Here is a 57,671-nt window from a genome sequence, read left to right on the forward strand (position 1 = left end):
CAATCAAACCAGAAAGGCGCCCCCGTAAAACCGGTCGCCTTTTTTGCTGACTTCCTTTGCTTTTGATGGAAATTGAGATGACCGACCAGACTACCCGCCTGCCGATCCGCCGCGCCTTGATCAGCGTTTCCGACAAGACCGGGATCCTCGAATTCGCCAAGGAGCTTGAAGCGCTGGGCGTCGAGATCCTCTCCACCGGCGGAACGTTCAAGCTGCTGCAGGACAACGGCGTTGCCGCAGTGGAAGTCGCGGATTACACCGGTTTCGCCGAGATGATGGACGGTCGGGTGAAAACCCTGCACCCGAAAATCCACGGCGGCATTCTCGGTCGTCGCGGTATCGACGACGCGATCATGAACGAGCACGGCATCAAACCGATCGATCTGGTTGCCGTTAACCTCTACCCGTTCGAAGCCACCATCAACAAGCCAGGCTGCGACCTGCCGACCGCCATCGAGAACATCGACATCGGCGGCCCGACCATGGTCCGTTCGGCCGCGAAAAACCACAAAGACGTAGCGATCGTGGTGAACGCCAGCGATTACGCCCATGTCCTCGAAAGCCTCAAAGCCGGTGGCCTGACCTACGCTCAGCGTTTCGACCTGATGCTCAAGGCCTTCGAGCACACCGCCGCCTACGACGGCATGATCGCCAACTACATGGGCACGGTGAACCAGGCCGCCGAGACACTGAGCACTGAAGGTCGCAGCGAATTCCCGCGCACCTTCAACAGCCAGTTCATCAAGGCTCAGGAAATGCGCTACGGCGAGAACCCGCACCAGAGCGCGGCGTTCTATGTGGAAGCCAAACCTGCCGAAGTCGGTATCGCCACCGCGACCCAACTGCAAGGCAAAGAACTGTCGTACAACAACGTGGCCGACACCGACGCTGCGCTGGAATGCGTGAAGAGCTTCGTCAAACCAGCCTGCGTGATCGTCAAGCACGCCAACCCGTGCGGCGTGGCTGTGAGCCCGGACGCCGAAGGCGGCATCCGTCAGGCTTACGAACTGGCCTACGCCACCGACACCGAATCGGCGTTCGGCGGCATCATCGCCTTCAACCGCGAACTGGATGCCGAGACAGCGAAAGCGATCGTGGAGCGCCAGTTCGTTGAAGTGATCATCGCCCCGAGCGTTAGCGCAGAAGCCCGCACTATCGTCGCCGCCAAAGCCAACGTGCGCCTGCTGGCCTGCGGCGAGTGGTCGGCTGACCGCGCTGCGGCCTGGGACTACAAGCGCGTCAATGGCGGCCTGCTGGTACAGAGCCGTGACATCGGCATGATCGGCAGCGATGACCTGAAAGTCGTGACCAAACGTGCCCCGACCGAACAGGAAATCCACGACCTGATCTTCGCCTGGAAAGTGGCCAAGTACGTTAAATCCAACGCCATCGTCTACGCGAAAAACCGTCAGACCATCGGTGTCGGCGCGGGCCAGATGAGCCGCGTGAACTCGGCACGTATCGCGGCGATCAAGGCTGAGCACGCCGGCCTGCAAGTAGCGGGCTCGGTCATGGCATCGGACGCGTTCTTCCCGTTCCGCGACGGTCTGGACAACGCAGCCAAGGTCGGTATCACTGCGGTGATCCAGCCAGGTGGCTCGATGCGTGATGCTGAAGTGATTGCAGCGGCCGATGAAGCCGGCATCGCCATGGTGTTCACCGGCATGCGCCACTTCCGTCACTAAGCACACGATCCACTGTGGGAGCTGGCTTGCCAGCGATAGCATCCCCTCGGTTTGATTGATGAACCGAGTCGCCTGCATCGCTGGCAAGCCAGCTCCCACAGAAAAGCGCCCCTTAGGTGCTCCACAGATTTAGCGTCATCCGAGGTTTTAGAAATGAATGTTTTGATCATTGGCAGCGGTGGCCGTGAACACGCCCTGGCCTGGAAAGTGGCTCAGGATCCGCGCGTACAGAAGGTTTTTGTCGCGCCGGGCAACGCCGGTACGGCGATCGAAGCCAAGTGCGAGAACGTCGCCATCGACGTGCTGGCCCTTGAGCAGCTTGCCGATTTTGCCGAGAAAAACGTTTCCCTGACCATCGTCGGCCCGGAAGTGCCGTTGGTGGCAGGCGTTGTCGACCTGTTCCGCTCCCGTGGTCTGGACTGCTTCGGCCCAACCGCTGGTGCAGCACAGCTGGAAGGCTCGAAAGCCTTCACCAAGGACTTCCTGGCGCGCCACAAGATCCCGACGGCCGACTACCAGAACTTCACTGAGATCGAGCCGGCCCTGGCGTATCTGCGTGAAAAAGGCGCGCCGATTGTGATCAAGGCCGATGGCCTGGCCGCCGGTAAAGGCGTGATCGTTGCCATGACCCTGGCCGAAGCCGAAGACGCCGTGCGCGACATGCTCGCCGGCAATGCCTTCGGTGACGCCGGTTCGCGCGTGGTGATCGAAGAGTTCCTCGACGGTGAAGAAGCGTCGTTCATCGTCATGGTCGACGGCAAGAACGTGCTGCCCATGGCCACCAGCCAGGACCACAAACGCGTCGGCGACGGCGACAGCGGCCCGAACACTGGCGGCATGGGTGCTTACTCCCCTGCCCCGGTGGTCACCGCCGACGTGCATCAGCGCGTGATGGATCTGGTGATCTGGCCGACCGTGCGCGGCATGGCCGAAGAAGGCAACGTCTACACGGGCTTCCTGTACGCTGGCCTGATGATCGACAAGGCGGGCAACCCGAAAGTCATCGAGTTCAACTGCCGTTTCGGTGATCCGGAAACCCAACCGGTGATGCTGCGTCTACAGTCGAGCCTGGTACTGCTGGTCGAAGCGGCTCTGGCACAAGCGCTGGACAAAGTTGAAGCGCAATGGGATCCACGTCCAAGCGTCGGCATTGTACTGGCCGCCGGCGGTTACCCGGGCGACTACGCCAAAGGCGCAGCGATCAATGGTCTTGACGCGGCGGCAAGCCTGGAAGGCAAAGTCTTCCACGCCGGTACCGCGCTCAAAGATGGCAACGTGGTGACTGCCGGCGGTCGCGTGCTGTGCGCCACCGCCATGGGCGCCAGTGTCGGCGAAGCTCAGCAGCAAGCCTACAAGCTGGCGGCGGCCATCGATTGGGAAGGCTGCTTCTACCGCAAGGACATTGGCTACCGCGCCATTGCCCGTGAACGTGGCGAAACCCAGGAATAAGCTGTGCATCAAGTCCGGCGTGGGATACCGTTCCTCGCCGGGCTGTTCCGTCGCCGCGCATCGTTATATTCTGGCATCAACCTACGAAGGGATTTCGCCGTGCGCTGGCTCAGGATTGCCATAAGCTTCACCGTCACGCTGCTGACCTTGCTCTGCATGCTCCCGGCCCTGGCCGCACAAGGCAGTGGCTGGTCGGTTTTGCTTGATGATCAGGGCAATCTGCAACTGAGCGACATCCGCTCAGCCCGCTACACCAATCAATTCAGCCCCATCGACCTTGACCGCCTCACGGCAGCCGAGCCCGATGGCGCGTTGTGGCTGCGATTCAGACTGGCGCCCGGCAAGCACGAACAAGTGCTGCGCATCTTCGCCCCTGACCTTTCACACCTCAATCTGTACGTGCTGGACGGCGACAAGCTGATCGAGCAACGCAACACCGGCAACGACCAGCCCCAGTCAGAACGGCCGCTGCCGAGCAGTGACTTCCTGTTGCCGCTGCCCCAGAGCGACAAGCCCCTCGACGTTTATCTGCGGATGGTTTCCGACCATCAGTTGCGTCCGTACATCACCTTGCAATCAGCCGTGATGAGCGCGGCCAACCACAACCAGACGCTGCTCTACGGCCTGCTGTTCGGCTGCCTTGGCATGCTGATCCTGCACAATCTCATCCGCTACGCCTACACCCGCTCTCGCAGCAGTCTGTGGCTGGCGGTCTGCGAAGTTCTGCTCAGTCTGAGCCTGCTACTGTTGCTTAACCTCGCAGGTCCCTGGCTGCCGAACTGGCATGCGATCCAGACCCCGGGTGCTTATCTGGCGCTGCTGCTGACCGCCCCGGCGGGTTTGATGTTCGCCTATCGATTCTTCGCCCCGCTCGGCCCGCACCCGCTGAATAAACTGTTGCTGGGCGACATTCTGTTCATCGTGATCTGCAGCCTGCTGCTGTTGTTCGTCAACACCCTGCCGCTGAACATCATCACCTACGCCTTGGTGGCCCTCGCTGGCCTGAGCATGCTGCTGGTCGGCTCCTACCATTGGCAGAAAGGTTATCGTCCGGCACGCCTGTTCGTCGCAGCAATGGTCGTGTTCAACATCGGCACGCTGATTATCCTGCCAGCGCTGCTGGGACTTACCCTGGTCGCCCCGCAAGGCCTGATCATGACCCTGATGGCGTTCATCTGTATCAGCGGCCTGCTGATGAGCATCGCCTTGGGCGAGCGCCAGCGCAGCATTACCGAAAGCCGCTTCAGCATCAGCCGCGACCTGGCCGCCAGCAATGCCGAGATCAACGCCAAGGCCGAATTCCTCGCCAAGATCAGCCACGAGATCCGCACGCCGATGAATGGCGTGTTGGGCATGACCGAACTGCTGCTCGGCACGCCGTTATCGGTCAAGCAACGCGACTACGTACAGACCATCCACAGTGCCGGTAACGAACTGCTGACGTTGATCAACGAGATCCTCGACATCTCCAAGCTCGAGTCCGGACAGATCGAACTCGATGACGTCCAATTCGATCTCAACGCCTTGATCGACGATTGCCTGAGCATCTATCGGGCCAAGGCCGAGCAACAGAACGTCGAACTGATCAGCTTCATTCAGCCGCAAGTGCCACGGGTCATCAGCGGTGACCCGACCCGTCTGCGTCAAACGTTGCTGAGCCTGCTGGAAAATGCCCTGAAGAAAACCGATGAAGGTGAAGTGCTGATCGTCGTCGCTCTCGATGATCGCAGCGGTAAGCCACGCCTGCGTATCGCCGTACAAGACAGCGGCGCGCCAATGGAGCAGGAAGAGCGCGATGCACTGATGCACGCCGAACTGCACAGCAAGCATTTCCTCTCAGCCAATCGTCTGGGCGGTAATCTCGGGCTGGTGATCGCACGCCAACTGATCCGTTTGATGCAAGGCGAATTCGGTATCAAGAGCGGCGCCAATCAGGGCAGCACCTTGTGGCTGACCCTGCCGCTGGATCCCGACCGCCTCGAACACCCGACCTCCGATCTCGACAGCCCGCTGCAAGGTGCGCGGGTGCTGGTGGTCGACGACAACGACACCTGCCGCAAAGTGTTGGTGCAGCAATGCAGCGCCTGGGGTCTGAACGTCAGCGCCGTGCCATCAGGCAAGGAGGCGCTGGCCCTGCTGCGCACCAAGGCGCACCTGCGCGATTACTTCGATGTGGTGTTGCTCGATCAGAACATGCCCGGCATGACCGGCATGCAACTGGCGGCCAAGATCAAGGAAGACCCGAGCCTGAACCACGACATCCTGCTGATCATGCTCACCGGCATCAGCAATGCGCCGAGCAAGATCATTGCGCGCAACTCGGGGATCAAACGCATTCTGGCCAAACCGGTGGCGGGCTACACCCTCAAGACAACCCTGGCGGACGAACTCAACCAGCGCAACAAAGGCCAGGTGGTGTTCCAGCCACAAGTGGTCACCCCCGCCACGGCGGCGAAAGTGCCGAGCGACTTCCGCATCCTCGTCGCCGAAGACAACACGATTTCGACCAAAGTGATTCGCGGCATGCTCGGCAAACTCAACCTGCAACCGGACACCGCCAGCAACGGCGAAGAAGCGTTGCAAGCGATGAAAGCCCAGCGATACGACCTGGTATTGATGGATTGCGAAATGCCGATTCTCGACGGTTTCTCCGCGACGCAGCAATTGCGCGCCTGGGAAGTCAGCAACCAACGCATCCGCACGCCAATCGTCGCGCTGACGGCGCACATCCTTGCAGAGCACAAGGAACGCGCACGCCAGGCCGGGATGGACGGGCACATGTCCAAGCCTGTCGAACTGTCGCAGTTGCGTGAATTGGTCGAACATTGGGTCGCCCAGCGTGATCAGCAAAACCGGACGGCATCGACCTTCTGAGTGGCCTTGTACATCGAATCGATCAGATCTCGAGACTGCTCAAGTATTTAAGCGAACCCGTTATCACCGACTTTTTTACCTTTTCCCGAAACTGGGCGTAGTGAAGTGTGTTGAAGGTGATGGCTGCGAATTGCTCAACGCTTTCGCAGATCAGTGATTCATCCTCGGAGTACAGAAATCCGGGCACCTGACGCTCAATCTTGAACTGTCGAGAATAAATGCCCATCTCCACTTTGTTCGGCCCGCTCATGATGCAGGGGATCAATTGAAAGATACCCACACTGCCGTGAAGGCTGGTGGACTCGAACACATCTCGCGCCGATGCGTTTCGCTCCATCGCCACTAGCGCACGACGCATTGGCTCGGAAAACGCCTCGCCCATGATGGTTGAGATCCGCTGCGCCCCCTGGCCGGCCATCAGATTGTTCTGCAAGGGCGGCAAGGTTTGCGGCTTCGGCACATCCCAACCGACAAACTTGAGTACGTTGCGGTAGTACTCGAACCAGTCACCCGATAGCCCATCTTCAAACGCCGCGCGCGTAGCCCTTTGTGCATAAGCGGTGCTCATGCAGATGTCATCTCGATGTGACGCCGGCAGGCCACCGGCAAATGACACAACGCTACCGCCCACCACCGCTGCTTGCGGTGTCATCGGATCCGTCATGATTCAATCTCCGTTGGCAAGGTCAACGTCGCTACATTGCCCGCGAACTTGCCTCCGACTTTCAAGGCAATCGCATCACGCGCAGGGCCGTAAAGGGTTTCGGAAAGATTTGCCCGAGCGTGATGCACGTAAACCAAACCTTGCAGATCACAAGTGGGGTGCGGCTGCTGGAATGGATTGGGGCTTAATACTCGTCGAGTTTTGAACTCGACATACGCACTGGTGATCGAGGTGGGAGATTTCGCGCATATCACCAGCAAACGCACATTCGCCAACGGCGCTGGCACTGCGGTCGATTCGGATTCAACTGATGCCTGCATGCAACGGCGCAGCAGTTGGAGCGCGGGATTGTCGCCCGGCAACTTTGCAATTCGCGCTAGAACCGTGGCGGTTATGCGGGCTTCACCCAAAGCACCGTTAGTCAACATAGCGGTAAACACGTCGGGCGCGAGTTCTTCTGCGTCGTGACTGAACTCCCATGTCTGTTTCGTCTTTTTTTGGCGCAACCAGAAGTCATCGAGAACGGCTACATAAGCGTCATACCAGTTTATCCCGGTGGATTTTTCGACCTTTTTATTAGCCACCAATTGCGCAAGCAAGGTCGAGTTGAACAGATCGTCGTAAGCCGCCACACCATCAGATTCAGGCACAAGTACAATGGAGTTACCAACAACCACCGTTAAGTATTCGTCGACCATATCATCACCCTTGAATATAAAATCGGGCAGTCGATATTCGACTGCCCTCCTGACACTCGTTAAATTTCGAACTCTTCGATTTTAGAAAGCGCATTCAGACCCAAAGCATTGCGGATATACTCGCGCGTTGCGTTGGCGACATCATTATTCTTTTCAAATACTGTTTCGCCGCGGTACATCTTTACGTTGCGAATATCCACATCGACAAACAACACTTTGTCCGACGTGTTCCTGCGCAGAAAACGAACGGCACCGACAGCCATTTTGGGTACGCCGTTTACTTCGGTACAGGCGCCGGTGGAGATACCACCCACGCCGTTATTCAGAAGGTTTCGTTCATACAGCGTTAACGCCGTCTCACGTTTGCTGAGGGCTGCAACTGCATCAGTTGCCACTTTCAGCATTAAGGCGCTAGTCGGACCGGGCACTGCGACACCCGCGAGCACCGAGCCCAGAATCTCCAACACCAGTTTGTCCATCCGGACACTGGTGCCACCGACTTCAAGATCACTGTAGTAGATACTGGTAGGTGTCCAGCCCGTGGAGGTCATGGCTTTACGGAAATGAAGATACCAATCCTGGCCTTGATCTTCCTGAGGATACTTTTTGTTCGCCGCCAGGCTGGCGAAAAGAAAGGCATTTTGCGCATCGGTTCGATTTACCTCACTGAGGTTGCCCGTAAAGGACAAGATACCTTCACCCACGATAGAGCCTTTACCCGGCACTTCAACAGCATCCCCTGCGTTAATACCCGAGGTAAAAGTGCGACTATGAATAGCAGGCACTTGATCAACCTCATACTGCTGAATATCTTTCAAGCAGCTAGCAATAAAACCTTGTTGCATTACTTGGTTACTCACAACGAACTCCTTATCATCATTTAAACAAGCCCTCATGAACTTGCGAAAACAACAATAACCAACCCACCAAGAAGGCACAAACTTAAACATGTAACACCAATTACCAAAACAAATAAAACAGCAACTAACAACCTAATAAAAAAACAACGCCAAAGCCTCTATAAGACAATACCCACAAGTCCTTGAACGACTGATAGACTTCTCCCTACACTCTACTGCTGCGAGCCAAGACCATGCTCCACGTGTTATTCAGCGTTTACCTTAAAATGCTGGTTCTCTACAGCCCGTTCTTCGTGCTGTCCTGTTTCATCAGCCTGACCCGTGGCTATTCGCGCAAGGAGCAACGCCGCCTGGCCTGGAAAGTGGCCGTCGCCACGCTGGTCTCCAGCGTTCTGCTGTACTTGTTCGGACGGGTGATTTTCGATGTGTTCGGCATTACTGTGGATGCGTTCCGCATCGGCGCCGGCAGCGTGCTGTTCATTTCGGCACTGGGCATGGCACAGGGTAAACCCGCAGTGCAGGCCGACAATGTGCAGCAGGATGTGACCATCGTCCCCCTGACCATTCCATTGACCGTCGGCCCCGGCACCATCGGTGCCTTATTGGTGATGGGCGTCAGCCAGCCGCACTGGGACGATAAACTCACGGCGATCATGAGTATTGCGCTGGCCAGTTTTACCGTTGGCGTGGTGCTTTATCTGTCAAACCGTATCGAACGGATTCTCGGCGATCAGGGTTTGCAGATCGTCAGTCGCTTGATGGGATTGTTTGTTTGCGCACTGGCAGCGCAGATTATCTTTACCGGCGTTAAAGGGTATCTGGTGCACTGAGCAGGGTTATCGACAACGTCTACCCAGCGAACGCCGAGCCCGCCAGTCGGCCCATTCCTGCCCGGCATCAAAAATAAAAAGGTCGCGAACTGATTGTTCGCGACCTTTTATTTTTAGCCTGCCTCGATGTTTCAGACGAACTTTTGAATGACCCTTTCCAGTGTCGCAACCCCTTGATCGACTCTGGCTTGCGACAAGGCCTTCAGCCAATGCTCGACCCCATGCATGTGGTACTGACCATCGATCCTGACACTTATCTGCACTGGCACACCCGGCTCACCCTCATCGGATTTCACGTCCCGCACAATCAGGCTGTGAGCATTGTCCGGATCGGTGAACACCAGTTGCCCATCGACCAGCGACATCATCAGCCGCTCGCTGGCGGCCATGTCCAGAACCAGTGTGCAAGCACTTGGCATTTGATCTCCTGAAGAACGCCGACTATCGACCACGATGCAGCTCAACCGCTGCCACGCTTGTTCCGACACCCGATAGCTCGACACCTGCGAACCGAAAGCCAGAATCAACTTGTCGACTCCGTCGGGTAACAGTTCCATAACCTGCGCGATCTCACCGCTCAGCTCGAGCGACAGGACGTCCTCCTCACGATGCGCATAGTTACCGGGCCCCCACGAACGATCGGCAGCGTCAGGGCTGAAGATCAGGCCGTCAATCGGGTCAAACAGCATCGGTATCGACGCCTGGCGAGTACCGAGGAACACCGCCCACTGCCCGTCGGCCCGCCCTGTAACAGCGAACAGGCGATCCAGTTCCGGCACGTAATACTGATAGCGATCCGCAGACTGCTCGACTTGCAGTACCGAGGCGTGGGATTGCCCATCCAGCAGCGCCTTCAAACGCGCCTGCAACTGTGCAGGAGTCTGCCCCTGAACCTGCGACCACTGATTCTCTACACTGACGATGCGGGCCGGCTGCTGATCCAGCAGTTCCAGATTGATACCTTCGCGGGTGCGCCCTAGCAGACCTTGGCCATGTTTGAGCACCTGGACGAACGCCCATTGCGGCCAGACTTTTTGTACCAACGGCAGTTGCTCGGAAGACACCAGCCGCGTGCCATCGGCAAAAGCCTGGCGCAACGTCTCGAACTTGACCAGCGCCTGCCGGTAGAGCTGCCCCGCAGAAACATCCAGCAGCCAAGCGGCCTGTTTGTCAGGCGTCAGCCCCAGCAGTTCCAACTCCTTGCCATCGGCGTTATCGACCAGCACTCCCTGCCCGTCAATGCACCACACAGCCACGAAGCCACTGCCGGACACGTTGCTTAACCCGATGATCGGGAAAGGTGCACCTTTGTACGATTCGGCCAGCGCAGGTAGCGCGGTCAGCCAGTCCGGGTGCCTTTTCAGCCATTGCTGGCCGAGGCCGACAAACTCAAGAGCACCGTGTTTATCGATCTCCAATAGCCGGCCATCGGCCTTGGTGGCGATGTAGCGTTTACCAGCCTGCGTGACCGCGATGACGTCCCGCTCAAGCACTTCGTTTCGATAAAAACCACCCGCCACTCCAGGCTCCACGCCTCGGCTGATCAGCCGGCTTTGCTTGCTGTAAAAGAGCATCGCGAAGTCATCAGGCTCATGCGGCATCAGCATTACCATGTCCCGGTCACTGCCCAGTTCCGCGCGAAAGTACTTGCCGCTGCCACCCTCGCCAAGCCAGGCCTGATCGTGCAGTCCTTCAAGAATGTAGGCACAGGCGTGAACGAACAAGGCGGATTGCCAGGTGCTTATCCCGGCCATCATGCCCGGTGTTTCATCCCTGAAAGGACGTGGCGCCGCGAAGTGATTGATCAGGGAAGCCCAGTACACGGCGCCCGGTTTGTTGACATAGTCGCGCGCAAGAGAAGAAGTCTTGATCCCCGTCAGCACCACGGTCCAATCCGCTATCCGGTAATGCAGCGTGACCTCGACCTCCGTCTGCTCAAGCATGCGTTGCGATATGCGCAGCGTACCGTCGGCATCCTGTGCGCAGCCGATGATCTTCGAACCACTCGCCGGGTTCATCAAACGAAAACGGTGAACGACTGTGCCGGTGACCGCATCGACACACCATACCGTCGCGTGATCAGGGTGGTAGAACCAGGCATGTTGGGCGCCAGCACCACCGAGCACGATGCCCTCCCTGACAACAACCGGCAGATTGCGGGCGTACAACATTCGATCCCGCAGCACATCATAGAAAGCGGTGGTGAACACCGATCGCTCACCCGGAGTGAAAGGCACCTTGAACGCGTAAAGAGGCACATACCCGGTCACCAATCGCTGCTCGTTTGCCCGTTTACGCAGATGTGCCAGAACCTGCGTCATGCTGCGACTGGCATCAAGCGTGATCGAGACCAGATGCAATCTGAGGTCATTCCAGTCGATCCGGAACAACTCGCCCCCGGCCAGCTCAATAAACCCGTCGAAGGCATTGAGCACAATGCCGTCGACCTTCAGTTGGGGATCGTCGAAGGTCACGCGTTCGAGGCTGGCCCAAGGCGCGCGAACCACCCATTGAGCGCGCCCTTGCGGGAGCGTCACGGCGACAATCCCTGGTGTGAGCCAGATATGGTAGAGCCCGGTTTGAGCGGTGATCTGATAGGAAACCAGATTTCTCCACTCCGCCGGCAGCTCCGGCACCACTAACTGACGCACATGCTCGTCCAGTCGCACCTCGATCGTCGTCGGCTTATAGACGGGGTGCAGTTTGTAGAGAATGTGCGGAAACGGTGTGTTGACCGTGAAATAGAAACGCTGATGACCATGCTCGTCGTACTCCAGCTTTTCGACTGCGCTGTTACGCAAATCCGGGTACCAGGTTTCAATGCTACCGCTGGCGTAATCCAGCAATGCCATGCCAGGCACAACGTACGACGCGAATGATGTCGGGACCTCGCTGCTAGCCCGTGGTTCATGCCATTCTCCGGGCATTGGCGTGTATGCAAAACCCGGTGTTCCGAGTTGGTATTCGTAACCGTAATAACAGATCGGCGTACACGGCAGCACGACCGTCTGGATATCGTCGGGCACGAGCCTGACCAGACCGATTAGCCCGGGCAGTCCCAGCGCCTGACGGATATCGATGGCTTGATGAATACGCTTCGGATCATCGTTGTACTGCGGTAACTCCAACCCTGAGCGATCCATGGGGTAGAACTTCTGACTGTCAAAATAAACCTGGTTATTTTGCAGATCCAATCGCGTGACGACCGCCTCCGGTTCGAAGCGCAGCACCCTACCCTTGCGCGTATAACCGGCCGTTCCGTAAGCATTCTGAATCTTGCGCAAATGGGCACCCACGGCCCGGGCTTTGTCGCTGATCTGCCCCAGGTTACTGGCGATGGCCGATACACCGATGCCAACACCGAGCAACGGCACTGACAGAATGGCGGCGGCAGCGCCGACGGTTCCACCCGCGGCCAGTGCGACGATATCCAGCCCCAGCGCTGACGCATCGAACACCAGTTGCGTGGCCAGCCGCGAGCGCTGTTCCTGGTGGGTGGCAACCGCCAGGCCGTATATGTCGAAACCAATATTAGCTGCGGAAAAAACAATCCCGACGCCTGTGGTTGCTCGTCCCAGAAGCCGTCCGGACAATGACGATTGGCGTAGCGCCAGACTCTGCTCACTGGCCGCTACCTGACGCACCAGGCGGATTGTCTGTAGCGAATCGCTCAACACGCCATAACCCAACTGGGCGTAACTGACATAAACCTGCACCTGCAGGGCTATCGACAATGCCGGGACCTGACCGTGGTCGGCCTGATAGTCGCGATGACGCATTTCGGTGATCAGCGTCTGGATCGCGAAGGCAAAACTCAAACGGCTGCCGCCATCGGCTTCACCCGCAGCCTGGTTGGCGCCTGCCAGGTTTTTCACCAGACGCTGCACATGTTTTTTGACGTTGCTTAGCCGCGAATCGAGGGTGGTGATATTCAAGGTCTTTTGCGGGTTGCGCGCATCCACCAGCGTCACGCTGTAACGGCTATCGGAATCTTCCCGAACCGTTTCCAGCAGGGGTAAGTACTCACGCCCCACTTTGTGTTCAGTGCGCAAGGCATGAGTGGCCTGTTCAAGCTCACCTGCCCAATACCGAGCATCCAGTTGCGCCAGACTGGCACCCATCCGGCTGTTGTCGTTCAACGAACGTGTACGCGCAATGGCTTGTTTGTCCCACACCGTGGCGGTTTGCGTGTCAACAACGGTGGAGTTTTGCACAAAGCCGTCCAGCAGCAGATTCACCGAAACAACCTTTTGCGCAATCGCCGCTGTATTCAACTCGATGACGTTGAAGTGCGGATTAACTCCGTCACCCAGACCGTACAACCTGGCCAAGGCGCCGTTCTCAGCACTCAGGTAATGCGCCACTCCCTGCTTCAGTTCCTGTACACCTGCAAACCCATAGATCGCAAAGTTCGGCTCATAAAAACGAAAGACGTTCTGATCGCCCACTCTGGTTTTCGCCACCAGCAAGGCGTGATTTCCGGTATCTAGCAGCATGACGACGGGCGCCGTTTTCGCCTCAAGCGCCTGTGCGATGTGTTCCAGGCTTTGGCTGCCCAAAGGTTTGCCGACATCATTCAGAGGCAAGTCATGCAATTCATCCAACGCCTGCAGCAAGGTCCGGGCGTCTGCGTCTTCAGGAGTCTGGCTGGCGTTGGCCACCCTGCCGATCAACGCCCGCTCCGCTGACTCGCCACGAGGCAGTGCCGCCGCCATCAACAGTGCCAGCGGATAACACCGGCGACCGGGGTCACCGGTTGTCTGCACCAGCAGGTCTTGCGGCACCTGCCGGGAAGAAACGGCGCCTGCCTTGACAAACGCCTCACGAACCTGGGCACCGCGATTGAGGATGCGCAGGTGATAGTGACGTTGCGCGGTGTTGTTGATTTGCCCGAGGCGCTCGCCCCATTGACTCAGAGTCAGCGGTTCGTTGAGCGCGAGCACTTTGAGTTCGCGCGCCGTGTGCTCGCCGGATACGCCACCGCGCGCAAGGCCTGCCTGAAATGCCGGTGACGGACGCTGGCGCAAGGCTTTTTCAATGGCATTGAAACGGGCGAACACTCCCCCTTCAGAGGTTTCGCGAGCGATATTCAGCACCTCTTGCCATGCGCCGGCAAACCCGTTGGTATCCAGGCGCGCGGCACCGAAAATACCGCCCAGCATGACCCGCTGCAGCGGGCTCAACTGCTCAAGCGTCAGTGAACCGTGAGCAACCTGGGTGAACAGCTCGTTCAAGTTTGTGGCGGACTGCGCCCCGTGCGAAACGGGCAAGTCACTGTTGGGCTGCGCGAGGATTTCCTGGCGTGCGTCGAACCCGATGGAAAAGTTTTTGTTGAAGGTGATGTCACCACTCAACTTGTCCTTCATCGCACGATTGAACGGTTCGCCCAGTTCATCCATCAGTTGTTGCAATACCGAGGTCAACAGCACCGGCTTGCCTTCAATCATCGGCCAGCCTTGTTTGAACGTCAGGGTCTGTTGATTCAGCAACTCAGCCAGATTGGCGGCATAACGTGACTTGAGTTTGCCGGCTTGCCATTTTTCCTGCTCTTTCGCCAACCACTCTTCAGGCTGGGCATTGACGGTCCAGCCGGAGATCGTTTCCTCTTCGGTATTGAAGTTATAGCCTTCACTGAGCCCCAGTCTGTTCATGATGCCGACGTAGTCGGCTTGTAGATGGGTTTGAATGTATCGCCGCAAACCTATGATGGCGGCACCGGGGCCCGTCAGGTTTATTGTGCCGCGAGCGTCGATGCGAATACCGTCCTGGTAGTAACTTAAAATGGACTGAGCCAAATTACTCAGAAAGTCCTCGACTGATGGAGTGAGCTTTCCTTCTGTTCTTTTTTCGTTCATGACGTTTTCAATCAGACCCGACAACTTGTCGATTTCCGACCAGTTGATACCCGCCTCGCCAGCCCTGCGTTCAACGGTTTGCAGAGCGTCATAATTGAAGCGAATCAACTGCATGATCGACAAGGTCATACCACTACGAGGATGTGCCAGGAAGTGCGCATTCATTTGTCTGTCGAATTGAATGCCCATGCGAAATCCATTCTCGGGCACCCGCGCATCGGCCGACGGAACAAATATGTCACGGGCATCCGGCTTGCCGCGCGCGAAAGCGAGCAGCGACGCCTTGTGACTGGCAGGAATTTTGTCGGTTTTATCCGCATAACGTGCGCGATCCCGCCCCGGCATCAGTGCCTCGTTGTGATTGAGTAACAACTGCAAGACACCCAACCGCTGTACATCATCGAAACCACTGATATCCACCCCACCCAACTTATCGGCCAGCGGTGGCAAGTAATCCATATCGCTGTAACGACCACCCTCCAAATACTCGGCCTGCAACCGCACAACATCACTGGCCGCGGCAAAATTGCCACGCAGGGCGACTTCTCGCTGGTAGACATCCTGTAAAAAGTGGTCGGCGAACTCATGCTTGACGTCACGCAACTGCAGATCCTGGCCGGCCATTGCCAGATGCGTCTCAAGGCACCGCTGGCGAAAGGCGTCAAGGGTTGCACGGTCCTTGCCGTAAGCGCGCACCATCAGGTCAATGCGTGCCGCGTCCGCTTGACCGCGCCATTGCGGTTGTTCGAGATACTCGAACATCTGGTGTTTCAACACCCGTGCGCGATTCTCGATCATCTGTGCCAGGTAGTTGGGGTGGGTGACCTTGTCACCTCCCGACTCCATTGCATGCGCTCTTGCACTGTCGAGAATCACCCTGTTCATCTCAAACGCCAACAATGCATCGCTGTCGAACCAGAGATTGAACCGATACCCCTCAGGTTCCAGTACTTTGCGCCAGATGTTCATGTAGTCACGCTGAATGCCACCGACTTCACTGCCACCGACCCAAACGAAGTGCATGATCTTCGGCACTGGCCGGGCGACGCCATGAAGCATGTCCACCGTCGCCGACAGCCTCGCCACAGACTGACTCAGCCAGTTTTGAATCCGATTGATCTCCACAGGCACGGGTGTCTTCTTGCGGTCCAGCAATGTTGTCAGCGACTCTTGGAAAAGTTTCAGCGACAGCCATTGTTCGGCTTCATTGTGCGTTTGATTGAACAATTGATAGTACGTGGCCAGTGCCGTGTATTCGGCGGAACCGGCAAACTCGCTCAATGCCATTTGAAGTGCTGAATAATCTTCAGCCGATATGAACCTGTGGTCATCCGTATTCTTTTTCATCGCTCTCATCCTTGAATCAACTATTCAAAAGTCGGACAAAACTAAGGCGTAAATACGGCGCACTCAAAAGTGAAAAAACTCAAGTAATGTCAAACGAAACATCGAACAACATACGGCGTCGACAACGGCATAATTCGGCAACAACTGCGCCTGTTCATTTCCCACCAATAAACGCAAAAGGCCGCGAACCCAGAAGGTTCGCGGCCTTGTTTACAAGCACAGGCTTTAAACGCGAAAAGTATTAACCCGATGTCACGTCGACTTGAAGTTGCTTACAACATTCTCGACGCTGCAACGATGGTTTTTTTCAAGAAACCGGTTTTTCCCCATACCAGCGTGGCGTATAGACCCAATCTCCACCGCCGGCACGGGCAAAAGTGCAAGTGGTGGAAGAACCAATCAACACCATGGTGCGCATGTCCACCTGATCGGGGGTCAATGCGCCGAGGGTCGTCGTACGCAAGGTCTGCCCCGGACGCCCGATGTCTCGCCCCAGTACCACGGGCGTTTCGGCGGTGCGATGTTGTGCCACGATTTCCAGCGCGCGGCCCAACTGCCATGGGCGCGCACGGGAGATCGGGTTGTAGAAGGCCAATGCCAGGTCCGCTTCGGCGGCCAGGTCCAGACGTTTCTCGATGATCGACCAGGGTTTGAGGTTGTCCGACAGCGACATCACACAGAAATCATGCCCCAGCGGCGCGCCGGCCTGAGCGGCGGTGGCAAGCGAAGCAGAGACGCCCGGAAGAATGTCCAGATCGACGCGGTGCCAGGCCGGGTCATCAGACTCGTGCAGCGCTTCGAGCACTGCCGCGGCCATGGCGAACACCCCCGGATCGCCGGACGACACGACGATCACCGAACGCCCGGCGGCCGCCAGCCTGAAGGCGTGGCGGGCGCGTTGCATCTCTTCGCGGTTGTCGGTGCAATGCTGCACTTGATCGTCACGGAACGGGCCGGCCATACGCACATAGGTTTCGTAACCGAGCACGTCGGTGGCACGGGCCAGTTCCGCCTTCACCGCTGGCACCATCAGTTCGGCAGCGCCCGGGCCGAGGCCGATGACGGCGAGACGACCGCGCGGACGGCCGATTTTCGCGATGTCCAACGGTTGTTCCGCGATAGCCAAAGTGATGCCGTGCGCCGACTCAATCATCGACACGCCCGGCAGTGCATGGAGGTCGCTTGTTGCGCCGACAAACCGCAGCGGCACGCCCAGTTCCAACGCCGCTTCACGCAGATTCGCCGAAGCCATCTCAGTGTCGATCGCCACCAGACAGGCCAACGATTGCACCGCCACTTTCGCGTCGTGCAGCGCTGCACGCAGAGTGTTCGGCAGATCGGTGATTTCGGCGCAGATCATCGCCGCCACACTGCGCGGATAGATCAATAGCTCATTGGCACTCGCTTCGCGCTCGGCACTGCTCACATGAATCGAACGCTGCGCCTGCGGGTCTTCCGGCAACTGTGCCTGTTCCAGCCACGGCGCGGCGCCTTCGATGCGCACGCTGTGCCCGGCCAGCAGATCGGAGACAAAACGCTTGCCCAGTTCCAGATCCGCCAGTGCGTAGCCACTCGGCGGATTGAGCAGGCAGGTGCCAAAACGCAACTCGCCGCTGGTAGTAATGGCCGCCGCGACTTGCAGCCCGGCGGCGATTTCCCGCGCCATGACGTTCACGCCGCCAAGGCCACCGAGCAGCGGCACCACGGCACTGCCGTCTTCGGCGACGGCGAGTACCGCAGGCTCGGCGCCCTTCTCCAGCAACAGCGGCGCCAGCGTGCGAATGACAATGCCGGCCGCGCACAGGGCAATGATCGGCGTGTCCTGCTGATACAAGTCACGCAGCGTGGCGCCGAACGCCTGATAGGTGCAGTCAGCACCTTCGACCCGACCGGCCAGGCCATGGATCTGCGCAGCAGGGTATACCTGCTGAATACGGCGGGCCGTGGCCAGGCTGCCCTGACCGAGAATGACGATGGCGGGTATGGAGTGAGTCATCAGCCTTGCCACCGCTCGCCGGGCACGATGATCAGCGAGAAGTACGGCGAGGACATCGGCTCGACCTGATCCATCGGCACGATCTTCTGATTGGCCATGGTCGCGCGCTCGACATACAGCGCACGCTCAGCCAGACCGAGCTCTTCGAGCACCTGACGCACTTTGGGGAAGTTGCGCCCCAGCTTCATGATCACCGCTGCATCGGCATCGACCAGACGCCGTTTCAGCTCTTCATGGGGCAACACCCCGGACAGCACCGACAGGCTCTGATTGCGATACACCAACGGCGCGCCGAGTACCGAAGCGCCGCCGAGCATCGAGCACACGCCCGGCACCACTTGCGCCTCGTAACGGCTGGCGAGGCGATCGTGCAAATACATGTAGGAACCGTAGAAGAACGGATCCCCTTCACAGATCACCGCGACGTCGCGACCAGCATCCAGATGCGCAGCCACCGTCTCGGCGGCTTCATCGTAGAAATCACTGATGACCTGTTCATAGGAAAGCGGTGCCGGCAGCGCTTCGGTGGTCACCGGGTAAACCAATGGCAGCAGGTTCTGTGCTGCTTGCAGGTGCGCTTCGATGATGCCGAACGCGTTGCCCTTTTTGCCCTTGGCCACGAAGTACGCCACCACGGGCGACTCGCGCAGCAGGCGCAGCGCCTTGACGGTAATCAGTTCCGGGTCACCGGGGCCGACGCCCAGGCCAATCAAACGACCTTTTGCCTGCATCATTCGATCTCCGTGGCGAGGGCGTTAACGGCGGCGGCGGCCATCGCGCTGCCACCGAGCCGGCCTTGCATGATCACGAACGGCACGCCACGGCTGTCGGCCGCCAGCGCGGCTTTCGATTCAGCGGCGCCGACGAAACCCACCGGGAAGCCGAGGATCAGCGCCGGTTTCGGCGCCCCGGCGTCGAGCATTTCCAGCAGATAGAACAGCGCGGTCGGCGCATTGCCAATTACCACCACACTGCCTTCCAGATGCGGCCGCCACAGTTCCAGCGCGGCGGCGGAACGGGTGTTGCCCAACTCACGCGCCAGCACCGGCACGCTCTCATCGCGCAGGGTGCAGATCACTTCGTTATTCGCCGGCAGGCGCGCACGGGTCACGCCTTCGCAGACCATCCGCGCATCGCAGAGGATCGGTGCACCGGCAGCGAGCGCATCGCGCCCGGCCTTGCCGGCCCCTTCCGAGAATTGCAGACCGTCGACAGCCTCGACCATGCCGCAGGCGTGGATCACCCGCACCGCGAGTTTTTCCAGGTCGGCCGGGATGCGCGCCAGATTGGCCTCGCGGCGAATGATCGCGAAGGAGTTGCGATAGATCTCCTGACCGTCGCGGATGTAATCAAGCATCAAGGGGGCTCCGAGAGCGGGCGGCGAGCAGGGTCGCGGCCGCTTCAATAGTAAGGTTGCTTGCGCGCAACGCGCCGAATCCCGGCAGCAAAGCATCGCGAAAATAGAGGTCGTAATGACCCGGACTGACGGCCAGCAAGGTCACCGGGGCACAGTGGGCGGCGGCGCACGAACGCGGGCAGCCGCAAAGGTGCGCGCTCAACCCCGGGGGCAGCAGTGGCGCCAGCAGACGAGCGTCCTGTTTGGTGTCGGCCAGACCTTTGCCACAGCCGTCAGAACCGGTGCAGGCGATCAGTCGCGCCAACGGTTCGAGGGGCTGAATCAATAGGTTCAGGTGTTGCAGGCTGCGCAGCACTTGCGCCGCGTCGCACGGTTTCACGTTGGGCAGCAACAGACTTTGCCAGGGTGTGAAACGCAGGCTGCCATCACCGAACTGACGGGCCAGTTGTGCCGCGCCACGCAGCATGACCGGGTCGAGACGACCGAGTGGCGGCACTGCACCGACATAGACCCGGTTGTCGGCGTTCTGCGGATGAACGCCGATGTGCAAATCATCCGCCGCTGATGCGCGCTGCCAGTCCATGACCGATTTAACCGGCACACGCTCTCGCAACCGCTCAAGAAAGGCCAGGATGGGCAGTTCTTCGAGCAAATGACGCATGCGCGTCTGCTCCGGTCGAGCCCGATCAAGGAACAACGTCAGCACCGCCACGACCAGCGCATGGCCGTTTTCCAGCGCCACGGCGCCGACCGCCCGGTCCGTCAGGCAACCGGCAAACCCGAACGCCAGCAGCGTTTCGCCGTCGCGTTCGAACGCTGACAACCACAGATCATGCGGATGGTCGAGCATCGCCAGCGCTTCCCCGCCGTCCAGTTGCACGGCGAACTTGGCGCTCAGCTCAGAGAAGCGTGTATGGCTTTGCAAGGTGTCGAGAATCTGCTCGGCGAGTGCGCGGGTATCGACGCGCATCTGCCGGTCGATCCCGGCGGTGGGGCTGAGCATGAGGTTGCGTACATCGTCGCCGGCAGCGCTTCGCGGCCCTAGACCGGCGGCCAGCAGTCTGTCGATCAGTGCGGCGCTGTGCGGGCCGATCCCGCGAATTTGCAGGTTGGCGCGGTTGGTCGCCTCGATCACGCCGCCGGCAAACCGCTGGGCAGCTTGCGCCACGGTATCGGCCTGATCCGCCGTGATCGAGCCACCATTGAGCTTGATCCGGCAGATCCCACCGTCCAATGCCTGGACGATACGCAGCAACCCCGGACAGGCCGAGGGGCGTATGGCGGTGGACATCGGGCGTTCGTTCAAGGGGCTGACCGGCTGCGTGGGAAAGGCGCTTCGTGGGCGAAGGCGCGGTATTATGCCTGCTTTGTCCGGTGGCATGAAAAGTCTGCCCGTCGGATCGACATGTTTAGAGGAATATAGATGTCACCCTGGCTGACGGTTGTGGGAATCGGTGAAGACGGCTTCAAGGGCTTGGGCAAAAACGCCCGACGAGCCCTGATGGGCGCCTCGCGGATCGTCGGCGGCCAGCGGCAACTGGACTTGCTGCCGGTGTGCATTCGTGGCGAGCGACAGTTGTGGCCGAGCCCGTTTTCCCTGGCGCCGGTGCTGGGACAACACGGCGAGGCCGTCTGCGTGCTGGCCAGCGGTGACCCGATGTTCTACGGCGTTGGCGCCAGCCTCGCGCGTCAGGTGCCGAGCGACGAGATGCTGATTCTGCCCGTGCCTTCCTCCTGTTCGTTGGCCGCTGCCCGCCTCGGCTGGCCATTGCAGGACGTGGTGACGCTGTCACTGGTCGCCCGCCCGCTGACGGCGCTCAATGCCCAATTGTTCAGCGGCGTGCGCCTGTTGCTGTTGAGCAATGACGGGCAGAGCCCGGCAGCTGTGGCGGCGCTGTTGCGTGATCGTGGTTTTGGCGCGAGCCGGATGAGCGTTCTGGAGCATCTGGGCGGTGCGGCCGAGCGGCGGCTCGACAGCAGCGCCAATGACTGGAACAACGGGCCGACTGCCGATCTCAATGTGATTGCCATCGAATGCCTGGCCGACAGCCACACTCCGCGTCTGTCGCGCCTCGCTGGCCTGCCCGACTCGGCCTTCCAGCATGACGGTCAACTGACCAAGCGCGACGTGCGCGCCATCACCCTCGCCCGCCTCGCCCCGACGCCGGGCGAATTGCTTTGGGATGTCGGCGCCGGCAGCGGCTCGATCGGCATCGAATGGATGCGCACCCACCCGAGCTGCCGGGCGCTGGCCATCGAAGCCGATGAGGGCCGTCAGCAATTGATCGAACACAACCGCGAGGCGCTGGGTGTGCCGGGTCTGCAACTGATCCGTGGTCGTGCGCCGCAGGCTCTCGCAGGTCTGGAGCGCCCGGACGCGATTTTCATCGGTGGCGGCGTAACCCGCGAAGGTGTCTTCGAGGCGTGCTGGCAACAGCTCAAACCCGGTGGCCGACTGGTCGCCAACGCGGTGACCCTGCAAAGCGAAATCACCTTGATGAACTGGCGCGAACGTTACGGCGGTGAGCTGACGCGCATCCACGTCGCCCAGGCGCAACCACTGGGCGAGTTCGACACTTGGCGCCAGGCATTGCCGATCACCTTGCTCGATCTGGTCAAACCCCTCGATGCGTGACGAAACCGCCGAACAACCCGCGCCACTGCGCAGCGGCCTGACCACCGGCAGTTGCGCCACGGCCACCAGCCTCGCCGCCGCACGCCTGCTACTGGGCGGCACGGCGGCCGACGCCGTGCAAATCGTGCTGCCCAAAGGTAAACAGGTGCAGATGCGTCTGGAGTTCTGTCGACTGACCGACGACGGCGCGGAAGCCGGGACGATCAAGGATGCCGGCGACGATCCGGACGTGACCCACGGCGCGCTGCTTTACTCGCGGGTGCAACTGATGACTGAGCCAGGCGTTCGTTTCATGGCCGGCAAAGGCGTTGGCACCGTGACCCGCCCGGGGCTGGTGCTGGCCGTGGGCGAACCGGCGATCAACCCGGTGCCACGCAAGATGATCAGCGACCACCTGAGCCTGCTCGCCGCCGAGACCGGTTACCGTGGCGGCTTCGAGGTCACGGTGAATGTCGAGGGCGGTGAGGCGCTGGCGCTGAAAACCATGAACCCGCGCTTGGGCATTCTGGGCGGGCTGTCGATCCTCGGCACCAGCGGCATCGTTCGGCCGTTTTCCTGCGCGGCCTACATTGCATCGATCCATCAAGGCATCGACGTCGCCAAGACCAACGGTTTTCTGCACATCGCGGCCTGCACTGGCAACGCCAGCGAAGACACCATGCGCCGGGTCTACGACCTGCCGGAAATCGCCCTGATCGAAATGGGCGACTTCGTCGGCGCCGTGCTCAAGCACCTGCGCAAGGTGCCTGTGGATAAACTCAGTGTGTGCGGCGGCTTCGGCAAGATCAGTAAATTGGCGGCCGGGCATATGGATCTGCACTCACGACATTCCAGCATCGACTTGCCGCAACTGGCCGAATGGGCCGCCGCCATCGGTGCCGATGAAGGTTTGCAGCGCGACATTCGTGCGGCGAACACCAGCCAGCAGGCATTGGCCATGGCCAGTGCGGTGGGGATCGCGCTGGGCGATGAGGTGTGTCGCCATGCGCTGAATTTCGCCCGCAGCGTGGTACCGGCGCAGGTACAGGTCGAAGTGTTTGCGATTGACCGTCAGGGCGGCATCGTCGGTCACGCAGGAGGGTTGGCATGAAGCGCATTTTGCTACTGGGCGGCGTGACCGAAGCACTGGCCATCGCCCGGACATTAGGGCCTTCGCACATTTACAGCCTGGCTGGGGTGGGCCGTGTGCCCACCGACCTGACCTGTCAGGTGCGCATCGGCGGCTACGGTGGCGCCCAAGGGCTGGCGCAATTCATCCGTGACGAAGGCATTGATCTGCTGTTCGACGCCACCCACCCCTATGCCGCGCAAATCAGCCAGAACGCTGCCACCGCCGCGCAACTGACCGGCATCCCCTGCTGGGCTCTGCGCCGCCCCGCATGGCAGCCGCAACCGGGTGACGATTGGCGCGAAGTCAGCGACTGGGCCGAATTGATCAGCGCTCTGGCGCCGTTTCGCCGCCCACTGTTCACCCTCGGTCGCGAACCGTTGCAGCATCTGGACGAAATCCCGGCGGATCAATTCTGGACCCTGCGCGCCCTCGATGTTTATCCCGGCAACGAGCGTTGCGAAGTCATCGGCGCTCGCGGACCGTTTCTGCTGGAGGATGAACGAGCGTTGTTCGAGCGCCAGCAGATCGATGTGCTGATCAGCAAGAACAGTGGCAGCACCGCGACCGAGCCGAAGCTTGAAGTGGCGCGCGAGCGTGGGGTGCCGGTTCTGGTGTTGAAGCGGCCGGGGTTGCCGGGGGTTGATCGGGAGTTTCTGTCGCTTCAAGAAACACTGGCTGCGTTGGAGGCAATCGACCTGTAAGGCAAGATCCACAGCTTGTGTGATAAGTAACCTATTTGTTACCTTCAGAGTCAGCCGTGATCACACTCGAAGAATATCTGCAGGAAGATGAATCAAGCCCGTTTGGCCGGTGGATTTCCACGCTGAACGTACAAGCGGCAATCAAGGTTTCTAATGCAATGATTCGATTGGAAATGGGCAACACTTCCAACATCAAATGGTTCGACGGTCTAGGCGAATACAGAATCAATTGGGGACCAGGGTACAGAATCTATCTCATACAAGAAGGAAAACGGCTGATCATTTTGTTCGGAGGAGGAGACAAATCCACACAAAAAAAAGACATCAAACAAGCGAAAGCGTTGATAGCCGAATTTCGAACTCGAAAAAAAGCTGAACAGGACCGGAGGTAATTTGATGGTTCTCACTCGAAGCTACAAACATTCAATTGCAGAACGTGCCCAACGAGACCCGGAGTTTGCTCAAGCATTGCTGGATGAGGCCGCTACGCTGTTCCTGAATGGCGAACCAGAAATGGCGAGGATCATTTTGCGCGATCTTGTTAACGCGACGGTCGGCTTCGAAGAGCTTGCAAGGGAGACCCAAAAACCCAGTAAAAGCCTGCATCGAATGCTGTCAGCCAACGGTAATCCGAGCATGGACAACCTGGCCAAAATATTTTCGGTAATCCGCGCTACGCTTGGTGTCGATATGCAGGTTCATGCCGTACCAGTGAACTGAGCACGTAATTGAAGAGTGCGCTGCGACACCAAACCGCACGACGCTTTTTTACTTATCGGCCCCGATCAGGCTAAATAGCCGCGCCTGATCGCCCACCCAACGGATCTGTCCCATGAACCGACAACGGCTAGCCATTGCCTGGATCGCCTGCTTTGCAGTGCTGTTCAACATGCTTGCCATGCCGATGACGGGGGCGATGGCGCAAGCGGCCAATTCACCGGCCGAACAACTGCTGTGGAGCAGTTTCTGCACCGGCAGCGGGACGAAAATGGTGGCGATCAACATCGGCACCACGGATCAGAAAGCTCCGCCCAGCGACAGCCACTCCAACATGCAGCATTGCTGGTGTTGCTCGGGGTCGGCGCCTTTGGTGGCGCTGCCAGGGCATGCGCCACCGCTGTATTTCGCCCGTTTTGAGAGCAATCGCAGCGTGGCACCCGCCTCACTGCAAACACCCACACCGCGCCAGCAATGGCCGAGCCTCAATCCCCGCGCTTCCCCTCTGGTTTGATTTGTTCGCGCAATTGACCTGCGTTTCAAATCGTTCTGGAGAACTGCCATGTTGAAAAAAATCATCGTCCTCGCTGCGTTGCTGTTGCCTGCGTGTTTTGCCCATGCCCATGAATACAAGGCCGGGGAGCTGGAAATCGCCCACCCGTGGTCGCAGGAACTGCCGCCCAACGCACCCACCGTCGCGGCGTATTTCGTGATTCATAACGCCGGCAAAACGGCCGATCGACTCCTCAGTGTCGACTCGCCTATCGCCCCCGAAGCGCAATTGCACGAGCATGTGATGCAGGGCGATCTGATGAAGATGCAGCAAGTGCCGAGCGTAGACATTCCGGCCGGCGGCAAGGTGACGTTCGCGCCGATGGCCTATCACGTCATGCTGCTCAACCCGACCGATCGCAGCCTGCTCAGCGACGGCAAACGCTTTCCGCTGACGATGCATTTCGAGAAGGCCGGGGACGTCACCGTCGAAGTCGCCGTGCAGAAAAAACCGCCGCACGACATGCCGGAACACGCGCACGCCCAATAACCGATACGGTTAACGACGCCCATGCGCCCGCTGAGCGCCAGGCCATCCCTGCAACGCCGTCAGACTGAACATCTGACCTGCGGCAGCTGGATCGCCCTGTTCGCCATGTTGATGATCTTCATCGGCCCACTGATTTCTCAGTCGATGCCGATGGATCAACACGCCTCGACCTCCATGCCGATGAGCATGGACATGGCGATGGATATGCCGGACATGGAGCACGCCGGGCACGGCGCCAAGCCTTGCGCCGAACACTGCCCGCCGCAATCCGCGCACCACGCACTGTGGGAAAAGTGCGGCTATTGCAGCCTGCTGTTCAATTGCCCGGCGCTGACCGGCGGTGGCTCGTTCGTCGCATTCAGCATCGCCCACGCCAACCCCTTCACCCCGCCCTCCCCGCGCCTGGGCCACGCCCGGCAAACCTTCTTCCCCGGCGCCCGCACCCGCGCCCCGCCCATCGCCGCGTAAACACCCACCTCTGATTACACACGGTTGAGAAGACAGCTTCAGGCTGCCGGCCGTGTCGTTTACGACTGTTTGATGGAAATTGTCATGTCCAGGTTTTCTGCTGTTTCACGCTCGGGCGCTGCCCAGGCGTCCTTCGCTTTGAACGAATCGCGTATTCGTTTCAGGCACGCGACCGCCGTCCTTTGCGGCGTCCTGCTGTCCCCTCTGGTGCTGGCCGATGATCACGCCGCACACGCGGATGAACTGAGCCCGACGGTGATCACCGCCATTGCGCCGAGTTCGCCACTGACGGTTGTCACCAACCCCAAGGATCCGCGCCAACCGGTGCCGGCCAGTGATGGCGGTGATTACCTGAAGACCATTCCGGGCTTCGCCCTGGTGCGCAACGGCGGTACCAACGGCGATCCGGTGCTGCGCGGCATGTTCGGTTCGCGGCTGAACATTCTCACCAACGGCAGCATGATGCTCGGCGCCTGCCCCGGCCGGATGGACGCGCCAACGTCGTACATCTCGCCGCAAACCTACGACAAGCTCACCGTCATCAAAGGCCCGCAAACCGTGCTCTATGGCCCCGGCGCATCGGCCGGTACGGTGCTGTTCGACCGTGAGCCGGAGAGTTTCGGCGAACTCGGCACGCGGGTGAACGCCAGCATTCTGGCTGGCTCCCACGGCCGTTTCGACAAAGTGGTCGATGCCGCTGCCGGCGGGCCGCTGGGCTATGTAAGGGTGATCGGCAACACCGCGCATTCCGACGACTATCGCGACGGCAACAATGACATCGTCGCTTCGCGCTACGACAAGTGGAACGGCGACGTGGCGCTCGGCTGGACCCCAGACGCCGACACCTTGATCGAGCTGACTGCCGGCAAGGGCGACGGCGAAGCCCGCTACGCCGGTCGCGGCATGGACGGTTCGCAGTTCCTGCGTGAAAGCCTCGGGCTGCGTTTCGAAAAATCCGACATCAGCGATGTGCTGGAGAAACTGGAAGCGCAGGTCTACTACAACTACGCCGACCATGTGATGGACAACTACACCCTGCGCACGCCGTCCGGCACCGGGATGATGGCCGGGGCGATGGCGTCCAACGTCGACCGCCGAACCCTCGGCGCGCGGATCAAGGCCACCTGGCGCTGGGCCGATATCCAGTTGATCACCGGCCTCGATGCGCAGACCAACGAGCATCGCCAGCGCAAAGCGATGGGCATCGACACCTATAAGAACGTGCCGCGCAACAAGGACGCCGACTTCCACAACTACGGTGTGTTCAGCGAAATGACCTGGTACGCCTCTGACCGTGACCGGCTGATCACCGGCGCTCGGGTCGACCGCGCTTCAGCCAAGGATTATCGGCAGAGCACCGGTTCGGGAATGATGTCGCGCCCCAATCCAACCGCCGACAACACCCGCGCCGACACACTGCCAAGCGGCTTCGTCCGTTACGAGCATGACCTGGCCGACAGCCCGGCCACGCTCTTCGCCGGCCTAGGCCATGTGCAGCGTTTCCCGGATTACTGGGAACTGTTTTCGCCCAAGTCGGGCCCGGCGGGTTCGGTCAACGCGTTCGACTCGATCAAACCGGAAAAGACCACGCAGTTCGATTTCGGCGTGAACTACAAGAGCGCCGAACTCGAAGCCTGGGCCTCCGGCTACATCGGCGTGGTACGCGATTACATCCTGTTCGATTACACCCCCGGGATGATGGGCGCGACCTCCCGCGCCGAGAACATCGACGCGCGGATCATGGGTGGTGAACTCGGTGCTGCTTACAAACTCACCGACCACTGGAAAGCCGATGCGACCCTGGCCTACGCCTGGGGCAAGAACAGCAGCGACGGCAAGGCACTGCCGCAGATGCCGCCGCTCGATGCACGTTTAGGCCTGACCTACAGCGAAGACAACTGGAGCGCCGGCGCACTGTGGAGGGTAGTGGCCGCGCAAAACCGTATCGACCAGAACAAGGGCAACGTGGTCGGCAAGGATTACGACAAGAGTTCGGGCTTCGGCGTGTTCTCGCTCAACGGTGCCTACCGGATCAACAAGCACTGGAAGGTCAGCAGCGGCGTCGACAATCTGTTCGGCAAGGCTTACGCCGAACACCTGAACCTGGCGGGCAACGCCGGTTTCGGCTACCCGGCCAATGACCCGCAAGCCATCAACGAACCGGGGCGCACGCTCTGGACCAAGGTGGACATGAGTTTCTAACGGAGCTGGCCCCCCGCTCCCACAAGGGTAATGCGGTGTTCCACCCAATGCAGAACAACTAAAAGATCCAAGCCAAGCGGAGCAAACGTGATGCAGAAGCCCAAACCGAATTTCTACAACCTGGCCTGGCGTTGGCATTTCTATGCCGGTTTATTCGTCGCGCCCTTCATGGTGATGTTGGCCCTGACCGGCATCATTTACCTGTTCAAACCGCAGCTCGATTCGCTGATGTACAGCAGCCTGCTCAACGTCCCGGCCGGGCACCACACCGTTCCGGCCGACGATTTGCTACAACGGGTGAAAAGCGCTTACCCACAAGGCCAGGTCACGCAGTACCTGCCACCGCTGAACGGCGAACGCAGTGCGCAATTTGTCGTCAAGAACGCCGGGCACGAACTCAACGTGTTCATCGACCCGTACCACGGCGACATCCTCGGCGAGCAGGATGCCAAGCAGAACCTGCAAGCCATCGCCCGCGCGATTCATGGCGAATTGATGATCGGCACCGTAGGCGACCGATTGATCGAAATGGCCGCCGGTTGGGGCGTGGTGCTGGTGGTGTCGGGGCTTTTCCTGTGGTGGCCGCGCGGTCAGGCAGCCGGCATTCTCTGGCCGCGATTGAACAGTCGCGGCCGCGTGTTGTGGCGTGACCTGCACGCCGTCACCGGGTTCTGGGGCGCGACCCTGTTGCTGGTGATGCTGCTCAGTGGCATGACCTGGACCGGCTTCTGGGGCAAACAATACGCACAGGTGTGGAACGTGTTCCCGGCCGCCATGTGGGACAACGTGCCGACCTCTGACGTCGAGGCCCGCAGCCTCAACAGCGCCACCCGCCAGACCGTGCCATGGGCGATGGAAAACACGCCGATGCCGATGTCCGGCGACCACGCTGAACACATGGCCCACGGTGACGCCCACGCCGGCCCCGCCGCGCCTGCCATCAGCCTGCAAGCGGTGCAGGACATCGCCAACCAACGCAAGGTCGAGCCGGGTTACAGCATCACCCTGCCAACCACCGCCACCGGCGTATTCACCATCGCCGTGTTCGCCGATGACCCACGCAACGACGCCACCCTGCATGTCGATCAGTACACCGGCAAAGTCCTCGCCGATGTGCGCTTCGAACAGTACGGCACGGTGGCCCGCGCCACCGAAATCGGCGTGATGCTGCACGAAGGCAAGATGTTCGGCACCTTCAACCAGATCGTCGTGCTGCTGATCTGCCTGATGATTTTGCTCAGCGCTGTCAGTGGTGTGGTGATCTGGTGGAAACGTCGGCCACAGGGCAAGTTCGGTGTGCCGCCGCTGCGTCATGACTTGCCGAAATGGAAAACCGGGGTGGTGATCATGCTGGCGCTGGCGGTGATATTTCCTCTGGTGGGGGCTTCGTTGGTGGTGGTGTGGTTGCTTGATCGGCTGCTGCTTGCGCGACTAGGCCGACAAACTGAATCTGCCTCACCTTCATCATGAGTCCGTCGAGATGCGCGTCTCAGGCAGTTCTATAAAATGCTGGCCTTATGAGTCGGCGATCAATAGCGTTACTGTATAACACCAGCTTGCCATTCTGCCCGCGGCCAAAACGCTGCGGGCATTCTTTTGAAGAAGTGATTCACCATCCCGATCAACAAGTACATCTTGTCCGGTTTCGATCTGATCGCCCCGAGTAACGGCACCGTGGTGGGTGCGACGTTGTCTTGGCAAGTCTTGCACAACACGACCCTGGGTTTGCAGGTGAACAATCTGTTTGACCGCCGATATGCGCAAAGCCAATACAATGAGGGCCAGCAGTGGACACTCGGCGAGCCGAGGTCGTTCTTTGTCACTGCTGATTACACCTTTTGATTCACCGGCCCCTTCGCGAGCAAGCCCGCTCCCACATTGAAATGCGTTCCACTGTGGGAGCGGGCTTGCTCGCGAAGGCGTCATCAGCAGCACCCGATATTTCAGAGTAGAAGATGACCGCACTGACAATCGCCAACCTCGCCTGGACACCCCTGGGCCATGGCCACTGCCATCACCAGTTCCAGCTGCGTGACGCCTCGCTGCACGTGGCCGCCGGTGAGTTCGTCGGCCTGATCGGTCCCAACGGCAGCGGCAAGACCAGCCTGTTGCGCTGTGCGTATCGCTTCAGCCCGCCGGAAAACGGCGAGGTCAAACTGGATCACCACAACGTCTGGAAACAATCCTCACGCTGGTGCGCGCAGCGCATCGCTGTGGTCTTGCAGGAATTCCCCGACGCTTTCGGCCTGACCGTCGAAGAAGTCGTCGCCATGGGCCGCACGCCGCACAAAGGTCTGTTCGACGGCGAAACCCTCGAGGATCGAAACCTTGCGACTCAAGCGCTCAAGTCAGTCGGCCTGGACGGCTTCGAAGACCACGCCTTCGCCACCCTCTCCGGCGGTGAAAAACAACGCGTGATTCTTGCCCGCGCCCTGACCCAGCAACCGCAACTGCTAATGCTCGACGAACCGACCAACCACCTCGACCCGCGCTATCAGCTTGAGTTGCTGCAACTGGTCAAACGCCTGAAGATCGGCACCCTCGCCAGCATCCACGACCTGAACCTGGCCGCCGCGTTCTGCGACCGACTTTATGTGATCAACCACGGCCGTATCGTCGCCAGCGGCACACCGCAAGAAGTCCTCACCACGGAACTGCTGCGCGACGTTTTCGGCGTCGAGGCATTGATCGACTCTCACCCCCTTCACGACTACCCGCGAATCACCTGGATAACCCGACCATGACTGTGCGTTCCCTGCTTTGCGTCGCTCTTGTGCTGTGCAGTGCCCAAGCCTTGGCCGAGGCCACGAAATACCCGCTGACCGTTCAAAGCTGCAACCGCGAAGTGACGTTCAAGGAAGCGCCAAAACACGCGGTCAGCCACGACATCAACATGACCCAGATGATGCTCGCCCTCGGCCTCAAATCGCGGATGGCCGGTTACAGCGGCGTCAGTGGCTGGAAGTCAGTCACCCCTGATATGCAGTCGCTGCTCGACGGCTTGCCCGAGCTGGCAGCGAAATATCCGTCGGTGGAAACCCTGCTCAACGCCAACGTCGATTTCTTCTTCGCCGGCTGGGATTACGGCATGCGCGTGGGCGGTGATCTCACGCCACAGACCCTGCAACCGCTGGGCATCAACGTGTATGAGTTGACCGAGTCCTGCGCTTTCGTGATGAAGCGCCCGGCCGCCTCGCTTGAAGACACCTACAACGACCTGCGCAATCTCGGCAAAATCTTCGACGTGCAGGATCGCGCCAATGCGCTGATCGCCCGGATGCAGGCGCAAGTCGCCGACGTGCGCAAAGACCTGCCCGCCGAGAAACCCCGCGTGTTCCTCTACGACAGCGGCGAAGACCGCGCCATGACGTCCGGCCGCCTCGGCATGCCGCAAGCGCTGATCGATGCAGCGGGCGGGCGCAATATTCTCGATGACGTCGAAGCGAGCTGGACCCGCGTCAACTGGGAAACAGTGGTCGAGCACAATCCGCAGGTCATCGTGATCGTCGACTACAGCGAAATCACCGCCGATCAAAAAATCGAATTCCTGCTGAAGAACAAAGCGCTGCAATCGGTGGACGCGATCAAGAACCAGCGCTTCATCGCCATCCCCTACGTGCAAGCCACGCCGGGAATCGACAACGTGCTGGCCGTTGAAACACTGGCCAAAGGTTTTCACGGCGAATGATCAACCGTCGCTACGCCCTGTTGCTGATGGCCCTCAGCGCCCTGTTGCTGGTGTCGTGTGTGGTGTCGCTCGGCTTCGGCCCGGCGCGGGTGCCGGTCGACGTGGTGTGGCGGATTTTGCTGCACAAGACGCTCGGTTTCGGCGAGGTGAACTGGAGCGCCGGGCAGGAACATATCGTCTGGCTGATCCGTGTGCCGCGTATGTTGCTCGGGGCGCTGGTCGGTGCCGGCCTCGCACTGATCGGCGCGGTGCTGCAAGCGGTGACGCGCAACCCTCTGGCCGATCCGCATCTGCTCGGTGTGACATCCGGAGCGACGTTGGGCGCGGTGATTGTGGTGCTGCACGTCGGTGAAATCATCGGCCTGCTGACCTTGCCGATTGCGGCGTTCATCGGCGCGTTGCTGAGCATGCTCGTGGTGGTGGCGATTGCCAGTCGCCATGGCCGGCTCGACAGCGATCGCTTGCTGCTGTGCGGTGTGGCGGTGTCGTTCGTGATGATGGCGATCGCCAATCTGCTGCTGTTCATGGGCGACCACCGCGCCAGTTCGGCGGTGATGTTCTGGATGCTCGGCGGGCTCGGCCTGGCGCGCTGGGAGCTGCTCGCAGTGCCCGCGGCCAGCGTGTTGCTCGGGCTGATCTTGCTGCTGGGCATGGCGCGTCCGTTGAACGCGTTGATGGCCGGTGAACAGACCGCCGTGACCCTCGGCCTGAATGCTCGCTCGGTACGCTTGCGGGTGTTTGTCATCGCCTCGTTGATGACCGGGGTGCTGGTGTCGATCAGCGGCTCCATCGGGTTTGTCGGGCTGATGGTGCCGCACATTGCGCGCCGCCTGGTCGGTGCCGAACACCGGCAATTGCTGCCGGTGTGTGTGCTGCTCGGCAGTGTGTTTCTGATTTGGGTCGACGTCGCCGCACGCACGATGATCGCCCCCGAAGACCTGCCCATCGGCGTCGCCACGGCCGCAATCGGCGGGCTGTTCTTCATCGGTCTGATGCGCCGTCGCTGACTGTCCACCTTTCAAAACTGTGGGAGCGGGCTTGCTCGCGAAAGCGGTGTGTCAGTCAATGGATAAGGTGACTGACACGAAGCCTTCGCGAGCAGGCTCGCTCCCACATTTGATTTTTGTTTACCACTAGATCGCGCCCCAATCTGGCGCGGCCGCCTGCACCAACGCTCCACGAGCGTTCCTTCATGGTGCACCGAACCCACGCGCAAGCGCTCTAAACCGACATTTCCCTGCCCCTCCCCGACCGGGCACAGCCCTTGCAAAACACCCTTCAGTCGTCCGCATCTGCCAACCATAAAAAACTTTAACGTTCATGGAGATCGCACAATGAAGCGTCGCAGTTTGATCAAGGCTTTCACACTCACGGCATCCATTGCCGCGATGGGCATGACCTGGACTGTCCAGGCCGCCGAGACCATCAAGGTCGGGATTCTGCATTCGTTGTCCGGCACCATGGCGATCTCCGAAACATCGCTCAAAGACATGGCGCTGATGACCATCGATGAGATCAACGCCAAGGGCGGCGTCAACGGCAAGATGCTGGAGCCGGTGGTCGTCGATCCGGCGTCGAACTGGCCGTTGTTCGCCGAAAAGGGCCGGCAGTTGCTGACCCAGGACAAGGTTGCCGTGGTGTTCGGTTGCTGGACCTCGGTGTCGCGTAAATCGGTATTGCCGGTGTTCGAAGAACTCAACGGTCTGCTGTTCTACCCGGTGCAATACGAAGGCGAAGAGATGTCGCCGAACGTGTTCTACACCGGCGCTGCGCCCAATCAGCAAGCGATCCCGGCGGTTGAATACCTGATGAGCGAAGAAGGTGGCAGCGCCAAGCGTTTCTTCCTGCTCGGCACCGACTACGTCTACCCGCGCACCACCAACAAGATCCTGCGTTCGTTCCTGCATTCCAAAGGCGTGGCCGACAAGGACATCGAAGAGGTCTACACGCCGTTCGGTCATAGCGACTATCAAACCATCGTTGCCAACATCAAAAAGTTCTCGGCGGGTGGCAAGACTGCGGTGATTTCCACGGTCAACGGCGACTCCAACGTGCCGTTCTATAAAGAGCTGGCTAACCAGGGCCTGAAAGCCACCGACGTACCGGTGGTGGCGTTCTCGGTGGGCGAAGAAGAGCTGCGCGGCATCGACACCAAACCGTTGGTGGGCAACCTCGCGGCATGGAACTACTTCGAGTCGGTGGAGAACCCGGTGAACAAGAAGTTCGTCGCGGACTGGAAGGCCTACGCGAAGAAACACAACCTGCCGGGCGCCGACAAAGCGGTGACCAACGATCCGATGGAAGCCACCTACGTCGGCATCCACATGTGGGCGCAGGCCGTGGAGAAAGCCAAGTCCACTGACGTCGACAAAGTCCGCGAAGCCCTCGCCGGCCAGACCTTTGCCGCGCCGTCGGGTTACACCCTGACCATGGACAAGACCAATCACCACCTGCACAAACCGGTGATGATCGGCGAGATCCAGGCCGATGGTCAGTTCAACGTGGTCTGGCAGACCGAAGGCCCGATCCGTGCGCAGCCGTGGAGCCCGTTTATCGAAGGCAACGACAAGAAGCCGGATTATGCGGTGAAGAGCAACTGAGCCACTGGGTGTCAGGGCCCGAGCACAAAACCCGGACCTGATGCAATTCCCTGTGGGAGCGGGCTTGCTCGCGAAGACGGCGGCACATCCACCATCAATGTGACTGACCCATCGTATTCGCGAGCAAGCCCGCTCCCACATTGTCCGCGTAAGGCCAATGACATGCTGACTGCCCTTTACCGTCTATTCCTCGCTATCGCGCTCTTACTGCCGATGGCCGCGCATTCCGGCGACGCCGAAGACTTCGTCGCCGCCAACGCCATGCAACAAGCCAAACTGCTGCAAGACTGGGCCGCGCAGCCCGACCCGGCCCGTATAGAACTGATCAACGCCCTGCAACAAGGCGAACTGACCCTCGACGGCCAAGCCAAAACCCTGCGCCTGAACAACCGCCTGCGGGGTCTGATCGACACCGCTCTGGCCAGCCACCAATTGCTCGCCGCCGACGCCAAAATCCGTCTGGCTGCCGCGCAGCAATTGCAGAAAAGCGCGAAACCCGCGCAGCTGAAATTCCTCGACCAGCAACTGGCTGGCGAAAAAGATGAAAGCGTCCACGCCGCCCTGAGCCTGGCCCTGGCCAATCTGCAACTGGTCGACACTGACCCCGCCGTGCGGCTGGCCGCTGTGCGCTTGCTCGGTAAAACCGGCGATCCGCTGGCTCGCACTCGTCTCGAAGGCTTGCTTGAACCCGGTGTCGAAACCGATGCCAGCGTGCGCACGGCCGCCGAAACCAGCCTCGCTCAGGTGAAACGCAAACTGCTGATCGGCGAAATACTCGGCCAGGCGTTCAGCGGCATGTCACTCGGCTCGATCCTGCTGCTCGCGGCGCTGGGCCTGGCGATCACCTTCGGTCTGCTGGGCGTGATCAACATGGCCCACGGCGAGATGCTGATGCTGGGCGCCTACTCGACCTACGTGGTGCAACTGATGTTCCAGCGCTACGCCCCGCAGGCCATCGAGTTCTATCCGCTGATCGCGCTGCCGGTGGCGTTCTTCGTCACCGCCGCCATCGGCATGGCGCTAGAGCGCACGGTGATTCGCCACTTGTATGGCCGACCGCTGGAAACCCTGCTCGCCACCTGGGGCATCAGCCTGATGCTGATTCAGCTTGTGCGTTTACTGTTCGGCGCACAGAACGTTGAAGTGGCCAACCCCGCCTGGCTGTCCGGTGGCATTCAGGTGCTGCCGAATCTGGTGCTGCCGTACAACCGCATCGTCATCATCGCCTTCGCGTTGTTTGTGGTGGTGCTGACCTGGCTGCTGCTGAACAAGACACGCCTGGGCCTCAACGTGCGTGCTGTCACCCAGAACCGCAACATGGCTGCTTGCTGCGGCGTGCCAACCGGGCGCGTCGACATGCTCGCTTTCGGTCTCGGTTCTGGTATCGCCGGCCTCGGCGGTGTGGCGCTGAGCCAGATTGGCAACGTCGGCCCGGACCTCGGCCAGAGCTACATCATCGATTCGTTTTTGGTGGTGGTGCTTGGCGGCGTCGGCCAATTGGCCGGTAGCGTGCTCGCGGCGTTCGGCCTCGGTATCACCAACAAGATTCTCGAACCGCAGATCGGTGCCGTGCTCGGCAAGATCCTGATCCTCGCGCTGATCATTCTGTTCATTCAGAAACGTCCGCAAGGCCTCTTCGCACTCAAAGGACGGGTGATCGACTGATGAACCAGCCTCTATTAGTCACGGCCACGCAAAAGGCTGGCCCGAAAGTCACGATTGCCGTTGGCGCGGTGATCCTCGCGCTACTGATCGCAATGCCTTTGCTGTCGCTGTTGTCGCCGGAAAACGCGCTGCATGTCTCGGCGTACACCCTGACGTTGGTCGGCAAAATCCTCTGCTACGCCATCGTCGCGCTGGCGCTGGATCTGGTCTGGGGTTACGCCGGTCTGCTGTCCCTCGGCCACGGCTTGTTCTTCGCCCTCGGCGGTTATGCGATGGGCATGTACCTGATGCGTCAGGCCGCCGGTGATGATTTGCCAGCGTTCATGACCTTCCTGTCGTGGACCGAATTGCCGTGGTACTGGGCCGGCACCAGCAGCTTTGTCTGGGCCATGTGCCTGGTGGTGTTGGCGCCGGGTTTGCTGGCGCTGGTGTTCGGCTTCTTCGCCTTCCGTTCGCGGATCAAGGGCGTGTATTTCTCGATCATGACCCAGGCCCTGACCTTCGCCGGCATGCTCCTGTTTTTCCGTAACGAGACCGGGTTTGGCGGCAACAACGGCTTCACCAATTTCCGCACGATTCTCGGTTTCGGCATCACGGAACCGGGCACCCGTGCGGTGCTGTTTCTGGCGACGGTGTTGCTGCTGGTGGCGAGTCTGTTTATCGGCTGGCGTCTGGCGCAAAGCAAGTTCGGCCGAGTGCTGACGGCGCTGCGCGATGCGGAAAACCGCCTGATGTTCTGCGGTTACGACCCGCGTGGCTTCAAGCTGTTTGTCTGGGTGTTGAGCGCGGTGTTGTGTGGCTTGGCCGGTGCGCTCTACGTGCCACAGGTGGGGATCATCAACCCAAGCGAAATGTCGCCGACCAACTCCATCGAAGCGGCGGTCTGGGTCGCCCTCGGCGGGCGCGGCACGTTGATCGGGCCGTTGCTTGGCGCCGGCGTGGTCAACGGCATGAAGAGCTGGTTCACCGTGGCGTTCCCCGAGTACTGGCTGTTCTTCCTCGGCGCGCTGTTCATCGTCGTGACCCTGTACTTGCCCAAAGGCGTGATTGGTCTGCTGAAGAAACGAGGTGAACAATGAGCGTCACAGCAAGTGCTGAGTTCATGCTCGAACCGGCCTTTTTTCCCGTGGAGCCCAACAAGGATGAGGGCACCAGCCGCGACTCGATCGGCCTTGGTCAGCGCGTTGGCCCGGGGCTCGATACTCGCCACGGGACGATCCTGACCCTGGAAGACATCAGCGTCAGCTTCGATGGCTTCCGGGCGCTGAACAACCTCAACCTGTACATCGGCGTCGGCGAATTGCGCTGCATCATCGGCCCCAACGGCGCGGGCAAGACCACGCTGATGGACGTGATCACCGGCAAGACGCGCCCCAGTCACGGCAAGGCCTGGTTCGGCGAAACCCTGGACCTGACGCAGATGAGCGAAGTGCAGATCGCCCAGGCCGGCATCGGCCGCAAGTTCCAGAAGCCGACAGTGTTCGAAGCGCTGAGCGTGTTCGAAAACCTCGAATTGGCGCAGAAAACCGACAAATCAGTGTGGGCCAGTTTGCGTGCGCGCCTGAGTGGCGAGCAACGTGAGCGCATCAGCGAAGTGCTGGAAACCATTCGCCTGACCTCCTCGGTCAATCGCCCGGCGGGCTTGTTGTCCCACGGCCAGAAGCAGTTTCTGGAAATCGGCATGTTGCTGATGCAAGACCCGCAACTGCTGCTGCTCGACGAACCGGTCGCGGGCATGACCGACGCTGAAACCGAATTCACCGCCGAGCTGTTCAAGTCGCTGGCAGGCAAGCATTCGCTGATGGTGGTGGAACACGACATGGGCTTTGTCGGCTCGATTGCCGATCACGTCACGGTGTTGCACCAGGGCAGCGTGCTGGCCGAAGGGTCGCTTGAGCAGGTGCAGGAAAACGAGCGGGTGATCGAGGTCTACCTCGGCCGCTGACCCTGAAAACACCTTTCCAATGTGGGAGCGGGCTTGCTCGCGAATGCGGTGTGTCATTCAAAGTTGATGGCGACTGATCCACCGCATTCGCGAGCAAGCCCGCTCCCACAGGGGATTTGAGGAGAATTTGAGAATGCTGCAAGTCGACACGCTGCACCAGTACTACGGCGGTAGCCACATCCTGCGCGGCCTGAGCTTTGACGTGAAGGTCGGCGAGGTCACCTGCTTGCTCGGGCGCAACGGCGTGGGCAAGACCACCCTGCTCAAATGCCTGATGGGTCTGTTGCCGGCCAAGGAAGGCGCAGTGAATTGGGAAGGCAAACCGATCACCACGCTCAAGCCGCATCAGCGGGTGCACGCCGGGATCGCTTATGTGCCGCAGGGCCGGGAGATTTTCGGGCGTCTGACGGTGGAAGAAAATCTGCTGATGGGCCTGTCGCGTTTTCCTGGTTCCGAGGCCAAGGAAGTCCCGGCGTTCATCTACGAATTGTTCCCGGTGCTGCTACAAATGAAGCAGCGGCGCGGCGGCGACTTGTCCGGTGGTCAGCAACAACAGTTGGCCATTGGTCGAGCCCTGGCCAGTCGTCCGCGGTTGCTGATCCTCGACGAACCCACCGAAGGTATTCAGCCGTCGGTGATCAAGGAGATTGGCGCGGTGATCAAAAAGCTCGCAGCCCGAGGCGACATGGCGATTCTGCTGGTGGAGCAGTTCTACGATTTCGCCGCTGAACTGGCCGATCAGTACCTGGTGATGTCCCGGGGCGAGATTGTCCAGCAGGGACGCGGAGAAAACATGGAAGCCGAGGGTGTGCGCGGACTGGTTACGATCTAACCTGTAGCGTCCTAACGATAATCAGAAAACATGAATTTACCTTTAACGACTGCCCTGTTTACCCCGAGCTGGCACGCCGAGCTGGAGTTGGCGTACGCCCGCTTCGGCGACTGCACGCGCCCGGTTCAGCGCCGACACCTCGGCCCGCTGCGGGTGCAGAAGCATCTGTATGCCGAAGGTCCCGAGGTCTGCCAGCACATCATCGTCCATCCGCCGGGTGGCATTGCCGGCGGTGATCGGCTGGACATCAGCGCCCGCGTCGAACCGCACGCCTGGGCGCAGATCACCAGCCCCGGCGCGGCCAAGTGGTATCGCGCCGCGGGCCCTGCCTTTCAAAAGCTCGACTTGAAAGTCGCTGCCGGAGCAACGCTGGAATGGCTGCCACAGGAAACCATCGTCTACAGCGCCGCACAGGCTGAGCTGACCACCTCGATTGAGCTTGAGGGGGATGCGCGGCTGTTCTACTGGGACGTGGTGGCGCTGGGTCGCCCGGCCAGCGGCGAGCGTTTCGACCTCGGGCATTTTCAATCGCACCTGGATATTCGTCGCGACGGTCGATTGCTCTGGCATGAGCGCCAGCGCATTGTCGGCGATGACGGTTTGCTCGATTCGCCGATAGGGCTGGACGGCCATCCGGTGTTTGCCACGTTGCTGGTGACCGGTGAGATTGATGCTGAACGGCTAGAGCGCTGCCGCTCGTTGGGCCATGACGTGCGCGGGGATCTGACGCAGTTGCCGGGGCTGTTGGTGGCTCGTTGTCTGGCTAACGAAGCATTGCTCGCGCGTGCCTGGCTCATCGATTTATGGCGCCTGTTACGCCCGGCGCTGCTAGACCGCGAAGCCCAGCCCCCTCGAATCTGGAACACCTGAAATGCAATCCAACTGTGGGAGCGGGCTTGCTCGCGAAGGCGGCGTGTCATTCACACAGATGCTGGCTGACCTACCGCTTTCGCGAGCAAGCCCGCTCCCACAGGGGATTTGTGCACATTTTTCAATCTGCCCTGATGGAACCCAACAATGGACCTGACCCCACGCGAAAAAGACAAGCTGTTGATCTTCACCGCCGGCCTCGTCGCCGAACGGCGTTTGGCGCGCGGTGTGAAGCTCAACTACCCCGAAGCCATGGCCTACATCTCCGCCGCGCTGCTCGAAGGCGCCCGTGACGGCCAGACCGTGGCCGAGCTGATGCACTTGGGCACCACCCTGCTGACCCGCGAACAAGTGATGGAAGGCATCCCGGAGATGATCCCCGAGATCCAGGTCGAAGCGACATTCCCCGACGGCACCAAACTGGTCACTGTTCACCAACCGATCGTCTGAGGCCGGGCCATGACTTACAGCATTCGCGATGCGCTGCATGCCGACCTGCCGGCGATCCGCGACATTTACAACGACGCGGTGCTCAACACCACGGCGATCTGGAACGACGCGCCCGTCGACCTCGGCAACCGTCAGACATGGTTCAGCGCCCGTCAGGCCCTGGCTTATCCGATTCTGGTGATCGTCGACGCCGACAACGCGGTGCTCGGCTACGCTTCTTTTGGTGACTGGCGGCCATTCGACGGTTTCCGTCATACCGTCGAGCACTCGGTTTATGTGCGCAGCGACCAACGCGGCAACGGCCTCGGCCCGCAACTGATGAGCGTGCTGATCGAGCGGGCCAGGGCCTGTGGCAAGCACGTCATGGTCGCCGCCATCGAAACCGGCAACGCTGCCTCGATTCGCTTGCATGAACGCGCCGGTTTCATAACCACAGGCCAGATGCCGCAAGTCGGCACCAAGTTCGGTCGCTGGCTCGACCTGACCTTCATGCAGCTCACCCTCAACCCTGGCGCGCAGCCGCCTGACGCCAACAAGGAGTGACATCGATGAACGCCGCCCAACTGCGCCGCGTCAATGCTGAAAGTTTTGCCCACTATCGTCAGGGCCTGATCGATCTGCTGCTCGATGCAGTGGGTTATGGCGCCAGTGTCGGATTCATGGCCAACCTCGATGCGGCTCAGGCTCGCACCTATTTCGATGAGGTTCAGGACAACGTCAACAAGGGCAGCGTGTTGCTCTGGGTGGTGGTCAAGGACGAGCAAGTGCAGGCCAGTGTGCAACTGGGACTGTGCCAGAAGGCCAACGGTCTCAATCGCGCCGAAGTGCAGAAACTGCTCGTGCGCGAACACGCCCGTCGGCGCGGTCTTGGCCAGCAATTGATGAGTGCGCTGGAGCTCGAAGCCCCAAGACACAAACGCGGCCTGCTCTACCTCGACACCGAAGCCGGCTCTCCAGCCGAAGACTTCTACAGGGCGCTTGGCTACATCCGCGCAGGTGAAATCCCCGACTACGCCTGTGACCCGCACGGCACCTATCGGCCAACTGCCCTCTACTACAAGATTCTGCAAGGAGCCCAGTGATGATTCCCGGTGAATACCAGATCCAGCCCGGCGACATCGAACTCAACGTCGGCCGCCGCACGGTCAGCCTGAAAGTCGCCAACAGCGGCGACCGGCCGATCCAGGTCGGCTCGCACTATCACTTTTTCGAAACCAATGACGCCCTGACCTTTGATCGAGCGGCCAGCCGTGGCATGCGCCTGAATATTCCGGCCGGCACGGCGGTGCGCTTCGAGCCGGGACAGAGTCGCGAGGTTGAGCTGGTGGATTACGCCGGGCATCGCCGGGTGTTCGGTTTTGCCGGACGGGTCATGGGTGATCTCTGAATAATACGGTGTGCGCTCTGGCCCCTTCGCGAGCAAGCCCGCTCCCACATTCGACCGCGTCCCTTCAGTTGAAATGCGGTCAATTGTGGGAGCGGGCTTGCTCGCGAATCTGTGAGCGCAGCGAACAGCCTCAAAGACAATTGAATTCCAAGGCGAGCACATGAAAATTTCAAGACAAGCCTACGCCGACATGTTCGGCCCCACCGTCGGCGACAAGGTGCGCCTGGCCGACACCGAGTTGTGGATCGAAGTCGAGAAAGACTTCACCACCTACGGCGAAGAAGTGAAATTCGGCGGCGGTAAAGTCATCCGTGACGGCCAGGGCCAGAGCCAATTGCTGGCCGCCGAGGTGGTCGACACCGTGATCACCAACGCGCTGATCATCGACCACTGGGGCATCGTCAAAGCCGACGTCGGCCTCAAGGACGGTCGCATCGTCGCCATCGGCAAGGCCGGCAACCCGGACGTGCAGCCCAACGTGACCATGGCCATTGGCGCCGGCAGCGAAGTGATCGCTGGCGAAGGCATGATCCTCACCGCCGGCGGCATCGACACGCACATCCACTTCATCTGCCCGCAGCAGATCGAAGAGGCGCTGATGAGCGGCGTCACCACCATGATCGGCGGCGGCACGGGACCGGCCACCGGCACCAACGCGACGACCTGCACTTCAGGCCCGTGGCATCTGGCGCGCATGCTCCAGGCCGCCGACGCCTTCGCGATGAACATCGGCCTCACCGGCAAGGGCAACGCCAGCCTGCCGGAACCGTTGATCGAGCAGGTCAAGGCCGGCGCCATTGGCCTCAAGCTGCACGAAGACTGGGGCACCACCCCGGCGAGCATCGACAACTGCCTGAACGTCGCCGATCAATATGACGTGCAGGTGGCGATCCACACCGACACCCTCAACGAATCCGGCTTTGTCGAGACCACCCTCGGCGCCTTCAAGGGCCGCACCATCCACACCTACCACACCGAGGGTGCCGGTGGCGGCCACGCGCCGGACATCATCAAGGCCTGCGGGTTTGCCAACGTGCTGCCGAGTTCGACCAACCCGACCCGGCCGTTTACCCGCAACACCATCGATGAACACCTCGACATGTTGATGGTCTGTCACCACCTCGACCCGAGCATCGCCGAAGACGTCGCGTTCGCTGAAAGCCGCATCCGCCGCGAGACGATTGCCGCCGAAGACATCCTTCATGACCTCGGCGCCTTCTCGATGATCAGCTCCGACAGCCAAGCCATGGGCCGTGTTGGCGAAGTCATCACCCGCACCTGGCAAACCGCCGACAAAATGAAAAAACAGCGCGGTCCTTTGCCGCAGGACGGCGAAGGCAACGACAACTTCCGCGCCAAACGCTACATCGCCAAATACACGATCAACCCGGCGATCACCCATGGCATCAGCCATGAAGTCGGTTCGATCGAAGTCGGCAAGTGGGCGGATCTGGTGCTGTGGCGTCCGGCGTTTTTCGGCGTCAAACCGACGCTGATTCTCAAGGGCGGCGCCATTGCCGCCAGCCTGATGGGCGATGCCAACGCATCGATCCCAACCCCGCAACCGGTGCACTACCGCCCGATGTTTGCCAGTTACGGTGGCTCGCTGCACGCCACCAGCCTGACCTTCATCAGCCAAGCCGCGCAGGAGGCCGGGTTGCCCGAAGCATTGGGTTTGAAGAAGAAGATTGCCGTGGTCAAAGGTTGCCGCGAGGTGCAGAAAACCGACCTGATCCACAACGATTACCTGCCAAACATCGATGTCGATCCGCAGACGTATCAAGTCAAGGCTGACGGTGTGCTGCTGTGGTGTGAACCGGCGGAAACGCTGCCGATGGCTCAACGCTACTTTCTGTTTTAGAGCCCGAGTCCCGAGTACGGACACTTGTGTCCGTACTCGGTATCTCTGCATAGGTGACGATGGCCCGACTTACGGCGGGGCAGATGACTCACCCACAGATCAGCCACGCTCTCGAATCCGCCCCGCTCAGTGTTGTATCGGCAACGAGATTACAAACAATCCATCATGGAGCCGGAAACAACAAAGCGACCATCTCGCGGGAGTAGTGATAATTCAACCTTAGTTCCTTACCCGCCGGAATATCCGTTGTAGCAAAAACAGTACTCAGCTCTAACCCTCTGCGAACCACCTCTCCTTCGGATCGGTCTTCGACTTCAACGCGAAAAGCAACGGTTTCAACGTTATACCCTCCCGGCGATTGACGCAGTGGCCGGCCGGCCGCGTTAAATACGAAGTTGGTGTTGATTCTGGAAACAATATTGTCGCCCGCCACAACGATTGAAAATTCCCGGGGCCTGCCATCCTCCATAAAAGTTCCGGTAGTTGCGTACATGGCAAATGTTTGTTCGGCAAGTGACAGGCGAGCAGCAGGTACAAGATCTCCACCATATACCCCAATGATTTCCCCTTTACTGATACGCCGGTTCGCCACCACCATCAATTGTCCGATCAGAGCCTTTTCGCCGGGAACGATGATGTCTGCGTCAGTGAAGGTGCGTAACTGCAGTTTTTCCTCATACAACCTGGCGACCTGTTCAAAACCACCCGCTTTCAGGTAGGGCAGAACCTGCTCCGAGGAGTATCTGTTTCCACTGGCCATGGACACTTCTGACTCAAGGCTTCTGACATACATGGGTTTGCCATCAATTCCCCTGATCGGATATTTACCATTGTTGGCACGGCTGTATGAGCCCAGCTTGTTGTTCTCGCCCGAATAACGCACATAGTGGCGCATGCTGCTGAGTTCTTCAGGGGTATAGGGTTTGATCGGCATCGACTCCGACGCCAGTTCGAAAACATCATCGGGAGACGCCGGTCGAGTCGGCAGCGATTCCAGCGCCAGTTCGAACTCTTCATCGGAATGCCCGGCGTTCATTCCGCCCTTGCGACCTCGACGATGCCAGGTACCGGCCGCATCGGGAGTGGCAATGATCCCGCTGCTGAGCAGTTCGGACGGTTTTTGGGGGTCGCGTACCCGCAGCAGGTAATGTTGCCCGTCTCCCGCGTCAGGTGACCGGGCGGCGAAGTATTTGGCGCCGTTGAATTCCACTTCGTGCGCGGCCGACAGTTTCAGTTGCAAGGTTTTGCCAGATGCGACTATCCGAGGGCTGGCGGATCGGCTGGCACCCGATCCGAATTCACTCAGCTCGGCCCATTGCCCGCTGACAGGATCACGCTCCAGCGCAGGCCCCGACGCAAACCGTTCGCTTTGCAACCGCGCCCGGTACAGACCGGTTTGCGGATCCGTTGCGACAGGCACGATATCTCCGCCCGAGACTTCGGCGTAGCCACGCCCCTTGACTGACCGTAAACCGTGCGCGTCGGCCTCCGGCAGTTGAACCGGCGCCTTGAACGCGTAATCTGGCAAAGTGTTTCGAGCCACCGCCCGAGCAAACTCGGGAGGCGGCGTGACCGCGCTGATCGTGACCGTGGATGCCGGCAAGGATGCGTCAGGCGTCACGCCTGCGGCGCTGCCATCACCGGGCAGACTTCGCGTTGACGCGATGTCTGGAGGAAGGAAATCGAAGCGATGTAGCGTATCGCGAGGCGGCGAGACAGCGTCCGATGGCGGCGCGGGCCTCGTGTGCACATCGACAGAGGCGGGGCCTTTGGGAGGCGGTTTTCGTACCATAAATTATTCGTCCTTGAATAGATTTTTTAGTGACTAACATCGGTAGCCGAGTAGAGTGCCGCATGATTGCTTGTTTACTGTGTAACTACAGTGCCCGGTATCAGGCAAGTACATATCCTTATGTACGACGCTATATACACAACATAACCAAAACATCTTACAAAACGCTAAGCATGCACTTCAGATTGCCTGCAACTCTTCCACGCACGATAAAAATACCAGATACCTCGCTTATAAAAACAACTAAAAATAATCAAAAAACCACTCACAAAGAGCAGGCAATCATTAACAATTTCGAAGTTTAAGTGCATGAATCAACACCAAACTGTACTACCAGCGCAATAGAAACTTCCCGATACTTCTCAACGGTACTGTGGCAGGGACTACAAAGAGGTTAATATCGCGAAACACTCCAGAAGGGAACCCGCCATGCGCCTATCCGAATTCATCAGGCAACACGTTGATCGTATCGTCGATGAATGGGAGGAGTTTGCAGGCACCATTACGCCCGCCGCCGATTATCTGGACTCGAACGCACTGCGTGATCACGCCAAGGCCATCCTGCTGGCCGCCGCACGGGACATGAACAAACCGCAAAGTCCTGACGAGCAAGCGGCCAAAGCCAAGGGTGAAGGCCTGGAAGTAACCCCCAGCCTCAATCAGGCCGGCTCCAGCCATGGCGAACTACGCCACACCGTCGGTTTTGATCTGGTGCAAATGACCTCGGAGTTTCGCCACCTGCGCGCCTGCGTGATACGTCGCTGGGTCGAAAGCCTGGGGGCACCGGACATGGTGTATTTCCAGGACATGATCCGTTTCAACGAAGCCATCGATGAAGCGCTGGCCGAGTCCACAGCCGCCTATGCGCAAGAGGTTGAGCGTTCGCGGGACATCTTTCTTGCCATCCTCGGTCACGACCTGCGCGCGCCGCTGCAAGCGGTGAGCATGTCCAGCGAATTGCTGTTGCGCAAAACCCGTCTGGAGGGCGATGCGCTGACCTGTGCCCTGAACATCAAGCGTGGCGCCCGACACATGGCGGCGATGATCAGCGATTTACTCGAACTGGTGCGCTGTCGTCTGGGCAAGAGCCTGCCGATCGAACCTGTACCAATGGACATGGCCAACGCCGCACGGGCAGCGATTGCCGAGGCCTGCGCCGGCAATCCGCAATGCGATCCAGTGTTGAATATCAGCGGCGATACTCACGGAACGTGGGACACCGGACGGATCGACCAGCTCCTGCAAAACCTGATCGGCAACGCCTTGCAGCATGGTTTGAATCAACGCGACGTGGTGATCAACCTCAGGGGCGAAGGCGACAGCGTGCTCCTGTCCGTACATAACCACGGCACGCCGATTCCCGAAGAGGCTATCGGCACGATTTTCGACCCGTTGGTGCGCAGCGCCGACGAGCAACTCGGTCAGCCGTCAACCAGCCTGGGGTTAGGTTTGTTTATCGTCAAGGAAGTAGTCACCGCCCATGGCGGGACGATTGACGTCAGCTCGAACGAGGCTGACGGGACGCGTTTCAGCGTGGTGTTGCCCAGAAACGTTTAGTCAGGATCACCGCCTTATCGTTCTTCGCGAGCAAGCCCGCTCCCACAGAAGTCCGCATTCCACTCCGCACAGAAGTCCGCATGCCAATTGTGGGAGCGGGCTTGCTCGCGAAGAGCCATGCCCAAACAACCGATCAACATCAGACAAGCTATTCGACCACCAAGCGCCCCAACCGCTGCTTGAGCATGCTGTTCTCGGCCCGCAGTTCGCGAACTTCATCGAGCAGATCCAGCGCCAGCGCAACACCTTCCCACTCCAGCTCCAGATCGCGCCGCAGCTTGGCGGCGCGTTTGGCCAGGGCCAGTTCGTAGTCGGTGAAACGCCAGTCCCGGGGCTGTTCGCCCTGAGGTTCGAGGATGCCGTGTTCGACGATTTCGATCACGTAGACGTCCGATAAATCGGCTGCCTCACAGAATTCTGCCATGTCCAGTTGAACGATCAGGGGGCTGCTCATGTTGGGCTACTCCGTCGCTGGGTTCAGAAGTTCTCTCGCGGATTGAAGGCGGCTTTCTTCGCCAGTTCCTGCCACAACGCGATGACCTCATCGTCTGCGGCTTTCGGCATGACGGCCTTGAGCTGCACGAACAGGTAACCGCGCTCGCCCGCCTTGTTTTTCAGACCATGACCCTTGGCCCGCATGCGCTGACCGTTCTGGCTGCCGGCCGGCACTTTGAGGTTGATCTTGCCGGTCAGGGTCGGCACGGCCACTTCAGCCCCCAGCACCAGCTCCCACGGCGCCAGTGGCAGCGTGATGATCAGGTTGTCGCCTTCGACATCGAACTTGGGGTGCGGCGCAAAACGAATCGTCAGGTACAGATCGCCATTCGCCCCGCCACCGATGCCCGGTGCGCCCTGGCCTTTGAGGCGGATGCGCTCGCCGTCGGTCACGCCCGCCGGGATCTTCACGTTCAGGCTCTTGGTGGTATTGCTGACGTGCTGGCCATTAGCGTTGTATTGCGGCACCTGGAAGGTGACTTTCTTGGATTCGTTCGAAAGTGTCTCTTCGAGGAAAACCGGCAATTCCATTTCCACGTCTTGCCCTCGGCGTCCTGCACTGCGTTGTTGCCGACCTTCGCCACCACCGAAACCGGGGCCGCGATTGCCGAAGATCGAACTGAAGAAGTCCGAGAAGTCGCCGGTGTCCTGACCGCCGCCGCCAAAGCCGCCACGGCTCTGCCAGCCCGGTGGCCCCTGGAACGGTTGTCCGTGCTGGCCATAGCGGCGCAGTTCGTCGTATTCGGCACGTTTGTCAGCGCTTTTCAGCGCTTCATAGGCTTCCGAGGCATCCTTGAACTTGGCCTCGGCGTCTTTTTCCTTGCTGACATCGGGGTGGTATTTGCGCGCCAGCTTGCGATAGGCCGCCTTGATGGCCTTGTCGTCTGCTGTCGGCTCCACGCCGAGTATCTTGTAATAGTCTTTGAAGTCCATTGAAGGAGTCACCATCCGTTATCGATTTCGCGCCGATGCCAGCATGCGCCTATTCGCGCGTGCCAGGTTGACCGATCTCAAACTTGTGACCGGGTGGCGCAACAGAAGTTTATCGGCAGTGGGCGGCGGTTCTTGCGACCGCCGGTATGTCTGCCGGCCCATGCCAGCAAGTTTGGGGCAAAGCGGCGACTTTCAACCCAGCCTGGTCGTGAAATAGCTGATGACCGGCCTTCGAATCTGCCGCGCACTGACATACACTGCGCGGCCGTTTTTTGACCGGAACCCGAAAGACATGAACAACGCCTCTCCAGCCCGTGCCTGCGGCATCGACTTCGGCACGTCCAACTCCACCGTCGGCTGGCTACGCCCCGGCATGGAAACGATGATCGCGCTGGAAGACGACAAGATCACCCTGCCGTCAGTGGTCTTCTTCAACATCGAGGAGCGCCGCCCGGTGTACGGTCGCCTGGCCCTGCACGAGTACCTGGAAGGCTACGAAGGCCGGCTGATGCGCTCGCTCAAGAGTCTGCTCGGTTCCAAGCTGATCAAGCACGACACCAGCGTCCTGGGCACCGCGATGCCATTCAAGGACTTGCTCGGCCTGTTCATCGGCCAGCTCAAGAGCCGCGCCGAAACGGCCGCCGGTCGGGAATTCGAGCAAGTGGTGCTGGGCCGTCCGGTGTTTTTCGTCGATGACGATCCGCTGGCCGACCAGGAAGCCGAAGACACGTTGGTAGACGTCGCCCGCAAGATCGGCTTCAAGGACGTGTCGTTCCAGTACGAGCCGATTGCCGCGGCCTTCGACTACGAGTCGACCATCGAGAAAGAAGAGCTGGTACTGATCGTCGACATCGGCGGTGGTACGTCCGACTTCTCGCTGGTGCGCCTCTCGCCCGAGCGGCGCGGTGTGGATAACCGCCACGACGACATCCTCGCCACGGGCGGCGTGCACATCGGCGGTACCGACTTCGACAAACAACTGAGCCTGCAAGGCCTGATGCCGCTGTTCGGCTACGGCAGCCGCATGAAAAGCGGCGCCTACATGCCGACCAGCCACCACATGAACCTGGCGACCTGGCACACGATCAACTCGGTGTACTCGCAAAAATCCAGCCTGGCGCTGGGCAGCATGCGCTACGACATCGAAGACACGGGCGGCATCGATCGCCTGTTCAAACTGATCGAACAGCGCGCCGGGCACTGGCTGGCGATGGAAGTGGAAGAGACCAAGATTCACCTGACGCATACCGACAGCCGGCATGTGCCGCTGGATCGCATCGAAGCCGGGCTGAGCGTGGAACTGACGCGAGCCCTGTTCGAATCAGCCATTGACGCGCAACTGGAACGGGTGCGCGGTAGCGTCACGCAGTTGCTCAACGATGCGAACGTGTCGGTGGATCAGGTGGATACGGTTTTCTTCACCGGCGGTTCCAGCGGCATTCCGGCGCTGCGCAACAGCGTCTCGGCGATGCTGCCGAATGCGCGACATGTCGAAGGCAATATCTTTGGCAGCATCGGCAGCGGTCTGGCGATTGAAGCCATGAAGCGCTATGGCGCCATGGCCTGATCCAAAATCGGCAGTGCGCCCTTCGCGAGCAAGCCCGCTCCCACACTGGATTGCATTCTAGCTGAAGGAATGCGGTCAAAAGTGGGAGCGGGCTTGCTCGCGAAGAGGCCCGCTCAAACACTACAAATTCTGAATCAAACCATCCCGCCCAGCTTCAACTCACTCTTCAGATACGCGTAGTAAATCGGCCCCGCCACAACCCCCGGCAGGCCGAACGCGGCCTCGAACACCAGCATTGCCAACAGCAACTCCCACGACTTGGCACTGATCTGCCCGCCGACAATGCGCGCGTTGAGAAAGTATTCGAGCTTGTGGATAAAAATCAGGTAGCCCAGCGCCGCCAGCGCCACCCAGATCGACAGCGACAGACCGACAATGGTGATCAGCGTGTTCGACATCAGGTTGCCGATCACCGGCAGCAGGCCGAGCAGGAAGGTCAACACGATCAGGGTTTTGGTCAGCGGCAGTTTGATGCCGAACATCGGCAGGATCACCGCCAGGAAGATGCCGGTGAAGAAGGTGTTGAGCAGGGAAATCTTGATCTGCGCGAAGACGATGTTGCGAAACGCCTGCACCAGCAGGTGCAAGCGGTCGAACAGTGCGGCGGCCAGCGGCTTGCGCTTGGTCACGTCCGGTATGCGCTGCAGGGCAATGATTGCGCCGAGCACCATGCCGATCAGCAGCGTGACGAACATGTGCGCTGCGTCCTTGCCCACCAGTTGCAGATCGGCCAAGTGTTTGCCGGCCCATTCGCCAATGGCTACGCGAAATTCCGCCGCACTCGCTGGCAGGTAAGCGTCGATGAACGGCGGCAACTGACCGCGTGCGCGGTCAATCACGCCCATGAATTTGTCGAGCGACGCCCCGGGATTTTCCGCTTCGTGCAGCAGGAAACTGATGGCGCCGGCGAAGAGCAGCGCCAGCACACTGACCACCAGCGTACCGAGCAACGCCACCGCCAGCCAACGTGCGCGGCGGCCTTCAATCAGCCGCTGCAGTTGCGGGGTGAGCATGTTGACCAATTCGAAAACCAGCAACCCGGCCAACAGACTGGGCAGCAAGCGCAGCGGCAACACCAGCAGCAAACCGCCGAAAATGATGATGCAACTAACCCAGAACACAACATGACGCTGAGAAAACGTTGGCATACAGCCTCAAAACGAACGGCGTAAAAGGATGGGCAGTCTGCCAGCGATCCGGGGGGAGCACTAGGAATATGCAGGGACGAAGCGTGTGGGTGCGCTCAATGGCCCCATCGCGAGCAGGCTCGCTCCCACTGGGGTACGCATTTCAATGTGGAAGCGAGCCTGCTCGCGAAGAGGCCGGCCCGTTCACCACATATCGCTGCTGATTACTTTTTCTTCAGGCAATCACTCATGAAAGTCTTGCGTGCATCGCCGGTCAACGCCTTGGTTTTCGCATCAGCGTTGCAGGTTTTCATTTTCTGCTGCTGGGGAGTCATGGCCTTGCCATCGTTGGCTGCTGGCGCGGCTTTGAGGCAGGTGCTCATGAACGTTTTGCGCTCATCGCCTTTCAGACTCTTGGCGGTCGCATCGGCATTGCAGGTGGTCATTTTGTTCTGTTGCGCGGTGGCGGCAAAACCCTGGGAGCACAGCAGCAGACCGATCATCAACAAAGGGACACGCAACATCTTCATGGAGTTTTCTCCTTGTCGCCGCACCGATGGATGCGGCCTCCGCAGGAGTGTAGCCAAATCTTGTTACACCTTCCTGCCTTCAAGGTGGCTGCGCCGGTACTGCTCCGGCGTACATCCGGCCTGACGGGCGAACATGGCGATAAACGCCGAGCCACTGCTGTAACCCAGGTCGAAGGCGATTTCCTGCACGCTGCGCGACGTTTCCAGTGCTTCGATCGCGGCGAGATAGCGCAAGCGTTGGCGCCACTCACCGAAACTCATCCCCAGTTCGCGCACGAACTGCCGGGCCAGCGTGCGTTCGCTGACATGCACTCGCACCGCCCACTGTGCCAGCGGCTGGTTGTTGCCCGGATCGGCCTGCAACGCGTCGAGGATCGATAGCAAACCGGGACTGCTGGCATACGGCAGGTAACACTCATGCACCGGCGCCTGTTGCAGTTGATCGACCAGCACTTGGGCCAGACGCTGATCGGAATCACGTTCGGGGATCTTCACGTCGCGGGCGGCGAAGTCCTTGAGGATCGCCTTGAGAATGTCGCTGATCGCCAGCGTGCAAGCCCGCGCCGGCAACTCGGCACAGACCTTGGGCGCGAGACACACCGCCCGATAATTGACCGGTTGATGGCTGTAGAAACTGTGCTCGACCTGCGGCGGCACCCACACCGCGTATTGCGGCGGCGACATGAAACGGCTGCCGTCGACGTCCATGTGCAGCACGCCATGAGCCGCATACTCCAGCGTGCCCCACGGATGGCGGTGCGGCGCGGCGAATTCGTGGGCGTTGAAGTCGGCGTAACGGAAGTACACCGCCGACGGCAGTTCGCTGAAATCCAGCAGATCGATGTGTTTACTGTTCATGCTGTCCGGTTTCAGAGGCAGGTTGTCCGGTTCGAAGTATAGGGCTGTATCCAGACAGAGGATAATCACGCTTCATTAACGTTCTGGTTTCAACGCATGCAATACGCTTTTCCTCTGCTGGCGATTTTTATCTGGGCCGGCAACACCGTGATCAACAAGCTCGCCGTCGGCGCGATCTTCCCGGCCGAAATCGGTTTCTACCGCTGGCTGCTCGCCGGCTTGCTGTTCACCCCGTTCATGCTCAAACCGGTGATTGCCCACTGGCCGAAGATCCGCCCGAACCTGGGCAAAATCTTTGTGCTCGGCGTGCTTGGCATGGCCGTGTACCAAAGCCTCGCCTATTTCGCGGCGACCCTGACCACAGCGACCAACATGGGCATCATCCTGTCGCTGATGCCCTTGATGTCGCTGGCCATGGCGATCATCAGCCTAGGCCAGCGCCTGACCGCCGGTGCGCTGGTCGGTGCCGTGCTGTCGTTTGCCGGTGTGCTGGTGGTGGTGTCGTCAGGCAGCCTCAGCGCGCTGCTGCAACACGGGGTGAATCTGGGGGACGCGATGATGCTGATCGCCACCCTGGCTTACGCGGTTTACAGCACGTTGCTGAAGAAATGGCAGCTGCGTTTGCCGCCGCTGGTGTTGCTGTATTTGCAGGTGCTGGTGGCGATTGTGGTGTTGTTTCCGCTGTTTGCTGTTTCGCCGAAAACCGGCCTGACGCTGCAGAACATTCCGCTGGTGTTGTACGCGTGTCTGTTGGCTTCGATGCTGGCGCCATTGGCGTGGATGCAGGCGGTGCAGCGCCTGGGGCCGAGCCGGACGACGCTGTTCTTTAATTTGCTGCCGTTGATTACCGCACTGATTGCGGCGGTGGTGTTGAAGGAGCAGTTGGCGACGTATCACTTGGTCGGCGGGATGCTGACCTTGGGAGGGGTGATTCTTTCCGAGCGTTGGACCACCGTGCTGGGCCATAAACGCCGTGTTGCCTGATCCGGCCCCTTCGCGACCAATCCCGCTCCCGCATTTGGCATGTATTTCCCTGTGGGAGCGGGCTGGCTCGCGAAGAACGATCACTTGGTCTGACCGCTAGACCCCGGCAGCCTTGAGCCTCGCCGCATGCTCGACAAACAGCCGCACCGGATCAGCCCCCTTCCCGACCAGCCCCAGCGACTGGTTCACGATGTCGAAATGATCGAGAGGAAAGTCATCGCCAATTACCGTGCCCAGATGCGAGCTGTAACGCCCGACCATGCCGTCACACTGCCCCGCCTCACGCACGAACGTCTTGGCAAACAGCCGACAGCTGCGATGGGTGCCGTCAAACAGATTACCGCCGCGATCGGTCTTGCCCGGCTGTAACGTCCCCGACCACGAGTAATAACGCACGCCATTGACCACTTCCGGCCCGTGCCCGCCCCAGGTGTCGGGCAGCCCCTGTGGATAACGCTGATTGAACAGCGCCACGCCGTCTGAAGTCAGCGAGTGATGCGAGGCATGGATATCGACCGGCAGTTTCGGCCCGTGATAACCGGTGTCGAGTAACGCCATCATCCAGCCGATAGCGCGTAGCAACGCATCGAGTAGGCGCCCTTTGGCACTGTCAGCGGGGTAGTGCTTGAGCAGATAGTCGGCCAGCTCCGAGCCGTGATTGGGCCCGGCGACCGAGGTCACCGAAGCCACCAGATCCGGGCGTTTGGCCGCCGCATAACGCGCCGTCAGCGAGCCTTGGCTGTGACCGAACAGGTTGACCTTGGCCGCGCCGGTCTCGCGCAAAATCTCCTCGATACGCCGCAGCAACTGCTCACCGCGCACCTCGGTCGAGTTGAGCGGCGACACCTGCACGGCAATCACCGTCGCACCACCACGGCGCAACGCCTTGATGATCCCGAACCAATACGGATAAAACACCAGCCGGATAAACCCGAGCATGCCCGGCACCAGCACCAGTGGATAACGCGTCGACATGGGCAAACATCCTTGTGGTCGGTGAGTGGATGCAAGGCGTGCAAAACGCCCGCCAAGCATCCGCCCTGAAGATGACAACTCGATGAGCAGCCTACTTCAGCCCCACCCCCCCTGCCACAATCAGCCCCACCGACGGTCGTTTGACTGACCGGTGCCAAGATTGCATCACATGCCATAAAACTTTTTGCATCGCCCAAGACTCACAACCTGGGTAGGCGATCACGACTGTAGAGCGTGGCGCCAATCGGATTAGCCTCCAGGAGATCGAAATGAGCGACCTGCATTTGTCTGATGTTCAAACCCTGCGCGAGCGCGCACGGCAACACGTTGAAAACGGCGCCGTGACCGAGAGCTACAGTGCCAACCGTGAAGAGGTGCTGCGCTTGCTCAACGAATCGCTGGCCACCGAACTGGTCTGCGTCTTGCGCTACAAGCGCCACTACTTCATGGCCAACGGTTTGAAAGCCAGCGTGGCCGCCGACGAATTCCTCGAACACGCCATTCAGGAAGCGCAACACGCCGACCGCCTGGCTGAACGCATTGTGCAATTGGGCGGCGAGCCTGAGTTCAACCCCGACCTGTTGTCGAAGATGTCCCACGCCCAGTACGTGGCCGGCAACACCTTGAAGGAAATGGTCTACGAAGACCTCGTGGCCGAGCGGATCGCCATCGACAGCTACCGCGAGATCATTCAGTACATCGGTGATAAAGACCCGACGACCCGACGTATCTTCGAAGATATTCTGGCGCAGGAAGAAGAACATGCCGATGACATGGCCGACATTCTGAACGACCTCTAAACCTTCGAAATTGCCATCGCGGGCAAGCCCGCTCCCACAGGATTGCGCTGTACCTGTGGGAGCGGCGGTGCGACGATTCGACTTGCCCGCGATGGCGTCCTGACAGGCGCTGTAGATTTACTTGCTTGGCTTGACGGTCACCGGCGCCTTGCCCGCCTTCATCTGTTCAAGCAGCGGCGCACACTGATTCGGCTCTGCGCCACTGGGGGCCACCAACGCCAGCAGCCCTGCCGCCGGTGCAGCAATCACCCCCAACGCCACCATCCCCGCCCCGCGCAGCAACAGCGGCACCGCTTTGACCCCGGCATCGGGCTTGATGAACTTGCCACGCACATACAGCGGCGAACGCAGCGAGATCAGACGCCAGCCCTTGGATTCGGGGGTCACCGTCAGGTCCAGTTGCTCGGTGGCCATGTTCGCTGTGCCGTCGACGTAAATGATCGCGTTCTCGGTATCGAAGACAAACAGTCGCGTGGTCGCCAAACCGGTCTTGATGTCGAAGTCCGCCGCTGCGCAGTTGATCTTCACTTCCTTGTCGCCAAAGATCTTGCCGACCACGTAGTTACCGACGTTGAGACCGGCCAGCTCCATCAACTCACGACTGATCGCGCCGTCGTTGATCAGCATCTTCAGGCTGCCGTTGGCGCCGCCCAGCAACTTGGCAACCGAGTTGCCGCGACCACTGATATCGGCATCGCCATTGAGCTCACCAAAACTGGTCTTCATGGGCTCAAACGTCGGGAACAGTTCCTTGAGTTTGAACTTGCGCGCAGTCAATTTGGCCCGGCCTTCCAAAGGTTCGGTGCGCCCGTTGAGGCGGATCTGTGCGTCGAGAGTGCCGCCCGCGACGCCGAAGCGCAGCGGTTCCAGGCTGAGCTCACCGTCATCGAGTTTCAGATGGGTATAGAGGTCGGTGAGCGGCAGTTTTTCACTGTGGACGATGCGCTTGCCGGTGAATTCAACATCCGCGTCCATCGCTCGCCAGCGGTCGGTCTTGAACGCCTCGACCGGCAGTACTTTATCGGCCGGTTGCTTGCTATCGCCGCCCCGGGCCTTTTGCTTGTCATTGGCGTCAGCGCCGATCAACGGCGCGAGGTCAGCGAACAGCAGTTGATTGGATACCAGCGCGCCGCTGAGTTTTGGCCGTGGCTGGCTGGCGATGTAGGTCAGGTCGCCATGGATGTCGCTGCCGCCGATCTTGCCGTTGAATTGCTCATAGGTGAATGTCGCGCCCGCCGCGTCATGAAGCTTGGCGATCAGATGGCCGTCGGTTGCATACGGGGGCGTATCCGGCAAGGTCACGCCGGTCAACGGATAGAGATTACCGAGGCTGGCACCGGCCAATTTCAAGCGCAGGTCGAGGGCGCCGAGGTTGAGCGGGTCGGTCAGGGTGCCGGCCAATTCAATGCGGGTGTCGCCGATTTTCGCCTGGGCTTGCAGCGGGAACGGTTTGCTCGCGTCCTGCAACGCCAACAAACCGCCGATCTTGCCTTGGCCGGTGAGGTTCTGGCCGTGATATTGGCCTTTGACCTTCAACGCGAACGCGTAGTCTTGTGGCGCGCCGCCCTTGTCCTTCGCGGTTTTCGCCGCTTTGTCACCGACGATTTCGCTGAACGGAATCGGCTTGCCCAGCGGATCGATCAGCACATCCAGCTTGGTCTTGAGGGTTTGATCATCAAGCGTCACATGACCCTTGTCGAAACCGATGGCGCCGATATCGACCATCCAGTTCGACGGTTCGGCATTCGGATCCTTGGGATCAAACGTGAACGTCCAGTTGGCCCGGCCATCGGCCAAGCGTTGCAGCTCAGCGTTAGGCTCGGTCAGGTCGATGCGCGGGATGACCACGCGTTGCGCCAACAACGCCAGAGGCGAGATACGCAGCTCAACGCGCTTGAGCGTGACCATCTGCGGCGTCTTCGACCACTGCGGATTGCCCAGGCTCAAGTTTTCGGCGACCACATGCGGCCAAGGTACCCAGGCCCGCCAACCGCCCTCATCCGGCTCGCGCTGCCAGATCACCGCGAGGTTGCCGTTAATGGCAAACGGCCGATGCAGCTCTTCCGAGACTTTGGCATTGAGCGCCGGTTTGATCCGGTTCCAGTCGAAGAACGCGATGATCAGGACCAGCACGGCCAAGAGCAGCACAAGGGTGGCGAAGGTCCAACTGAAGATTTTTCCGGTGCGCGTCATGCACAAAGCTCCTGATGACGACCGCACGCCCACATCACGGCGAACGGCTGAAACGGCGGGCCAAAGCGGCC

General features: G+C 60.0%; 49 protein-coding genes. 33 read left to right on the forward strand and 16 right to left on the reverse strand.

The window, feature by feature from the left end; translation table 11 throughout:
• Nucleotides 1–77 precede the first annotated feature (77 nt).
• The 3 genes from purH (at nt 78) to ACIOU6_RS11210 (ending at nt 6,008) form a co-directional block, all read left to right on the forward strand.
• Nucleotides 78–1,685 (forward strand): bifunctional phosphoribosylaminoimidazolecarboxamide formyltransferase/IMP cyclohydrolase, encoded by a 1,608-nt coding sequence (gene purH / locus ACIOU6_RS11200; protein ID WP_401136185.1) that lies wholly within the window; start codon nt 78–80, stop codon nt 1,683–1,685.
• 153 nt (nt 1,686–1,838) lie between these two features.
• Nucleotides 1,839–3,134: a phosphoribosylamine--glycine ligase gene (gene purD, locus ACIOU6_RS11205; RefSeq protein ID WP_150795274.1), complete on the forward strand. Its 1,296-nt coding sequence runs from the start codon at nt 1,839–1,841 to the stop codon at nt 3,132–3,134.
• A 99-nt stretch (nt 3,135–3,233) separates the two neighbouring features.
• On the forward strand, nt 3,234–6,008 hold the full coding sequence (locus tag ACIOU6_RS11210; protein ID WP_221732811.1) for a hybrid sensor histidine kinase/response regulator: 2,775 nt from the start codon (nt 3,234–3,236) through the stop codon (nt 6,006–6,008).
• 22 nt (nt 6,009–6,030) lie between these two features.
• Here the strand turns inward: ACIOU6_RS11210 and ACIOU6_RS11215 are convergent, their stop codons facing one another.
• From ACIOU6_RS11215 to ACIOU6_RS11225, 3 genes are read right to left on the reverse strand one after another with little or no spacing between them, the layout of a single operon-like run.
• Complete coding sequence (locus ACIOU6_RS11215; protein WP_221732812.1) at nt 6,031–6,672, reverse strand: hypothetical protein; 642 nt, start codon at nt 6,670–6,672, stop codon at nt 6,031–6,033.
• Nucleotides 6,669–7,370 (reverse strand): hypothetical protein, encoded by a 702-nt coding sequence (locus ACIOU6_RS11220; protein ID WP_401136190.1) that lies wholly within the window; start codon nt 7,368–7,370, stop codon nt 6,669–6,671. Before ACIOU6_RS11220 ends, ACIOU6_RS11215 begins: the two co-directional genes overlap by 4 nt.
• A gap of 59 nt (nt 7,371–7,429) precedes the next feature.
• Nucleotides 7,430–8,230, reverse strand: coding sequence for a hypothetical protein (locus ACIOU6_RS11225; RefSeq protein WP_221732814.1), 801 nt, complete (start codon nt 8,228–8,230; stop codon nt 7,430–7,432).
• Nucleotides 8,231–8,463: 233 nt separating this feature from the next.
• Here ACIOU6_RS11225 and ACIOU6_RS11230 point away from each other — a divergent pair, with 233 nt between their 5' ends.
• On the forward strand, nt 8,464–9,060 hold the full coding sequence (locus tag ACIOU6_RS11230; RefSeq protein WP_221732815.1) for a MarC family protein: 597 nt from the start codon (nt 8,464–8,466) through the stop codon (nt 9,058–9,060).
• A 131-nt stretch (nt 9,061–9,191) separates the two neighbouring features.
• Here ACIOU6_RS11230 and ACIOU6_RS11235 read toward each other — a convergent pair whose 3' ends face one another.
• The 5 genes from ACIOU6_RS11235 to cobG form a co-directional block, all read right to left on the reverse strand.
• A complete protein-coding gene (locus ACIOU6_RS11235; protein ID WP_401136194.1) occupies nt 9,192–16,262 on the reverse strand; it encodes a TcdA/TcdB pore-forming domain-containing protein in 7,071 nt (2,356 codons plus the stop codon).
• 307 nt (nt 16,263–16,569) lie between these two features.
• Nucleotides 16,570–18,258 (reverse strand): precorrin-3B C(17)-methyltransferase, encoded by a 1,689-nt coding sequence (gene cobJ / locus ACIOU6_RS11240; RefSeq protein ID WP_401136197.1) that lies wholly within the window; start codon nt 18,256–18,258, stop codon nt 16,570–16,572.
• On the reverse strand, nt 18,258–18,992 hold the full coding sequence (locus ACIOU6_RS11245) for a precorrin-2 C(20)-methyltransferase (RefSeq protein ID WP_401136200.1): 735 nt from the start codon (nt 18,990–18,992) through the stop codon (nt 18,258–18,260). Before ACIOU6_RS11245 ends, cobJ begins: the two co-directional genes overlap by 1 nt.
• Nucleotides 18,989–19,615, reverse strand: coding sequence for a precorrin-8X methylmutase (locus ACIOU6_RS11250; protein WP_221732818.1), 627 nt, complete (start codon nt 19,613–19,615; stop codon nt 18,989–18,991). Before ACIOU6_RS11250 ends, ACIOU6_RS11245 begins: the two co-directional genes overlap by 4 nt.
• A complete protein-coding gene (gene cobG / locus ACIOU6_RS11255; protein WP_401136204.1) occupies nt 19,608–20,906 on the reverse strand; it encodes a precorrin-3B synthase in 1,299 nt (432 codons plus the stop codon). The genes ACIOU6_RS11250 and cobG overlap by 8 nt, the downstream gene beginning before the upstream one ends.
• A 132-nt stretch (nt 20,907–21,038) precedes the next feature.
• Between cobG and cbiE the strand changes: the two genes are divergently transcribed.
• The 25 genes from cbiE (at nt 21,039) to ureC (ending at nt 43,789) form a co-directional block, all read left to right on the forward strand.
• Nucleotides 21,039–22,250, forward strand: a complete 1,212-nt coding sequence (cbiE, locus tag ACIOU6_RS11260) for a precorrin-6y C5,15-methyltransferase (decarboxylating) subunit CbiE (protein ID WP_401136207.1) — start codon at nt 21,039–21,041, stop codon at nt 22,248–22,250.
• On the forward strand, nt 22,243–23,340 hold the full coding sequence (locus ACIOU6_RS11265) for a cobalt-precorrin-5B (C(1))-methyltransferase (RefSeq protein ID WP_401136210.1): 1,098 nt from the start codon (nt 22,243–22,245) through the stop codon (nt 23,338–23,340). The genes cbiE and ACIOU6_RS11265 overlap by 8 nt, the downstream gene beginning before the upstream one ends.
• Nucleotides 23,337–24,062, forward strand: coding sequence for a cobalt-precorrin-6A reductase (locus ACIOU6_RS11270; protein WP_401136213.1), 726 nt, complete (start codon nt 23,337–23,339; stop codon nt 24,060–24,062). Before ACIOU6_RS11265 ends, ACIOU6_RS11270 begins: the two co-directional genes overlap by 4 nt.
• A 56-nt stretch (nt 24,063–24,118) precedes the next feature.
• A complete protein-coding gene (locus ACIOU6_RS11275; RefSeq protein ID WP_401136216.1) occupies nt 24,119–24,454 on the forward strand; it encodes a type II toxin-antitoxin system RelE/ParE family toxin in 336 nt (111 codons plus the stop codon).
• A 4-nt stretch (nt 24,455–24,458) separates the two neighbouring features.
• Nucleotides 24,459–24,782, forward strand: a complete 324-nt coding sequence (locus ACIOU6_RS11280) for a DNA-binding protein (RefSeq protein ID WP_221732824.1) — start codon at nt 24,459–24,461, stop codon at nt 24,780–24,782.
• A 112-nt stretch (nt 24,783–24,894) separates the two neighbouring features.
• Nucleotides 24,895–25,293, forward strand: a complete 399-nt coding sequence (locus ACIOU6_RS11285; RefSeq protein WP_221732825.1) for a DUF2946 domain-containing protein — start codon at nt 24,895–24,897, stop codon at nt 25,291–25,293.
• 48 nt (nt 25,294–25,341) lie between these two features.
• Nucleotides 25,342–25,821, forward strand: a complete 480-nt coding sequence (locus ACIOU6_RS11290) for a copper chaperone PCu(A)C (RefSeq protein ID WP_221732826.1) — start codon at nt 25,342–25,344, stop codon at nt 25,819–25,821.
• Between the two features lie 21 nt (nt 25,822–25,842).
• Entirely contained in the window at nt 25,843–26,289 is a 447-nt protein-coding gene (locus tag ACIOU6_RS11295; protein ID WP_401136221.1) for a DUF2946 domain-containing protein, read from the forward strand.
• 84 nt (nt 26,290–26,373) lie between these two features.
• Complete coding sequence (locus ACIOU6_RS11300) at nt 26,374–28,491, forward strand: TonB-dependent copper receptor (protein ID WP_401136224.1); 2,118 nt, start codon at nt 26,374–26,376, stop codon at nt 28,489–28,491.
• A 90-nt stretch (nt 28,492–28,581) separates the two neighbouring features.
• Nucleotides 28,582–29,961: a PepSY-associated TM helix domain-containing protein gene (locus tag ACIOU6_RS11305; RefSeq protein ID WP_401136227.1), complete on the forward strand. Its 1,380-nt coding sequence runs from the start codon at nt 28,582–28,584 to the stop codon at nt 29,959–29,961.
• A 165-nt stretch (nt 29,962–30,126) separates the two neighbouring features.
• Complete coding sequence (locus ACIOU6_RS11310; RefSeq protein WP_401136326.1) at nt 30,127–30,333, forward strand: hypothetical protein; 207 nt, start codon at nt 30,127–30,129, stop codon at nt 30,331–30,333.
• Between the two features lie 113 nt (nt 30,334–30,446).
• A complete protein-coding gene (locus tag ACIOU6_RS11315; RefSeq protein WP_221732830.1) occupies nt 30,447–31,235 on the forward strand; it encodes an ABC transporter ATP-binding protein in 789 nt (262 codons plus the stop codon).
• A complete protein-coding gene (locus ACIOU6_RS11320) occupies nt 31,232–32,179 on the forward strand; it encodes an ABC transporter substrate-binding protein (protein WP_401136230.1) in 948 nt (315 codons plus the stop codon). Before ACIOU6_RS11315 ends, ACIOU6_RS11320 begins: the two co-directional genes overlap by 4 nt.
• Entirely contained in the window at nt 32,176–33,186 is a 1,011-nt protein-coding gene (locus tag ACIOU6_RS11325; RefSeq protein WP_221732832.1) for an iron ABC transporter permease, read from the forward strand. The genes ACIOU6_RS11320 and ACIOU6_RS11325 overlap by 4 nt, the downstream gene beginning before the upstream one ends.
• Nucleotides 33,187–33,513: 327 nt before the next feature.
• Nucleotides 33,514–34,779: an urea ABC transporter substrate-binding protein gene (urtA, locus tag ACIOU6_RS11330; protein ID WP_221732833.1), complete on the forward strand. Its 1,266-nt coding sequence runs from the start codon at nt 33,514–33,516 to the stop codon at nt 34,777–34,779.
• Between the two features lie 162 nt (nt 34,780–34,941).
• A complete protein-coding gene (gene urtB / locus ACIOU6_RS11335; protein WP_401136235.1) occupies nt 34,942–36,444 on the forward strand; it encodes an urea ABC transporter permease subunit UrtB in 1,503 nt (500 codons plus the stop codon).
• The gene (gene urtC, locus ACIOU6_RS11340) at nt 36,444–37,523 is read left to right on the forward strand and encodes an urea ABC transporter permease subunit UrtC (protein ID WP_221732835.1); all 1,080 of its coding nucleotides are present in this window, start codon (nt 36,444–36,446) and stop codon (nt 37,521–37,523) included. The genes urtB and urtC overlap by 1 nt, the downstream gene beginning before the upstream one ends.
• Nucleotides 37,520–38,389 carry an urea ABC transporter ATP-binding protein UrtD gene (urtD, locus tag ACIOU6_RS11345; RefSeq protein ID WP_401136238.1) on the forward strand — a complete coding sequence of 290 codons (870 nt, stop codon included), beginning with the start codon at nt 37,520–37,522 and terminating at the stop codon, nt 38,387–38,389. The genes urtC and urtD overlap by 4 nt, the downstream gene beginning before the upstream one ends.
• 133 nt (nt 38,390–38,522) lie before the next feature.
• A complete protein-coding gene (urtE, locus tag ACIOU6_RS11350) occupies nt 38,523–39,221 on the forward strand; it encodes an urea ABC transporter ATP-binding subunit UrtE (RefSeq protein ID WP_221732836.1) in 699 nt (232 codons plus the stop codon).
• Nucleotides 39,222–39,251: 30 nt separating this feature from the next.
• Complete coding sequence (locus tag ACIOU6_RS11355; protein ID WP_401136241.1) at nt 39,252–40,091, forward strand: urease accessory protein UreD; 840 nt, start codon at nt 39,252–39,254, stop codon at nt 40,089–40,091.
• 147 nt (nt 40,092–40,238) lie between these two features.
• Entirely contained in the window at nt 40,239–40,541 is a 303-nt protein-coding gene (gene ureA, locus ACIOU6_RS11360) for an urease subunit gamma (RefSeq protein ID WP_221732838.1), read from the forward strand.
• Between the two features lie 9 nt (nt 40,542–40,550).
• The gene (locus tag ACIOU6_RS11365) at nt 40,551–41,084 is read left to right on the forward strand and encodes a GNAT family N-acetyltransferase (RefSeq protein WP_401136244.1); all 534 of its coding nucleotides are present in this window, start codon (nt 40,551–40,553) and stop codon (nt 41,082–41,084) included.
• Between the two features lie 5 nt (nt 41,085–41,089).
• The gene (locus ACIOU6_RS11370) at nt 41,090–41,623 is read left to right on the forward strand and encodes a GNAT family N-acetyltransferase (protein WP_401136247.1); all 534 of its coding nucleotides are present in this window, start codon (nt 41,090–41,092) and stop codon (nt 41,621–41,623) included.
• Entirely contained in the window at nt 41,623–41,928 is a 306-nt protein-coding gene (locus tag ACIOU6_RS11375) for an urease subunit beta (protein ID WP_007915947.1), read from the forward strand. Before ACIOU6_RS11370 ends, ACIOU6_RS11375 begins: the two co-directional genes overlap by 1 nt.
• 160 nt (nt 41,929–42,088) lie before the next feature.
• Nucleotides 42,089–43,789 carry an urease subunit alpha gene (ureC, locus tag ACIOU6_RS11380; RefSeq protein WP_221732841.1) on the forward strand — a complete coding sequence of 567 codons (1,701 nt, stop codon included), beginning with the start codon at nt 42,089–42,091 and terminating at the stop codon, nt 43,787–43,789.
• 163 nt (nt 43,790–43,952) lie between these two features.
• Here ureC and ACIOU6_RS11385 read toward each other — a convergent pair whose 3' ends face one another.
• Nucleotides 43,953–45,581 carry a hypothetical protein gene (locus ACIOU6_RS11385; protein ID WP_401136252.1) on the reverse strand — a complete coding sequence of 543 codons (1,629 nt, stop codon included), beginning with the start codon at nt 45,579–45,581 and terminating at the stop codon, nt 43,953–43,955.
• Nucleotides 45,582–46,010: 429 nt separating this feature from the next.
• Between ACIOU6_RS11385 and ACIOU6_RS11390 the strand changes: the two genes are divergently transcribed.
• Nucleotides 46,011–47,138, forward strand: a complete 1,128-nt coding sequence (locus tag ACIOU6_RS11390; RefSeq protein ID WP_221732842.1) for a sensor histidine kinase KdpD — start codon at nt 46,011–46,013, stop codon at nt 47,136–47,138.
• Between the two features lie 148 nt (nt 47,139–47,286).
• On the opposite strand, the gene ACIOU6_RS11395 is transcribed toward ACIOU6_RS11390, so the two are convergent.
• Both ACIOU6_RS11395 and ACIOU6_RS11400 read right to left on the reverse strand, forming a co-directional pair.
• On the reverse strand, nt 47,287–47,592 hold the full coding sequence (locus ACIOU6_RS11395) for a chaperone modulator CbpM (protein ID WP_401136256.1): 306 nt from the start codon (nt 47,590–47,592) through the stop codon (nt 47,287–47,289).
• A gap of 23 nt (nt 47,593–47,615) precedes the next feature.
• Nucleotides 47,616–48,566, reverse strand: a complete 951-nt coding sequence (locus ACIOU6_RS11400; protein WP_401136259.1) for a DnaJ C-terminal domain-containing protein — start codon at nt 48,564–48,566, stop codon at nt 47,616–47,618.
• Between the two features lie 292 nt (nt 48,567–48,858).
• Here ACIOU6_RS11400 and ACIOU6_RS11405 point away from each other — a divergent pair, with 292 nt between their 5' ends.
• Nucleotides 48,859–50,133 carry an Hsp70 family protein gene (locus ACIOU6_RS11405; protein WP_221732845.1) on the forward strand — a complete coding sequence of 425 codons (1,275 nt, stop codon included), beginning with the start codon at nt 48,859–48,861 and terminating at the stop codon, nt 50,131–50,133.
• Between the two features lie 134 nt (nt 50,134–50,267).
• On the opposite strand, the gene ACIOU6_RS11410 is transcribed toward ACIOU6_RS11405, so the two are convergent.
• From ACIOU6_RS11410 to ACIOU6_RS11420, 3 genes are all read right to left on the reverse strand, one after another.
• Entirely contained in the window at nt 50,268–51,281 is a 1,014-nt protein-coding gene (locus ACIOU6_RS11410; protein WP_221732846.1) for an AI-2E family transporter, read from the reverse strand.
• Nucleotides 51,282–51,484: 203 nt separating this feature from the next.
• Nucleotides 51,485–51,790 carry a PsiF family protein gene (locus ACIOU6_RS11415; RefSeq protein ID WP_221732847.1) on the reverse strand — a complete coding sequence of 102 codons (306 nt, stop codon included), beginning with the start codon at nt 51,788–51,790 and terminating at the stop codon, nt 51,485–51,487.
• Between the two features lie 63 nt (nt 51,791–51,853).
• Entirely contained in the window at nt 51,854–52,648 is a 795-nt protein-coding gene (locus ACIOU6_RS11420) for an AraC family transcriptional regulator (protein WP_401136264.1), read from the reverse strand.
• Nucleotides 52,649–52,744: 96 nt separating this feature from the next.
• On the opposite strand from ACIOU6_RS11420, the gene ACIOU6_RS11425 reads away from it, so the two are divergent.
• Complete coding sequence (locus ACIOU6_RS11425) at nt 52,745–53,632, forward strand: DMT family transporter (protein WP_221732849.1); 888 nt, start codon at nt 52,745–52,747, stop codon at nt 53,630–53,632.
• A 96-nt stretch (nt 53,633–53,728) separates the two neighbouring features.
• On the opposite strand, the gene ACIOU6_RS11430 is transcribed toward ACIOU6_RS11425, so the two are convergent.
• On the reverse strand, nt 53,729–54,607 hold the full coding sequence (locus ACIOU6_RS11430) for a triacylglycerol lipase (RefSeq protein WP_221732850.1): 879 nt from the start codon (nt 54,605–54,607) through the stop codon (nt 53,729–53,731).
• Between the two features lie 269 nt (nt 54,608–54,876).
• On the opposite strand from ACIOU6_RS11430, the gene ACIOU6_RS11435 reads away from it, so the two are divergent.
• Nucleotides 54,877–55,407 carry a bacterioferritin gene (locus tag ACIOU6_RS11435; RefSeq protein ID WP_221732851.1) on the forward strand — a complete coding sequence of 177 codons (531 nt, stop codon included), beginning with the start codon at nt 54,877–54,879 and terminating at the stop codon, nt 55,405–55,407.
• A 117-nt stretch (nt 55,408–55,524) separates the two neighbouring features.
• Here ACIOU6_RS11435 and ACIOU6_RS11440 read toward each other — a convergent pair whose 3' ends face one another.
• Nucleotides 55,525–57,600 carry an AsmA family protein gene (locus ACIOU6_RS11440; protein ID WP_401136269.1) on the reverse strand — a complete coding sequence of 692 codons (2,076 nt, stop codon included), beginning with the start codon at nt 57,598–57,600 and terminating at the stop codon, nt 55,525–55,527.
• Nucleotides 57,601–57,671: the final 71 nt, after the last annotated feature.

This window comes from Pseudomonas sp. NPDC087615 (assembly GCF_044743445.1).
Taxonomy (GTDB): Bacteria; Pseudomonadota; Gammaproteobacteria; order Pseudomonadales; family Pseudomonadaceae; genus Aquipseudomonas; species Aquipseudomonas baetica_A.

Excerpts from the sequence above, each read along its gene's own strand:
- purH (WP_401136185.1), top strand. The coding sequence starts at position 78 with ATGACCGACCAGACTACCCGCCTGCCGATCCGCCGCGCCTTGATCAGC.
- purD (WP_150795274.1), top strand. The coding sequence starts at position 1,839 with ATGAATGTTTTGATCATTGGCAGCGGTGGCCGTGAACACGCCCTGGCC.
- ACIOU6_RS11215 (WP_221732812.1), bottom strand. The coding sequence starts at position 6,672 with ATGACGGATCCGATGACACCGCAAGCAGCGGTGGTGGGCGGTAGCGTT.
- ACIOU6_RS11220 (WP_401136190.1), bottom strand. The coding sequence starts at position 7,370 with ATGGTCGACGAATACTTAACGGTGGTTGTTGGTAACTCCATTGTACTT.
- ACIOU6_RS11230 (WP_221732815.1), top strand. The coding sequence starts at position 8,464 with ATGCTCCACGTGTTATTCAGCGTTTACCTTAAAATGCTGGTTCTCTAC.
- ACIOU6_RS11235 (WP_401136194.1), bottom strand. The coding sequence starts at position 16,262 with ATGAAAAAGAATACGGATGACCACAGGTTCATATCGGCTGAAGATTAT.
- cobJ (WP_401136197.1), bottom strand. The coding sequence starts at position 18,258 with ATGACTCACTCCATACCCGCCATCGTCATTCTCGGTCAGGGCAGCCTG.
- ACIOU6_RS11245 (WP_401136200.1), bottom strand. The coding sequence starts at position 18,992 with ATGATGCAGGCAAAAGGTCGTTTGATTGGCCTGGGCGTCGGCCCCGGT.
- ACIOU6_RS11250 (WP_221732818.1), bottom strand. The coding sequence starts at position 19,615 with ATGCTTGATTACATCCGCGACGGTCAGGAGATCTATCGCAACTCCTTC.
- cobG (WP_401136204.1), bottom strand. The coding sequence starts at position 20,906 with ATGTCCACCGCCATACGCCCCTCGGCCTGTCCGGGGTTGCTGCGTATC.
- cbiE (WP_401136207.1), top strand. The coding sequence starts at position 21,039 with ATGTCACCCTGGCTGACGGTTGTGGGAATCGGTGAAGACGGCTTCAAG.
- ACIOU6_RS11265 (WP_401136210.1), top strand. The coding sequence starts at position 22,243 with ATGCGTGACGAAACCGCCGAACAACCCGCGCCACTGCGCAGCGGCCTG.
- ACIOU6_RS11270 (WP_401136213.1), top strand. The coding sequence starts at position 23,337 with ATGAAGCGCATTTTGCTACTGGGCGGCGTGACCGAAGCACTGGCCATC.
- ACIOU6_RS11280 (WP_221732824.1), top strand. The coding sequence starts at position 24,459 with ATGGTTCTCACTCGAAGCTACAAACATTCAATTGCAGAACGTGCCCAA.
- ACIOU6_RS11285 (WP_221732825.1), top strand. The coding sequence starts at position 24,895 with ATGAACCGACAACGGCTAGCCATTGCCTGGATCGCCTGCTTTGCAGTG.
- ACIOU6_RS11290 (WP_221732826.1), top strand. The coding sequence starts at position 25,342 with ATGTTGAAAAAAATCATCGTCCTCGCTGCGTTGCTGTTGCCTGCGTGT.
- ACIOU6_RS11295 (WP_401136221.1), top strand. The coding sequence starts at position 25,843 with ATGCGCCCGCTGAGCGCCAGGCCATCCCTGCAACGCCGTCAGACTGAA.
- ACIOU6_RS11300 (WP_401136224.1), top strand. The coding sequence starts at position 26,374 with ATGTCCAGGTTTTCTGCTGTTTCACGCTCGGGCGCTGCCCAGGCGTCC.
- ACIOU6_RS11305 (WP_401136227.1), top strand. The coding sequence starts at position 28,582 with ATGCAGAAGCCCAAACCGAATTTCTACAACCTGGCCTGGCGTTGGCAT.
- ACIOU6_RS11315 (WP_221732830.1), top strand. The coding sequence starts at position 30,447 with ATGACCGCACTGACAATCGCCAACCTCGCCTGGACACCCCTGGGCCAT.
- ACIOU6_RS11320 (WP_401136230.1), top strand. The coding sequence starts at position 31,232 with ATGACTGTGCGTTCCCTGCTTTGCGTCGCTCTTGTGCTGTGCAGTGCC.
- ACIOU6_RS11325 (WP_221732832.1), top strand. The coding sequence starts at position 32,176 with ATGATCAACCGTCGCTACGCCCTGTTGCTGATGGCCCTCAGCGCCCTG.
- urtA (WP_221732833.1), top strand. The coding sequence starts at position 33,514 with ATGAAGCGTCGCAGTTTGATCAAGGCTTTCACACTCACGGCATCCATT.
- urtB (WP_401136235.1), top strand. The coding sequence starts at position 34,942 with ATGCTGACTGCCCTTTACCGTCTATTCCTCGCTATCGCGCTCTTACTG.
- urtC (WP_221732835.1), top strand. The coding sequence starts at position 36,444 with ATGAACCAGCCTCTATTAGTCACGGCCACGCAAAAGGCTGGCCCGAAA.
- urtD (WP_401136238.1), top strand. The coding sequence starts at position 37,520 with ATGAGCGTCACAGCAAGTGCTGAGTTCATGCTCGAACCGGCCTTTTTT.
- urtE (WP_221732836.1), top strand. The coding sequence starts at position 38,523 with ATGCTGCAAGTCGACACGCTGCACCAGTACTACGGCGGTAGCCACATC.
- ACIOU6_RS11355 (WP_401136241.1), top strand. The coding sequence starts at position 39,252 with ATGAATTTACCTTTAACGACTGCCCTGTTTACCCCGAGCTGGCACGCC.
- ureA (WP_221732838.1), top strand. The coding sequence starts at position 40,239 with ATGGACCTGACCCCACGCGAAAAAGACAAGCTGTTGATCTTCACCGCC.
- ACIOU6_RS11365 (WP_401136244.1), top strand. The coding sequence starts at position 40,551 with ATGACTTACAGCATTCGCGATGCGCTGCATGCCGACCTGCCGGCGATC.
- ACIOU6_RS11370 (WP_401136247.1), top strand. The coding sequence starts at position 41,090 with ATGAACGCCGCCCAACTGCGCCGCGTCAATGCTGAAAGTTTTGCCCAC.
- ACIOU6_RS11375 (WP_007915947.1), top strand. The coding sequence starts at position 41,623 with ATGATTCCCGGTGAATACCAGATCCAGCCCGGCGACATCGAACTCAAC.
- ureC (WP_221732841.1), top strand. The coding sequence starts at position 42,089 with ATGAAAATTTCAAGACAAGCCTACGCCGACATGTTCGGCCCCACCGTC.
- ACIOU6_RS11385 (WP_401136252.1), bottom strand. The coding sequence starts at position 45,581 with ATGGTACGAAAACCGCCTCCCAAAGGCCCCGCCTCTGTCGATGTGCAC.
- ACIOU6_RS11390 (WP_221732842.1), top strand. The coding sequence starts at position 46,011 with ATGCGCCTATCCGAATTCATCAGGCAACACGTTGATCGTATCGTCGAT.
- ACIOU6_RS11395 (WP_401136256.1), bottom strand. The coding sequence starts at position 47,592 with ATGAGCAGCCCCCTGATCGTTCAACTGGACATGGCAGAATTCTGTGAG.
- ACIOU6_RS11400 (WP_401136259.1), bottom strand. The coding sequence starts at position 48,566 with ATGGACTTCAAAGACTATTACAAGATACTCGGCGTGGAGCCGACAGCA.
- ACIOU6_RS11405 (WP_221732845.1), top strand. The coding sequence starts at position 48,859 with ATGAACAACGCCTCTCCAGCCCGTGCCTGCGGCATCGACTTCGGCACG.
- ACIOU6_RS11410 (WP_221732846.1), bottom strand. The coding sequence starts at position 51,281 with ATGCCAACGTTTTCTCAGCGTCATGTTGTGTTCTGGGTTAGTTGCATC.
- ACIOU6_RS11415 (WP_221732847.1), bottom strand. The coding sequence starts at position 51,790 with ATGAAGATGTTGCGTGTCCCTTTGTTGATGATCGGTCTGCTGCTGTGC.
- ACIOU6_RS11420 (WP_401136264.1), bottom strand. The coding sequence starts at position 52,648 with ATGAACAGTAAACACATCGATCTGCTGGATTTCAGCGAACTGCCGTCG.
- ACIOU6_RS11425 (WP_221732849.1), top strand. The coding sequence starts at position 52,745 with ATGCAATACGCTTTTCCTCTGCTGGCGATTTTTATCTGGGCCGGCAAC.
- ACIOU6_RS11430 (WP_221732850.1), bottom strand. The coding sequence starts at position 54,607 with ATGTCGACGCGTTATCCACTGGTGCTGGTGCCGGGCATGCTCGGGTTT.
- ACIOU6_RS11435 (WP_221732851.1), top strand. The coding sequence starts at position 54,877 with ATGAGCGACCTGCATTTGTCTGATGTTCAAACCCTGCGCGAGCGCGCA.
- ACIOU6_RS11440 (WP_401136269.1), bottom strand. The coding sequence starts at position 57,600 with ATGACGCGCACCGGAAAAATCTTCAGTTGGACCTTCGCCACCCTTGTG.